Origin of the sequence: Rhizobium sp. 3T7, assembly GCF_020166565.1 — a bacterium.
Classification (GTDB): Bacteria; Pseudomonadota; Alphaproteobacteria; order Rhizobiales; family Rhizobiaceae; genus Rhizobium.
Map to the genome: position 1 here is coordinate 1 of NZ_JAIQXS010000013.1, position 56,357 is coordinate 56,357.

The 56,357-nt window shown below is 59.2% G+C and carries 56 protein-coding genes and 2 pseudogenes (1 of these 58 running past the window's edge); 26 read left to right on the forward strand and 32 right to left on the reverse strand.

The features are described from left to right. Positions 1-183, forward strand: a 183-nt coding sequence (locus K9B32_RS18225) for a DUF4082 domain-containing protein (protein ID WP_224564708.1), incomplete at its 5' end; no start/stop codon positions are given. Positions 184-285: 102 nt separating this feature from the next. Further along, positions 286-1,467, forward strand: coding sequence for a GTP-binding protein (locus tag K9B32_RS18230; RefSeq protein WP_224564710.1), 1,182 nt, complete (start codon positions 286-288; stop codon positions 1,465-1,467). Between the two features lie 119 nt (positions 1,468-1,586). Here K9B32_RS18230 and K9B32_RS18235 read toward each other — a convergent pair whose 3' ends face one another. From K9B32_RS18235 to K9B32_RS18255, 5 genes are all read right to left on the reverse strand, one after another. After that, a complete protein-coding gene (locus K9B32_RS18235) occupies positions 1,587-1,970 on the reverse strand; it encodes a type II toxin-antitoxin system HigB family toxin (RefSeq protein ID WP_224564712.1) in 384 nt (127 codons plus the stop codon). Between the two features lie 52 nt (positions 1,971-2,022). After that, complete coding sequence (locus tag K9B32_RS18240) at positions 2,023-2,271, reverse strand: hypothetical protein (RefSeq protein ID WP_224564714.1); 249 nt, start codon at positions 2,269-2,271, stop codon at positions 2,023-2,025. A gap of 417 nt (positions 2,272-2,688) precedes the next feature. Beyond that, on the reverse strand, positions 2,689-2,934 hold the full coding sequence (locus tag K9B32_RS18245) for a hypothetical protein (RefSeq protein WP_224564716.1): 246 nt from the start codon (positions 2,932-2,934) through the stop codon (positions 2,689-2,691). 146 nt (positions 2,935-3,080) lie between these two features. After that, positions 3,081-3,386, reverse strand: a complete 306-nt coding sequence (locus tag K9B32_RS18250) for a DUF982 domain-containing protein (protein WP_224564718.1) — start codon at positions 3,384-3,386, stop codon at positions 3,081-3,083. A gap of 444 nt (positions 3,387-3,830) precedes the next feature. Further along, entirely contained in the window at positions 3,831-4,625 is a 795-nt protein-coding gene (locus K9B32_RS18255; RefSeq protein WP_224564720.1) for a TIGR01458 family HAD-type hydrolase, read from the reverse strand. A 240-nt stretch (positions 4,626-4,865) separates the two neighbouring features. Between K9B32_RS18255 and K9B32_RS18260 the strand changes: the two genes are divergently transcribed. Beyond that, complete coding sequence (locus tag K9B32_RS18260; protein WP_224564721.1) at positions 4,866-5,792, forward strand: cation diffusion facilitator family transporter; 927 nt, start codon at positions 4,866-4,868, stop codon at positions 5,790-5,792. A gap of 5 nt (positions 5,793-5,797) precedes the next feature. On the opposite strand, the gene K9B32_RS18265 is transcribed toward K9B32_RS18260, so the two are convergent. Next, positions 5,798-6,244, reverse strand: coding sequence for a VOC family protein (locus K9B32_RS18265; RefSeq protein ID WP_224564723.1), 447 nt, complete (start codon positions 6,242-6,244; stop codon positions 5,798-5,800). 153 nt (positions 6,245-6,397) lie between these two features. Beyond that, positions 6,398-6,772: pseudogene (locus K9B32_RS18270) on the reverse strand (electron transfer flavoprotein subunit alpha/FixB family protein); the annotation flags it as partial. Positions 6,773-6,939: 167 nt separating this feature from the next. Between K9B32_RS18270 and K9B32_RS18275 the strand changes: the two are divergent. The 8 genes from K9B32_RS18275 (at position 6,940) to K9B32_RS18310 (ending at position 16,244) form a co-directional block, all read left to right on the forward strand. After that, a complete protein-coding gene (locus K9B32_RS18275; protein ID WP_224564725.1) occupies positions 6,940-8,328 on the forward strand; it encodes a diguanylate cyclase domain-containing protein in 1,389 nt (462 codons plus the stop codon). 141 nt (positions 8,329-8,469) lie between these two features. Beyond that, positions 8,470-8,892, forward strand: a complete 423-nt coding sequence (locus K9B32_RS18280) for a GNAT family N-acetyltransferase (protein ID WP_411969719.1) — start codon at positions 8,470-8,472, stop codon at positions 8,890-8,892. A 293-nt stretch (positions 8,893-9,185) separates the two neighbouring features. Beyond that, complete coding sequence (locus K9B32_RS18285) at positions 9,186-10,112, forward strand: ArsR/SmtB family transcription factor (protein ID WP_224564727.1); 927 nt, start codon at positions 9,186-9,188, stop codon at positions 10,110-10,112. Between the two features lie 106 nt (positions 10,113-10,218). Beyond that, positions 10,219-11,730 carry an alpha-N-arabinofuranosidase gene (locus K9B32_RS18290; RefSeq protein ID WP_224564729.1) on the forward strand — a complete coding sequence of 504 codons (1,512 nt, stop codon included), beginning with the start codon at positions 10,219-10,221 and terminating at the stop codon, positions 11,728-11,730. Positions 11,731-11,975: 245 nt separating this feature from the next. Continuing rightward, entirely contained in the window at positions 11,976-13,076 is a 1,101-nt protein-coding gene (locus K9B32_RS18295) for an ABC transporter ATP-binding protein (protein ID WP_224564731.1), read from the forward strand. After that, the gene (locus K9B32_RS18300) at positions 13,069-14,004 is read left to right on the forward strand and encodes a carbohydrate ABC transporter permease (RefSeq protein WP_224564733.1); all 936 of its coding nucleotides are present in this window, start codon (positions 13,069-13,071) and stop codon (positions 14,002-14,004) included. Before K9B32_RS18295 ends, K9B32_RS18300 begins: the two co-directional genes overlap by 8 nt. Further along, on the forward strand, positions 14,001-14,852 hold the full coding sequence (locus tag K9B32_RS18305; protein ID WP_224564735.1) for a carbohydrate ABC transporter permease: 852 nt from the start codon (positions 14,001-14,003) through the stop codon (positions 14,850-14,852). The genes K9B32_RS18300 and K9B32_RS18305 overlap by 4 nt, the downstream gene beginning before the upstream one ends. A gap of 66 nt (positions 14,853-14,918) precedes the next feature. Further along, the gene (locus K9B32_RS18310; RefSeq protein ID WP_224564737.1) at positions 14,919-16,244 is read left to right on the forward strand and encodes an extracellular solute-binding protein; all 1,326 of its coding nucleotides are present in this window, start codon (positions 14,919-14,921) and stop codon (positions 16,242-16,244) included. Between the two features lie 98 nt (positions 16,245-16,342). Here the strand turns inward: K9B32_RS18310 and K9B32_RS18315 are convergent, their stop codons facing one another. The 6 genes from K9B32_RS18315 to K9B32_RS18340 are packed head-to-tail and all read right to left on the reverse strand — an operon-like array spanning position 16,343 to position 23,103. Continuing rightward, positions 16,343-17,659 (reverse strand): MFS transporter, encoded by a 1,317-nt coding sequence (locus K9B32_RS18315; RefSeq protein WP_411969721.1) that lies wholly within the window; start codon positions 17,657-17,659, stop codon positions 16,343-16,345. Next, positions 17,638-19,074, reverse strand: a complete 1,437-nt coding sequence (locus K9B32_RS18320) for a M81 family metallopeptidase (RefSeq protein WP_224564740.1) — start codon at positions 19,072-19,074, stop codon at positions 17,638-17,640. Before K9B32_RS18320 ends, K9B32_RS18315 begins: the two co-directional genes overlap by 22 nt. Positions 19,075-19,082: 8 nt before the next feature. After that, positions 19,083-21,002, reverse strand: coding sequence for a beta-N-acetylhexosaminidase (locus K9B32_RS18325; RefSeq protein WP_224564742.1), 1,920 nt, complete (start codon positions 21,000-21,002; stop codon positions 19,083-19,085). A gap of 23 nt (positions 21,003-21,025) precedes the next feature. After that, on the reverse strand, positions 21,026-21,802 hold the full coding sequence (locus K9B32_RS18330; protein ID WP_224564744.1) for an SDR family oxidoreductase: 777 nt from the start codon (positions 21,800-21,802) through the stop codon (positions 21,026-21,028). Between the two features lie 27 nt (positions 21,803-21,829). Next, positions 21,830-22,693 (reverse strand): MurR/RpiR family transcriptional regulator, encoded by an 864-nt coding sequence (locus K9B32_RS18335; RefSeq protein WP_224564745.1) that lies wholly within the window; start codon positions 22,691-22,693, stop codon positions 21,830-21,832. A gap of 20 nt (positions 22,694-22,713) precedes the next feature. Next, entirely contained in the window at positions 22,714-23,103 is a 390-nt protein-coding gene (locus tag K9B32_RS18340) for a RidA family protein (protein WP_132589590.1), read from the reverse strand. 111 nt (positions 23,104-23,214) lie between these two features. Between K9B32_RS18340 and K9B32_RS18345 the strand changes: the two genes are divergently transcribed. From K9B32_RS18345 to K9B32_RS18360, 4 genes are all read left to right on the forward strand, one after another. Next, positions 23,215-23,700 carry a hypothetical protein gene (locus tag K9B32_RS18345; protein WP_224564747.1) on the forward strand — a complete coding sequence of 162 codons (486 nt, stop codon included), beginning with the start codon at positions 23,215-23,217 and terminating at the stop codon, positions 23,698-23,700. A 20-nt stretch (positions 23,701-23,720) separates the two neighbouring features. Continuing rightward, entirely contained in the window at positions 23,721-25,181 is a 1,461-nt protein-coding gene (locus K9B32_RS18350; protein WP_224564953.1) for a M81 family metallopeptidase, read from the forward strand. Positions 25,182-25,196: 15 nt separating this feature from the next. After that, positions 25,197-26,297, forward strand: coding sequence for a D-TA family PLP-dependent enzyme (locus K9B32_RS18355; protein WP_224564749.1), 1,101 nt, complete (start codon positions 25,197-25,199; stop codon positions 26,295-26,297). A 105-nt stretch (positions 26,298-26,402) separates the two neighbouring features. Beyond that, positions 26,403-26,699, forward strand: a complete 297-nt coding sequence (locus tag K9B32_RS18360) for a hypothetical protein (RefSeq protein ID WP_007798758.1) — start codon at positions 26,403-26,405, stop codon at positions 26,697-26,699. 27 nt (positions 26,700-26,726) lie between these two features. On the opposite strand, the gene K9B32_RS18365 is transcribed toward K9B32_RS18360, so the two are convergent. The 8 genes from K9B32_RS18365 to K9B32_RS18400 all read right to left on the reverse strand — a co-directional run bounded on the left by K9B32_RS18365 (position 26,727) and on the right by K9B32_RS18400 (position 36,709). Continuing rightward, positions 26,727-27,860, reverse strand: a complete 1,134-nt coding sequence (locus tag K9B32_RS18365; protein WP_224564751.1) for an ABC transporter ATP-binding protein — start codon at positions 27,858-27,860, stop codon at positions 26,727-26,729. Positions 27,861-27,952: 92 nt separating this feature from the next. Beyond that, positions 27,953-29,155 (reverse strand): extracellular solute-binding protein, encoded by a 1,203-nt coding sequence (locus K9B32_RS18370; protein WP_263491000.1) that lies wholly within the window; start codon positions 29,153-29,155, stop codon positions 27,953-27,955. A 60-nt stretch (positions 29,156-29,215) separates the two neighbouring features. Beyond that, complete coding sequence (locus tag K9B32_RS18375; RefSeq protein ID WP_224564755.1) at positions 29,216-30,076, reverse strand: carbohydrate ABC transporter permease; 861 nt, start codon at positions 30,074-30,076, stop codon at positions 29,216-29,218. Then, positions 30,073-30,957 carry a carbohydrate ABC transporter permease gene (locus K9B32_RS18380; protein WP_007798769.1) on the reverse strand — a complete coding sequence of 295 codons (885 nt, stop codon included), beginning with the start codon at positions 30,955-30,957 and terminating at the stop codon, positions 30,073-30,075. Before K9B32_RS18380 ends, K9B32_RS18375 begins: the two co-directional genes overlap by 4 nt. A 13-nt stretch (positions 30,958-30,970) precedes the next feature. Next, a complete protein-coding gene (locus tag K9B32_RS18385) occupies positions 30,971-32,128 on the reverse strand; it encodes a Gfo/Idh/MocA family protein (RefSeq protein ID WP_224564757.1) in 1,158 nt (385 codons plus the stop codon). 260 nt (positions 32,129-32,388) lie between these two features. Then, positions 32,389-34,527, reverse strand: coding sequence for a methylmalonyl-CoA mutase (gene scpA / locus K9B32_RS18390; RefSeq protein WP_224564759.1), 2,139 nt, complete (start codon positions 34,525-34,527; stop codon positions 32,389-32,391). A 194-nt stretch (positions 34,528-34,721) separates the two neighbouring features. Continuing rightward, positions 34,722-35,747, reverse strand: a complete 1,026-nt coding sequence (locus K9B32_RS18395) for a hydroxyacid dehydrogenase (RefSeq protein ID WP_224564761.1) — start codon at positions 35,745-35,747, stop codon at positions 34,722-34,724. A 62-nt stretch (positions 35,748-35,809) separates the two neighbouring features. Then, complete coding sequence (locus K9B32_RS18400; RefSeq protein WP_224564763.1) at positions 35,810-36,709, reverse strand: LysR family transcriptional regulator; 900 nt, start codon at positions 36,707-36,709, stop codon at positions 35,810-35,812. Between the two features lie 126 nt (positions 36,710-36,835). Here K9B32_RS18400 and K9B32_RS18405 point away from each other — a divergent pair, with 126 nt between their 5' ends. The 4 genes from K9B32_RS18405 to K9B32_RS18420 all read left to right on the forward strand — a co-directional run bounded on the left by K9B32_RS18405 (position 36,836) and on the right by K9B32_RS18420 (position 39,697). Continuing rightward, positions 36,836-37,315: a carboxymuconolactone decarboxylase family protein gene (locus tag K9B32_RS18405; RefSeq protein ID WP_224564765.1), complete on the forward strand. Its 480-nt coding sequence runs from the start codon at positions 36,836-36,838 to the stop codon at positions 37,313-37,315. Positions 37,316-37,375: 60 nt separating this feature from the next. Continuing rightward, positions 37,376-38,128, forward strand: coding sequence for an SDR family oxidoreductase (locus K9B32_RS18410; RefSeq protein ID WP_224564767.1), 753 nt, complete (start codon positions 37,376-37,378; stop codon positions 38,126-38,128). Between the two features lie 61 nt (positions 38,129-38,189). After that, positions 38,190-38,609: a cupin domain-containing protein gene (locus K9B32_RS18415; protein WP_224564769.1), complete on the forward strand. Its 420-nt coding sequence runs from the start codon at positions 38,190-38,192 to the stop codon at positions 38,607-38,609. A 77-nt stretch (positions 38,610-38,686) separates the two neighbouring features. Further along, positions 38,687-39,697: a mechanosensitive ion channel family protein gene (locus tag K9B32_RS18420; RefSeq protein WP_224564771.1), complete on the forward strand. Its 1,011-nt coding sequence runs from the start codon at positions 38,687-38,689 to the stop codon at positions 39,695-39,697. On the opposite strand, the gene K9B32_RS18425 is transcribed toward K9B32_RS18420, so the two are convergent. The 7 genes from K9B32_RS18425 to K9B32_RS18455 all read right to left on the reverse strand — a co-directional run bounded on the left by K9B32_RS18425 (position 39,680) and on the right by K9B32_RS18455 (position 47,143). Continuing rightward, the gene (locus K9B32_RS18425) at positions 39,680-40,168 is read right to left on the reverse strand and encodes an RrF2 family transcriptional regulator (protein WP_224564773.1); all 489 of its coding nucleotides are present in this window, start codon (positions 40,166-40,168) and stop codon (positions 39,680-39,682) included. The genes K9B32_RS18420 and K9B32_RS18425 overlap by 18 nt on opposite strands. Before the next feature lie 217 nt (positions 40,169-40,385). Next, positions 40,386-42,005: an FGGY-family carbohydrate kinase gene (locus K9B32_RS18430; RefSeq protein ID WP_224564775.1), complete on the reverse strand. Its 1,620-nt coding sequence runs from the start codon at positions 42,003-42,005 to the stop codon at positions 40,386-40,388. A gap of 2 nt (positions 42,006-42,007) precedes the next feature. Next, positions 42,008-42,736, reverse strand: coding sequence for an SDR family oxidoreductase (locus K9B32_RS18435; RefSeq protein ID WP_224564777.1), 729 nt, complete (start codon positions 42,734-42,736; stop codon positions 42,008-42,010). A 26-nt stretch (positions 42,737-42,762) separates the two neighbouring features. Next, the gene (locus K9B32_RS18440; RefSeq protein ID WP_224564779.1) at positions 42,763-44,022 is read right to left on the reverse strand and encodes a sugar ABC transporter permease; all 1,260 of its coding nucleotides are present in this window, start codon (positions 44,020-44,022) and stop codon (positions 42,763-42,765) included. Further along, the gene (locus K9B32_RS18445) at positions 44,019-44,840 is read right to left on the reverse strand and encodes an ATP-binding cassette domain-containing protein (RefSeq protein ID WP_224564781.1); all 822 of its coding nucleotides are present in this window, start codon (positions 44,838-44,840) and stop codon (positions 44,019-44,021) included. The genes K9B32_RS18440 and K9B32_RS18445 overlap by 4 nt, the downstream gene beginning before the upstream one ends. Positions 44,841-44,924: 84 nt before the next feature. Next, the gene (locus K9B32_RS18450) at positions 44,925-46,010 is read right to left on the reverse strand and encodes a sugar ABC transporter substrate-binding protein (RefSeq protein WP_224564783.1); all 1,086 of its coding nucleotides are present in this window, start codon (positions 46,008-46,010) and stop codon (positions 44,925-44,927) included. Between the two features lie 236 nt (positions 46,011-46,246). Continuing rightward, positions 46,247-47,143, reverse strand: a complete 897-nt coding sequence (locus tag K9B32_RS18455; protein ID WP_224564785.1) for a helix-turn-helix domain-containing protein — start codon at positions 47,141-47,143, stop codon at positions 46,247-46,249. Positions 47,144-47,304: 161 nt separating this feature from the next. Here K9B32_RS18455 and K9B32_RS18460 point away from each other — a divergent pair. After that, positions 47,305-47,424, forward strand: a pseudogene (locus K9B32_RS18460) (LysR family transcriptional regulator); the annotation flags it as partial. Positions 47,425-47,555: 131 nt separating this feature from the next. Here the strand turns inward: K9B32_RS18460 and K9B32_RS18465 are convergent. Next, positions 47,556-47,993: a DUF2721 domain-containing protein gene (locus K9B32_RS18465; RefSeq protein ID WP_224564787.1), complete on the reverse strand. Its 438-nt coding sequence runs from the start codon at positions 47,991-47,993 to the stop codon at positions 47,556-47,558. Positions 47,994-48,043: 50 nt separating this feature from the next. Then, on the reverse strand, positions 48,044-49,753 hold the full coding sequence (locus tag K9B32_RS18470) for a tetratricopeptide repeat protein (protein WP_224564955.1): 1,710 nt from the start codon (positions 49,751-49,753) through the stop codon (positions 48,044-48,046). Positions 49,754-49,895: 142 nt separating this feature from the next. On the opposite strand from K9B32_RS18470, the gene K9B32_RS18475 reads away from it, so the two are divergent. The 4 genes from K9B32_RS18475 to K9B32_RS18490 all read left to right on the forward strand — a co-directional run bounded on the left by K9B32_RS18475 (position 49,896) and on the right by K9B32_RS18490 (position 53,405). Beyond that, positions 49,896-50,168 (forward strand): hypothetical protein, encoded by a 273-nt coding sequence (locus K9B32_RS18475; RefSeq protein ID WP_224564789.1) that lies wholly within the window; start codon positions 49,896-49,898, stop codon positions 50,166-50,168. A 295-nt stretch (positions 50,169-50,463) separates the two neighbouring features. Next, positions 50,464-51,894, forward strand: a complete 1,431-nt coding sequence (locus K9B32_RS18480) for a DUF1254 domain-containing protein (protein ID WP_224564957.1) — start codon at positions 50,464-50,466, stop codon at positions 51,892-51,894. Between the two features lie 87 nt (positions 51,895-51,981). After that, positions 51,982-52,602 carry a hypothetical protein gene (locus K9B32_RS18485; RefSeq protein ID WP_411969722.1) on the forward strand — a complete coding sequence of 207 codons (621 nt, stop codon included), beginning with the start codon at positions 51,982-51,984 and terminating at the stop codon, positions 52,600-52,602. A 359-nt stretch (positions 52,603-52,961) separates the two neighbouring features. Then, positions 52,962-53,405 carry a nuclear transport factor 2 family protein gene (locus tag K9B32_RS18490; protein ID WP_224564791.1) on the forward strand — a complete coding sequence of 148 codons (444 nt, stop codon included), beginning with the start codon at positions 52,962-52,964 and terminating at the stop codon, positions 53,403-53,405. Positions 53,406-53,569: 164 nt separating this feature from the next. On the opposite strand, the gene K9B32_RS18495 is transcribed toward K9B32_RS18490, so the two are convergent. Continuing rightward, positions 53,570-54,052 (reverse strand): hypothetical protein, encoded by a 483-nt coding sequence (locus tag K9B32_RS18495; RefSeq protein WP_224564792.1) that lies wholly within the window; start codon positions 54,050-54,052, stop codon positions 53,570-53,572. A gap of 339 nt (positions 54,053-54,391) precedes the next feature. Further along, positions 54,392-55,282, reverse strand: a complete 891-nt coding sequence (locus tag K9B32_RS18500; RefSeq protein ID WP_224564794.1) for a LysR family transcriptional regulator — start codon at positions 55,280-55,282, stop codon at positions 54,392-54,394. Between the two features lie 104 nt (positions 55,283-55,386). Between K9B32_RS18500 and K9B32_RS18505 the strand changes: the two genes are divergently transcribed. Then, positions 55,387-56,256, forward strand: coding sequence for an SDR family oxidoreductase (locus K9B32_RS18505; protein ID WP_224564796.1), 870 nt, complete (start codon positions 55,387-55,389; stop codon positions 56,254-56,256). A 31-nt stretch (positions 56,257-56,287) separates the two neighbouring features. After that, on the forward strand, positions 56,288-56,357 hold the 5' portion of the coding sequence (locus K9B32_RS18510; protein ID WP_224564798.1) for an AtaL-like protein. The gene runs 404 nt beyond the window's last position; the window shows 70 of its 474 coding nt (coding positions 1-70); its start codon is at positions 56,288-56,290; its stop codon lies beyond the right edge, outside the window.

Here is a 56,357-nt window from a genome sequence, read left to right on the forward strand (position 1 = left end):
GATGGCTTTTTCACCAGCGGCGTCACCAGCGGCCCGCTGACGGCCCTGTCCAGCGCCGCCGCCGGTGGCAACGGCGTCTATGCCTATGGCGGGTCGGCCACCGCGGGCCTCTTCCCGACTAGCACCTTCGATTCAGCGAACTACTGGGCCGATGTGGTTTTCCGGCCGCAGCTCGCCGCATGAGGCATCGGGCGAGATTGCGGGCGGGCTTTGCAATGCGACTGACCCAAAGCAGATTTTTGCCGCGGCAACGTCGTTCCGAGGGTCGGTATTGAAGGGATGACGATGAACAGGACAACCCTACCAGTGACGGTGATCGCCGGTTTTCTCGGGGCTGGCAAGACGGCGCTTCTCAGCCACGTGCTGGCCAATCGCGAAGGCCTGCGGGTCGCCGTCATAGTCAACGACATGAGCGAGGTGAACATAGATGCCAGTCTCATTCGAGATGGCGGCTGCAACCTGTCGCATACGACGGAGACACTGGTTGAGCTGAGCAATGGCTGCATATGCTGCACCCTGCGCGACGACCTCCTGACGGAAGTGCGGCGGCTGGCCGCGGAAGGGCGATACGACTACCTGTTGATCGAGGCAACCGGCATTGCGGAGCCACGCCCCATCGCGGCAACCTTTTCCTTCCGGGACGAGAACGGGGTTTCTCTGTCCGATTTTGCAAAACTCGACACGGTGATTACCGTCGTCGACGCCGCAAGCCTTTTAGCAGACTACAGTAGCGCCGATCTTCTCCGTGACCGCGGCCTGGAGCGTGACAGTCAGGATCGGCGGACATTTATTGACCTCTTGGTCGATCAGATCGAATTTGCCGATGTTGTGGTGATTAACAAGATCTCCGATACGACCGAGGAAATTCGCGCCGAGGTTCGCAAGGTGGTTGCTGCACTCAATCCAGATGCGCGCCAGGTGGAGACGGATTTCGGCAAGGTTCCCCTTGCGACCGTCCTCAATACCGGCCTCTTCGATGAGGCAAAAGCGGCTGCGCACCCGTTGTGGCACAAGGAACTGTACAGCCCAGGCGCCCATGTCCCGGAGACCGAGGAATACGGGGTGTCGAGCTTCGTGTACCGCACAAGGCGCCCCTTCGATCCCATGCGGTTTCGAGCGTTCCTGGATGAGCCCTGGCCGGGCGTAATTCGCGCCAAGGGCCACTTCTGGCTTGCCACGCGCCCGCGTCATGTGGGTCTAATGTCGGCTGCCGGCGCGCAGCGGCGCTGCGAACCCATGGGGCTCTGGTGGGCGGCCGTTCCTTGGCAGGATTGGCCGAGCCATGCGCAGTTTCGTCAGCATCTGAAGAGCCAGTGGGACAGCGCCTGGGGCGATCGTCGGCAGGAGCTCGTGTTCATCGGTGTGGGCATGGACGAGACAGGCGTCCGTGTCGCGTTGGACGACTGTCTGGCCAGTGCGGATCCGCGGGACTGGTCCACACTCGAAGATCCGTTTCCGGTGTGGTAGCGCGGGCAGCGCTGCGCATTGGCCTCCGCCTCGGCGATCTCGCGGTCCCTCCTGATCGGCTCACAGCGCGCTTCGAACTGCGTGAGGACCCTGTAGCGAAGCACAGGCCGCCGCCGGACCTACCGTCTTCGACACGGGCCCGAAGGCCGATGCGTCTTGGCAGATGCGGAACCCGGTTCTCGATCGAGGCGTCCTGCTGATTGTCGCAGGATGATCCAGACGATGCCTTTCGCGAAATACACTGACACCACCAGGCGATAGTCGTTGCCCTTGATGCCGAAGACGATCCGCTCCCGCTGAGCTGTCGCTGAGAGCTGCTTCAAATCCGCGGTGCTCGCGCACTTCCCCTTGCCCACTTCATCGAACCAGGCATTTAGCGCAGCCACGGTTTCGGCTCGAAAAATCCCGTACTGGCGCGCCCTCGCGATGGTTGGTGTAAAGGATGCAAAAAGCGCCGGCAATCGGAGGTGCCGGCGGCACAGCATTTTTCCGCTCGCTTTCAAAAAAGAAGCCCCGCCGACGAGCGGGGCGCTGGAAGCTGGGGGATTGACGCACCTAGAGTGGTGCCGGATCTAAGCGAGGACCAAGCTGCCTCATTTCAATCATCGCTTCGCAGGATGCTCCGGCGAGCAAAGCTAGCTGCTCCGGGTCATGTACGCCTTGCCGGTAGATCTCGATGACGATCGACGCCAGATGAACTGTGGTGTTGTGATCGTTGATCGCGTGCTTTTCCGTGATGCGCTTCAACACTTCATCGCAGACGGTCAGATCTTCCGAAGTGAGGGGTTCATCACGTTGTCGCATTTGGTGCCAATCGTTGCCGCAGCAGGCGTTTGTCCGCCGCTCCCTTCGAGATCTTCAATCATCACGCTCCGCAAGGCAATCTATCAATTGCCGAAGTCGATGAGCGGACGCACATCCAGTCGGGGATACAGACTTGGCTGTCGTCAATTGTTATGGGCAATTCCCCTATCAGTGCTTCTCACTGTCGTTTGCCGACAGTGAGAATTTGCGTACCTCCTCCTCATAATCCAGCCTTGCTTGCCGCCTTCGCGCAACAAGGCTGGGACAGGGCTTTGAGGACGACGCTCATTGTCCGGGACGTGGGGGTCGACTTGCGAATGTCGGTTTGGAAAAGAGCCCCGCTTGTTGGCGGGGCAAAGTCAGGGCTCCTTGAGTGGTCACGTCCGAAGGCCGTGAGCGAAGCTCAAAACGCGTGAGCTACGCCTTGGTTCCATCTCGGCTGAGATCGAGGCCGCGCGCCGCATCAACGATGTGCTTCAACTGGCCAACTTCGCGTACGCCCTGCTGATACAGCTCGATGGTGATCGCGGCGATACGATCTGCCTCCTCGGAGCCGAGCTCTATTCCGAAGTCTCCGCAAATTTCATCCAGGACTGCGTGGCATTTGCGCAGGTCGTCGGAATCCAGGGGCTCATCGTAGCGACTGAACTGTTTGCGAGACATCACAACATCCTCCATGAAGAACATCTCTGTTGCCATCGCCAAAGGCGCCCCGCTTAAAGCGGGGCAAGCGTTGGGACATAGGAAAGATCGAGGCGCCTCTGGCCGATAAATGCGGTTGCCGGTCATTTGTTCCGGCGTTGTCGAATTCAGAAATGTCGATGAGCGGTTTCTGATAAGCGTTGGCCGCTCGCTCGCCTGTTACCGCCTCGAACCGCAAAGCCTGCTTCCAGGCATGCCGCGAGGAAGAGCTCTTTACTTACTGCGGGAGGAGTTTGTCGCCTGAGGGCATTTCGACAGCTGGCTACTGCTGCATCGTGATACGCACCGTATGCCTTGGGCCATTCGGTTTCAAGGAAGTCCAAGGTATCGTGGATACTTTGGAACGACTTCTCGGTGCCATTCTGAAGCCGAACATTTATGGGAGTATTCCAAAGGATGTCTGGCGTCGGCATTTTTTCCTCCTTTTCCTACCAACGACACATAACGAAAATCTAATATTGTAGACGCGCGCGTGCAAGGGCTAACCGGTGGGCGCCATGCGGTTCAAGACCCCTGTCGGCTATACGCGGCGAGCGTCTGTCTTAGTGAAACGCCTCGTTGATTTAGCTCAAGTTTCTCGAAGCTTCCCAGGCAGAACACGGGATTTGCTCATCCGTCAACGGACCGATTGCGGACCGTCTCACCTGCGCAGAACGTCGCTCAAACTCCATAAGAAAAGCCCTGCGGTGAGGCCCAACAGTGTAACCGCGCGGGGGCCATAATGTGGACCGCTGCCGTAATAACGCCTGTCAGCCTTATGCTTGCTGTTGTCGTTGTTGGGCTGGCATTCGAGCGCTCAGTCGCGCGGTCCAAGCGACCGAAGTCAAACCAGACGGCGCCCGCATGCGCCCTTGACGTCAATCGCCGTCGGCAGACATTCTCAGGATGAGCTGAGTGGCCTCCACGATGCTTGCGACGACAGCCGTCGGTCGTGGTTCGACCTGGCTCTCGTCGCCGGCGCAGTATTTCCCCGTTCGAACCAGGATAGCCGCACCGATCCCCGCCTTAAGCGCTCCGGCGACATCGCTTTCGACGTCGTCGCCTACCATGGCGACATCGCCCGCGTGACAGCCCATGCTTTCCACCGCTGCGGTGAAGAACTCTCGAGACGGCTTGCCGAATAGAATGGCTTTGGTGCCAGCGGCATATTCGAGCGCCTCGACGAAGGGGCCCGCGTCCAGACTCAAAAGTCCGTCGCGATCCTTGAAGCTGCGATTGCGGGCCAATGCCAGGAACGGCGCACCCTTCTGCAGTTTGCGGAAGGCCGCGTTCAGGTTGTCATAGGCAAAGGCTTGTGCCGCATCACCGATGACGACGGCGCAAGGACCCGAGGCGTGGCACTCGGCGAAATCTTCTTCAAGGTCCGGATGAACCAGCAGATGCGGCGCGTATCCGTTCTTTCTCAGCCAAGCACAGGCCGCCGCAGCGGGGGCGAACAGTCCGTGCAGCTCAACCTCGATGCCGTGAGATCGGAGATGTTGAGCAAGTTGGCGTTTGGATTGCCGCGTCGTATTGGTCACGAACCGGACAGGAAGGCCGGCCGATTCAAGGTTTACGATACATTCTGCTGCTCCCGGCAAAACCGTGTCGCCGTCGAGCAGCACGCCGGAAACGTCAAGAAGGACACCCTTGACCATAAGGCAAGACTGCATGAGGGCGGCGCGTCGGTCAACGCACAACCCAACAGGCGACGGGTCCGAGGCTTTTGGTATTCGGCGACGGTGGGCCCGCTCGCGGGCGCCAGGGCTGCGTAGGACCGCCGTTGCCTCTGTTCCCCCTTAAGGTCAAGTGCCGCAATAAGGGGTCAATGCGTGGTTGGCGAAGGCGTCTTCACCATTGGTCCGGAAACGATAGAATGAACGCGGTGCCGCGCCGTCGTGGGGGAAATGCGGATGTGGAGTGAGCAGGGTTTTTTACGTGTCTCGATCGCTGCCACGGTCGTGGTTGCCGCGCTCGGTGTCGTCTTCGGTATATTGTCGGGCTCGTTTTCCATCGCCTTCGACGGCGTCTATTCGCTAGCGGACGCGGCAATGACGGGGCTCGCGCTATGGGTTTCGAGCCTCATCGTCAAGTCGGCGCAGACCGATGCGCTCTCCGGCAGAATTCGTAACCGCTTCACCATGGGCTTCTGGCATCTGGAGCCGATCGTCCTCATGCTCAACGGCTGCCTGCTCATGACGGTGGCGGTCTATGCGCTGATCAACGCGATCATCAATATCCTCAATGGCGGTCACGAACTGCATTTCGGTGTCGCGATCGCCTATTGCGCGGCGACATTGCTCGTCTGTGTGGCCATGGCCGGAATGGGCATCAGGCTGAACCGCCGCCTGCAATCGAATTTCATATCGCTCGATATCACGGCCTGGATCATGTCCGGCGGGATCGCGCTCGCGTTGCTGATTGCGTTTCTCGTCGGCCTTGCCGTCCAGCCGACGCCCGCTGCCTGGGTCGCCAGTTATGTCGATCCGGTCGTCCTGGCGCTCGTCTGCCTGGTGATGATCCCGCTTCCGATCGGCACCGTCTGGAAGGCACTGACGGAAATCCTGCTGATCGCGCCGGCCGATCTGAAGGACCATGTCGATGACGTTGCATCGCAGACGGTTCGCCGCCTTGGTTTCCTGTCCTACCGCGCCTATGTCGCTCGCGTCGGCCGGGCGACGCAGATTGAGCTCTATTTCATCGTTCCCGAGGGCCTGCCGCCCAAGACGGTGGAGGAATGGGATGCCCTGCGCGACGAAATCGGTGCGGCAATCGGCGACGAAAGTGCCAATCGCTGGCTCACCATTGCCTTTACCGCCGATGTGGAATGGGCGGAATAGACGCCTTATTGCGCTGAGCTGAGTTCTTGGGCGAGTCCGATGAGAAGCCCTTCAGGGCCACGGATGTAGCAGAGCCGATAGGCGTCTTTATACTGGACTACTTCGCCTACGAGCTGCGCGCCGCGCGTGCGGAGCCGTTCAAGCGTCTCATCGATGTCGTCCACGGCGAACATGACGCGGAGGTAGCCTAGGGCGTTGACCGGGGCGTTCCGGTGATCTGCGACGACAGGCGGCGTGAGGAAGCGGGAGAGCTCAAGCCGGCTGCGGCCGTCCGGTGTGCGCATCATGGCAATCTCGACACGCTGATCCCCCAATCCAGTGACACGTCCGGCCCATTCTCCTTCGATCATGGACCGTCCTTCGAGCTCGAGGCCGAGTTCGCGAAAGAAATCAATCGTCCCGCCGAGGTCTTCGACGACGATTCCTACGTTGTCCATCCGCTTGAGCGCCATGTTTCCAATCTCCAAGGTGTCGTTTCAATGGTGTCGCCTCGTCCAACAAAGGACGTTTGAGGCACCCCAACACCGACAGTCATCCACGCCCAATTCGCTGTTTTCCACATCAGAAGCTTGAATCACGGGCCGCCTCACATTTCCGCCCCGTTTTCAAACTGTCTCTAAGATCTGTGGGTTATCTCGTAACCTGCGCCTGATGGTCATTAAGGGTAAATACCTCGACGCAGCAACATCGAACCATCTCGCATACGAAAACCGGTACCGTCGGACGATGACCTTCGAATCCTTCATGCCGGCGAGGTGCTGGATGGCGCCGGAGATACCGCAGGCGATGTAGAGATCGGGCGCCACGACCTTGCCGGTCTGGCCGACCTGCCAGTCGTTCGGGGCGTAACCGGCATCGACGGCAGCGCACGAGGCGCCGACCGCGGCTCCGAGCTTGTCGGCAACCGGCAAGATGACCTGCCTGAACTTTTCCGCCGAGCCGAGCGCCTGGCCACCCGAGATGATGATCTTCGCCGAGGTAAAAAATTGGCACAGGAAAGATTGAAACTGAGGCTCTTTCTTCACGACTTCTAAATTAAGGACGTGCATAGGTCATCTGCAAATGGCGGGTGGTCACACACGCCAAGAGCGCCGGGTATTTGGATTGCTCGGCACCCTTCCGCGCAAGACGCTGTTCGTTGAGAAAAATGCCCAGACAAATCGATGACACCCGGCAATTCTTCTTCAAGGTCATTCTGCCACTTGCGCTGCTGACCGCACTGCTTCTCGTTGGTTCGGCTGGCGGTTTGATCTGGCTCGCAAACTATCAGACGAAGACCGCGATCAGTGAACAGGCACGATTGGCGCGTGCCGCAATTGACGTTCACGGCAAGGCGCTTGCCAAGGGAGCGTCAGATTATGGCCATTGGGATGAAGCCGTCGTTGCAATCGTCGATAACTTCGATTTTGCCTGGATCGACGGCAATATCGGCCACGCCGGCGAGGATAGCTACGGCTTAGCAATGTCGTTCGTGCTGGATCCAGAAAATCGCACCGTTTATTCTTATGTCGATGGAAAAGGTGGGGCGGTGGATGCCCGGTCTCTATTATCGAACGGCTTCAACGAGATTGTTGCGCGCAATCGCGCCGGCGATCACGTCAGCGCGACGTTTGGCCTGGTCAGCGCTGGAAATGAACTCGCTATGGTGGCGGTAGCGCCCTTGCGTCCTTTCGATGATAAGACACGGCCTCAGGATACGGGCTATCTGGTTGTGTTTGTGGACGTCTTGACCGGAGCCCGCCTGGCCGACCTTGGAAATACCTATCTGCTGCCCAATCTGAGACTCGTCGATATCGATGACGAGAGTGTAGACCCTCGTGCGCGAATCCGCTTTTCCGACGAGATAAAGGCGACGGCCCGCTATCTGGCCTGGGATCCTGTGCGTCCCGGTGATGCGCTTTTGCAAACGGCCGGACCAATTCTTGTCATCACCTTATGCGCCTTCGTGGCTCTGTCGATATTCGTACTTCGCTATGCGGGAGATGCCGCACGGCTGATCCGCAACAGCGAGGCGCGCGCCATGCGTGACGCACTTACGGGCTTGCCCAATCGCGTGCTGCTGCTTGATCGCCTGGATCGCCTCGTTGGGCATCTCAAAAGCCGCCAGCCGGGCGTAGCCCTCATGTATCTTGATCTGGATGGCTTCAAAGCGGTCAATGACGGGCACGGCCATGCGGCCGGCGATGAGCTTCTCTGTCAGGTCGCGGAGCGGTTGCGATCGCTCCTTCGCGAGCAGGATACCGCGGCCCGTCTCGGCGGCGATGAATTTGTGGTGGTGATGCCGGGGCTGACAACCCGTGACGAGTTGCGAACACGTGCAAGCAGGATCATCGAGACTTTGCGATCCCCCTATAGGGTGGCGGACACTGTCGTCGAAATCGGTGTCAGCATCGGTATCGCAATCTCGCCCACTGACGGACGAGAAAGCGCCGATTTGTTACAGAAGGCCGATCAAGCGCTCTACCTGGCCAAATCCAGCGGCAAAGGAACAGCACGATTCCACTCGGACAAGGCCCTTCAGGTGGTTAGCGGCTAGTCCTATCCCGTCCGGCAGCTCCAGTTCCCGAGATGGCGGAGCTTGCCAAGCGGCCCGCGCCTGCTATCGGCTCCCGAACCGCTTACCACCACGCATGACGTTTCTAACTTCTCCTGCGGAAAACCCACGCTCGATCGCTAGTTGAAGACCCGCGCGCTCTCCAATCAGCAAAAGGGCTTCACGGCCGTTCTCGTCGTCGGCGAAGCCGGGCGGGTGGTCGGATACAATGCCCTTGCCCCGACAGCTGTGGTTGCCTCTATCTCGCCGCGCTCAATTCGCACCGGCCAACCACCCGATCCGGTTGCCTGCCTGCTTCTCGGTCAACTTTTTACCGACACGGAATGGGCGGGGTGCGGCATTGGCCCGGGTCTGGTCAAGCACACCCTCCAGCGTTGCATTCAGGCTGCCGCACTGATCGGCGGACGGGCCTTGATGGTCAACGCCGTCGACGATGAGGCCGCTGAATTTTGGCGGCGGCGGGGTTTCACGCCTTCGAAGGACGATCCGTTCGTGCTCTTCGGCTCCATCGCAGACATCGCCGCATCGCCCGGAGATTTCAGGTAACCGTTCAATGGCCGCCCCGTCCTGATCCGCGTAACTTGCCTGCGCAGTGGACGCGCCCGTCACGCCTCATACGGCAGCTCGCGGCAAGACGCTTTGCGTATTTTAGCCGCTTCATGTCCTGGGCTGACGCAAGACAGCCCAGGCAAATAGCGTTGCCTGGACGCCCGCCCTGTTGCGTTTTCCTGCAGAACACGCCTGTTGTTGCTTGTCATCAATCTATCGCGATCGTCCAATTGATAACATCACATTTTCTGATATAAAACAGCGATTGCGTTGTCGTAGATCGGAGTCCCATGAGCCGTAACTTTCTTGTCGTCGAGCCAGAAGAGGGGATGCCTATCCTCAAAGGGCTCGCATCTCCGGCTCGCATCGCCGTCTTGAAGCTCCTGCACGAGAGGGGGGCGATGAACGTCAACGAAATTGCTGATCTACTTGACCTGCCGCAATCCAGCGTGTCGACCAACGTGCAGATGCTCGAAGAGGCCGGGCTGATCCAGACGGAAACCCAAAAAGCGCGCAAGGGCAACCAGAAGGTCTGCCGTAGCGTTTACGATGAGATTCTCGTCGTCTTCAAGAATGAAATCAAGGAAACCAAGCCGGACGCGATCGAGGTGTCGATGCCGCTTGGGCTCTATACGAGCTTTGAAGTGACGGCGCCTTGCGGGCTCTGTTCAGCCGATGGCATCATCGGGCTACTCGACGTTCCCAATACCTTCCTTGATCCGGACCGGATGAAAGCCGGGCTCATTTGGTTCACGCGAGGCTATGTCGAGTATCAGTTTCCCAACAACGCCCGACTGACGAACACCAGCATCCGCGAGATTGAGTTCGTGATGGAATTGAGTTCAGAGGTTCCTGGCACCAGCGCCGACTGGCCCTCCGACATCACCCTCGCGGTCAACGGTGCCGATATCGGAACCTGGACGTCTCCGGGTGATTTTGGCGACAAACGTGGGGTTTTCACGCCAGATTGGTGGAAGCTGAAGGGCTCGCAGTACGGCAAACTGAAGAACTTCCGCATCAATGACGATGGCGCTTTCGTCGATGGATTGCGCATTTCCGATGTAACCCTCGCCGATCTGAAGCTGGACGAACACCATTCAGTCCGTCTGCGTATCGGTGTGCGCGACGACGCCAAACATCCCGGTGGCATCAACATCTTTGGCCGAGGCTTCGGAAACTACGATCAGGACATTCTGCTGCGCCTGAAGACCAGATGAGTCTATCCGATTTTCTGAATTTTACGCTTGACCGCGCCTCGGGGTTCCGCTTTATTGATCTCAAATTGTGATATAAATCACAAAAGACGATACAGTGGAGGGCAACATGAAGGCTGCGGTTACAGCACACAGTAAATACACGATCTCTGACATCGATCCGCGCCTGTATGGCTCATTCATCGAGCACCTCGGTCGTGCCGTTTATACCGGCATCTACGAGCCTGGTCATGCGACCGCCGACGAGAACGGCATGCGCAGGGATGTCATCGAGCTCGTCAAGGAACTGAATGTTCCGATCGTGCGCTACCCCGGTGGCAATTTCGTGTCTGCCTACAATTGGGAAGACGGCATTGGCCCCAAGGAAAGCCGCCCGACGCGCCTCGATCTTGCTTGGCACACCTGCGAGAGCAATCAGGTCGGCATCCACGAGTTTGCCGATTGGTGCACGTCGGCCAACACCGAGATGATGCTTGCCGTCAACCTCGGCTCGCGCGGCCTCGATGAGGCGCGCAACTTCCTCGAATATGTCAATCATTCTGGTGGCAGCGAGTGGAGCGACAAGCGCATTGCCAATGGCCGCAGCGAGCCCTGGGACGTCAAACTCTGGTGCCTCGGCAACGAGATGGACGGCCCTTGGCAGATCGGCCACAAGACGGCGGACGAGTATGGCCGGCTAGCGCATGAGACTGCCAAGGCCATGCGCGCCTTCGACAGCTCGCTCGAACTCGTCGTCTGCGGGTCGTCGAACGCACATATGCCGACCTATCCGGAATGGGAAGCAACCGTGCTCGACCACACCTACAATGAGGTCGACTACATCTCGCTGCATATGTATTTCGAGAACCGTGCCAAAAACACGGCCAACTATCTCGCTCGTAGTATCGAGCTCGACAATTACATCGGCACGGTCGCCGGCGTAATCGACTACGTCAAGGCGAAGAAGCGCTCCTCCAAGACCGTATACATCTCCTTCGACGAATGGAATGTCTGGTACCACTCCAAGGAGCGCGACAAGGCAACACTTGCCGGCGCAAATGGTTGGCCACACGCACCCGCCCTCCTGGAGGATGACTATAACTTCGAGGACGTGCTGCAGGTCGGCTGCATTCTCAACACCTTCATCAACCGTGCGGATGTCGTCAAGATTGCCTGCCTGGCGCAGCTCATCAACGTAATCGCCCCGATCATGACCATTCCGGGTGGTCCGGCATGGCGCCAGACGATCTTCTACCCGTACTATTTCGCCTCCGTCTACGGACGCGGAACGGCGCTCAAGCTGATGGTCGACAGCCCGGCCTACAAGGTCGACGGTCTGGGCGATGTTCCCTATCTCGACGTCTCAGCCGTGCATGATGCGGACAAGAAGACGGTAACCTTCTTCATCGTCAACCGCCACGGAACGGAGACGCTCGATCTCGACGCCAGCCTGCTCGAATTCGGTGTTTTGCGGGTGATCGACGACAGGGTCGTCGCCCATAGCGATCTCAACATCACCAACACCGCCGACAAACCCGACAATGTCGTGCCCAAGGCCGTGACCGGCTCAAGCATCGTCGACGGCAAGCTCAGCGCAAAGATCGCGCCGCTCTCCTACCGGATGATCCGCCTGCAAGTGTAATATACATCCTGTTTCCTGATACATATCAAACGATATGTTGACAAAGCAATTGTATGATTTAACGTCAGCACACCGGTCTTGACGTGCCACTGGGAGGAAAAGATGGGAGCGAGCGCTTCTGTTTTGGCACTATCACTGACTGAGGGAGGCCCGTCTGTCGTCGCGGACGCTCTCTCGGTGGCAGCATGCCATCCGCGTCTTCATATCGGCATTTCGGGTTCCGGCTGCAATTCAGGAGCCGTGGGATGACCGCCAATATCGAAATCCAGAATGTCACCAAGCGCTATGGCTCGATGACGGTCTTGGACCGCTTGTCGTTGTCAATCAAGGCGAACGAATTCATGGTTTTCCTTGGCCCTTCCGGCTGCGGCAAGTCTACGCTTCTTCGCATGATCGCGGGCCTTGAAAGCGTGGACGGCGGGACGATCTCAATCAATGGCGAGCGCATCGATACACTGCCACCCGGCCAGCGCGACATCGCCATGGTGTTCCAGTCCTATGCGCTCTATCCGCATATGACGGTGGCCGACAACATGGCCTTCGGATTGCGCAACATCAACGTTTCGGCCGAGGCGATCTCCGCACGCATTGCAGAAGCGGCTCGCATGCTCGAAATTGGCCATCTCCTGGAGCGCAAGCCGGGCCAACTTTCCGGCGGTCAGCGTCAGCGTGTCGCCATTGGCCGCGCGATCGTCAAGGAACCAAAGGCCTTCCTCTTCGACGAGCCGTTATCGAACCTCGATGCTGCGTTACGCGTTCGTACCCGCGTCGAGCTCGCACAGCTGCGCCATCGGGTCAGATCGACAATGATCTTTGTCACGCACGACCAGATCGAGGCAATGACGTTGGCCGATCGCATCGTCGTGATGAACAATCGGAAGGTCGAGCAGATCGGAACGCCGATGGAGATCTATTCACGCCCGGCAAGCCGTTTCGTCGCCACCTTTGTCGGGTCCCCGACCATGAACTTCCTGTCCGTCGGCCTCGCGGAAGAAAATGGTTTCCTGCGTGCCAAGCTTCCTGATGGCTCGCAATTGCAGACAGCGATCCGTTCAGGTGGGCTCAAGGCCGGCGAACATTCGCTCGGCATCCGTGCCGAGGCCGTCAAGCTCGCCAATGGCGTTGCAGCAACGACGACGGGGAAGGTGGATGTCCTGGAACGGCTTGGCGACCGGACGCTTCTCTATACCCGTCTCAAGGATGGCAGCGTCGTCGTTGCCGAGGACATCGGCAACAGTCGCGTCACGATCGGCGACGAGGTGGCACTGGTGCTCGATGGAAGTCGCACGCATCTCTTTGATGATGCCGGTCACGCCTGGCACGCTGAGGAGGCCGCTCATGGCTGAGGCCACACTTTCCTCCGCCCGGTCTGCCGCTTCCATCACGGCCCGGCAGAAAGTGCAGAACATCAATGCGCCACTCTGGCGAAACGCACTCTTCGTCGCGCCCTACCTCTTCTTTTTCGTGACCTTGCTTGTCGTGCCGCTGTTCTGGGGCATCTGGCTCAGCCTTCACAAGGCTGATGCCTTCGGCGTCGGCCGCTTCGTCGGGCTCGATAATTACATCCGGCTCTTCAGAGACAAGGTCTTCATCCAGGCCGTCGGCAATACCTTCTACTTCGTGCTTCTGACAGTGCCGACGCTTGCTATCTTCGGTCTGCTTTTGGCGCTCGCCCTGAACCGAAAGACGAAAATGGCAGCTGCGCTGCGCGCCGTCTATTTCTCGTCCTCCGTCCTGTCCGTGACAATCGTCACGCTGATATGGCGCATCGTCTTCATCGGCAACTTCGGCCTGCTTGCCACCATCTACGGCTGGTTCGGCGTGCCTGCGCCGGCCTTTCTCTCCGACCCGAACCTCGCCATGATCGGCATAGCGATTGCCACCGTTTGGTGGTGCATCGGCCTGCCAATGATGCTCTTTCTCTCGGCACTGCAGCAGGTACCGGCAGAAATCTATGAAGCAGCGGCCCTCGACAATGCCAGCCGCTGGCGAACGCTCTGGTACATCACGCTCCCTTCGATCCGGCGGACTTTCGTGCTCGTGCTGATCATCCAGGTCGTGCTGCAGTTCCAGCTCTTTGGTCAGGCAAAGCTGATGACGCTCGGTGGCCCGAACAACGTGTCGAAGCCTATCGTGCTTTACATCTATGAAGCTGCGTTCAGGCAGTGGGACCTCGGTCTCGGTGCCGCCGCTTCTGAAATCCTCTTCGTACTGATCCTGATTGCTGCGATGGCGCAGTACTTCATCTCGCGACGCAAAGGAGAAGAAGGATGAGCGCTTTATCCGGTGGAAACATGGTCGGCCGCTCGGCCGGTGATCGCGTGATTCTTCTCCTGGCACTTGTCTGCGCCCTGATCATGATGGCGCCGGTGCTGTGGGTGATCGGACTGTCCCTCAAGGACAACAAGGAACTGATGGCGGACATGAACTCCGTCTTCCATGCGCCTTACACGATCAACAATTATATCAATATCCTGGCAACATCGTCGGTGTTCCGCTGGATATTGAACAGCATCATCGTTGCCGGCGGCTTGACGATCTTCACGCTGAGCCTCTCGTCGCTTGCAGGCTACGGCTTCGCACGTCTGAACTTTCCCTTCCGCAACACGCTCTTCATCATCGTGTTGCTCGGACTTGCGGTCCCTGAGCAGGCGGTGCTCATCGCTCGTCATCAGATTTTCTCCTGGCTGAAGTTTCACAACACCTATCACGGTCTGATCCTGCCTGGATTGTCGGCACCCTTCGGCGTGTTCCTGATGACGCAGTATTTCCGAGCCATTCCAAAGGAACTCGACGAGGCAGCACTGCTGGACAACGCCAGCCGTTTCAAGATCTTCTGGAAGGTGCTGCTGCCGTTGACGGTTCCCGCGCAGGCAACGCTCGGCATCTTCACCTTCCTTGGTGCCTGGAACGATTATCTCTGGCCGCTGATCTCCGGCACCAAGAAGGAAATGTATACGCTGACGATCGGGATCGCCTCCACGCAGACCAATTTTGCGCAGTCCGAAGGTCTCGGCTTTCTGATGTCGCAAGCGGTCTTCGCCGGCGCCCCGATCCTCATTTTCTACCTGTTCTTCCAGAAATACATCGTGACGGCAGTGTCTGGCGCGGCCGTGCGCTGACGCAGAACCGGCTCCCGGGGAGGGGGCTTGACCAAGGGTTGCAGATCCAATCAGGAGGAGATGGAAATGACGCATACTTTGAGAAAATACATGCTGGCGGCGGCCTCGGTGATCGCGCTCGCCGGCGCAAACCCCGCTTATGCTGCCACCGAATTAACTGTGCAGCGCTTCTTCGGGGCTTGCGACGCCGATTTCGGTACCAACACCGACGTCAGCAAGGCCGTTGGCGAATGCGGCATCATCACCTCGCTCATCAACAAGTTCAACGCAGACAATCCGGATGTGCATGTGACGGTGACGACCGTCGAATGGCCAGGCTACGATCAGCTCACCGCACAGTTCGCCGCCGGCGATCCGCCTGACATTGTCACCGTCCACCAATCGGTGCTCGCCGATTATCAGTCCAAGGGCCTGCTGATGCCGCTCGACGACGTGTTGAAGTCGGTCGGTGTTGCAGCCACTGACTTTACCGACGCCAGCTTGAATGGCGTGACCAAGGACGGCAAGATCTACGGTCTGCCGATCGACAACTGGACCATGCTGTATCACATCAACATGGACCTCTTCAAAAAGGCCGATCTCGTCAATGCCGACGGCACGCCGAAGCTGCCGACGAGCGTCGACGAGCTCTTGGCGCAGGCCAAGCAATTCAAGGAAAAGACCGGCAAGCCTTACTTCGTCCAGAATCTCGCCAATGAAGTCGCGCTTTATACGCGCAACCTCTACACCTACCTGTTCCAGCAGAATTCAGACTTCTTTGCCGATCCGAAGCAGGTCAAGATCAATACGCCCGAGGCCAAGAAGGTCCTCGAGATGTACAAGGCGGTCTACGACAACGGCTACACGACCAAGGATCTGGACTACGCCGCCGGCATCAACGCCTTCCTTGCAGGCGAAGGCGGTGTTCACCTGAACGGGACCTGGGTCATCGGTGACTACACGGCATCGTCCGAAAAGTCCGGCACAGCGCTCAACGCCGGTGGCTATGCTGTCTATCCCTATCCGCAACTCTTCCCCGGCAAGAAGGCGCAATACGCCGACGGCCACAGCTGGGCCGTCTCGCAAAAGGACCGATCCGAGGAACAGACCGCTGCCATCGGGAAGTTCTTGAAGTTCTTCCATGACAACGATTTCGACTGGTCACGCACCGGGCATTTGCCGGCCGTCAAGGCGGTGTTGAATTCTGATCAGTTCAAGGCCTTGCCGCATCGCGACACGATTTCGGCGATCGCCACGCTCGGCACGCCGCTTCCGTCCACCGTCCAGCGCCAGTTCGCGATCCAGGACATCATCGGCCAGGAAATGAGCGCAGCCATCACCGGTCAAAAGGAGATCGACGCAGCCCTTTCCGATATGGAACATCGTATCAACGAGCTGCTCGCCAACATCTGAGGCTCATACTCTTTCCCGAGCCTGAGAGCAGATGCCCGCCGCCGGTCTCGCGGCGGGCATTTTTGGTGACGTGGCTGGCGGTCAGAACATTGACCGTCTCAGCGCCGTCGTTTGGTTCCATCGAAGAAGAGCAGCAGAAAAAGGCCTGAGAGGCCGGCCACAGCACCGATGATTGCCGTTCCGCAATAGCCGCCGACGCCGGTGCCTATCGCAAAGACAAGCGCGCTCAGCCCCGCACTCAGGAAAATGTTGACGGATATCAGCGCACTGCCGAGACCGGGCCGCTCAGCAATCAGATCCTGCAGATAGGTGATTGGGATGCTGATGAGCGCTGCGGCGCCGATTCCACTGATAGGCGTCAACGCATAAACATGCCATGGCGCGGACGCAAGGCCGAGTACTACGAGGTAGACGACGTAGATGATCGTGCCGATCGCCAGCGCCGTGACGTGGTTCATGATCCGTTGGGCACGCCCCCAGACAACGATAAAGACGACTTCGAGGAAGGCGACGATGCCGACCAGGATCCCGACATCGCCAACGGTCCCATGCGCGGGTCCGGTAACGATCAGCGGCAGGATGGCGCCGTTAACATGAAGAGTGCTGCTGATCAGCGACACCGCGATCACACGAATGAAGACACGTGGCGAGATGACTTGTGCAAGCGCGGCAAGATAGGAAAGATGGTGGGTGGCCGCGTTGTCCGTGCCGCTCTGGCGCGGCAGGAAGGCTGCGATCAGCCCAAGACACACCATGCAGGCGAGGCTCGCAAAGAGATAGGCCGGCAGCATGCTTGTCGATCGCGACAGAAGTATTCCGACAAGGCCCGGCACGAGGACCCACGAGAGCGAGATCATCGCGCGCACACCTGAGTTCACCGTTGCCACGTCGCCGCGTGGCATCCCGTTGGTAGTGGCGCGTACATTGGCGAAGAGCAGGGAATTGAGGGCGTTGTAGATCGGCAGCAGCAACAGGGCACTGAATGTGAACGTTGCCTGCGCGGGAAACAGGTAGACCGCGCCGTAGCCGAAGATACCGAAGACGGCGACCGTCACCATCAGCGACCGATACTCGCCAAGTCGGTCCGCGAGATTGCCAAGCAGAATGCTCACGGTGACGTTGACGGCTGCGGCGGCAAATATCAGCGCCGAGTAGAGGGTGTTGCTCAGACCTAATTCGCGAATGCCAATAACCGATTGGTACGGCGAGGTCGCCGCTCCGGCAAAGCCAAAGGCAAAGATGGCAAGCATGCTGACCCGGATAGTCGGGTCGCGGAAAACATCGCGGAGGAGACGGCTCATGACATGTATCGTGCGGTGACAGCTCACCTGGCATTGCGGATGAAGGCGCTTTTGCAGGTTTGGCGTGAGGCCGGAACCTTTTGAGGGAGGGATCAGTCTTGCCAGCGCGCCGATAGGCGCACATGTGGTTCGTATTCGAAGTTGCGATCGAACGGGAAGGTCGGTCGAGCGCGTCGGTTACTTACCAAGCCTTCGATGTCCTGGTTCACGACGCCCCCAGTCAATGCCATCAGGTTCGGATTGGCGATTAGCGCCAGTTCCGGGGAAAGATAACCGGACTTGACCACAAGCACCCGCACGGACTTCGGATCGAGCCCGAGCCCCTCGAAATCGGCGATATTGTGATAAGGACGCCGCCGTGCCGCGAGCACCACGGCAATGCCCGCGGTGCTTATGACCGCCTGACGCTCGGCGGCCGGGCCCGGGTCATCGAGAAAAAGGACTTCCGCTTCGATGCTGACAGGCGAGCTCGACGCGTCGAGGGCTGCGCCGATGCGCAGTCCGATCCTTGCACCCTTGCCGGCTGCAAAGCATGCCGCGACGGCCGGAGGATCGGTGATACCAGCAACCAGCGCTCCTTCAAATCCACGTGCCAGCAGTGCTTTCAGCACGTCGGCCCGGTCGCCAACGCCGCCACCTGTCGGGTTGTCGCCGGAATCTGCCAGGATGACAGGTGCTGTCGAGGCATTCACCGCAATGTCGAGCATGGCATCGAGCGGACCGGTAGCAGGACCAAAGACAAAGTGGTCGCGCGCATTCCAATAGGATCGTGCGATCTCTTCCGCGGCTGCGACGGCCGCTTGCTTGTCCGTCGCTGTGACGACGGCGCAGGCGGTCGCCCGAGGTTCATCCGCCCACACATAGCCGATCATCAAATTGGCATCGAGGATGCCCTCGCGCTGATCGATCTTAGGCAGTGCTTTGTAGAGGCTTTTTGCTGGCTCGTCTTCGGTTGACGTTCGCTCGCCGGGCCAGAGAACCGGCACCGGGGCCCAGGCGACACCTGGCCGCGTGCCCGATCTTAAGGCATCCACCAGCAGCGACCATGCACGCACCATCGTTTCGCGCACGTCGATGTGCGGCGCGGTCCGGTAGGCCGCGAATATATCGAGCTGGTCGACGATCCTTTGACTGACATTGCCGTGCAAATCATAACTCGCTGCGATCACGCAATCAGGACCGACGACAGAGCGGGCAGCGGCAATCCAGTCGCCCTCAGCGTCGTCCATTCCCTCGACATTCATCGCGCCGTGCATAGCAAGGTAGAGGCCTTCGAGCGGCAAGGCAGCTTTCAACCGGTCACGAAACTCGGTTTTGAATGCCTCGTACGCCACCCTGCAGATCGGCCCTCCGGGCACTGCGCGCGCATGCAAGAGCGGTCGGTGCTCAACCCCATCGGCTTTCAAAAACCCGAAGTAGTCCGAAGCCAGGAGATCCCCGCCGCGCAGGACGCGAAAGTCCTCGACTGTCATCAGCACCGGCGAATAGGTGCTGCATTCCGTGTGAATTCCGCCCACTGCAATCCGCATTCTCGGCCTCACAATTTCGGGCTCAGCGGCACGATCGCAGCGAAGCGATGCCAGTCCTTCATCGCCCGTGGCGTCCATGCCGCTTCGGCAATCGCCGGCAGGCGTGGGAAGACAAGCCGGTTGAAGTAGCCGCGCGACAGGAAGTGCTCCGACCAGATGCAAGCCTGGACGCCCTTCATCTTGTCCTTCAATTCCTCCGGAAAGTCGCCCTCGGCTTCATAGGCGTAGGTATGTGCCGGCGGCACGGTTCCGGCCCAACTTGCGCCGGGCTCCTGAAACGCCTCCGCCTGAACCATGTCGAGATAATAGGCCTGGCCGGGAGTCATGACGACCTCGTAGCCTTCTTTGGCCAGATCGATGCCGACCTGCGGGTTCTCCCAGGCCATCAGCAGCGTGTCCTTGGCAGCAACACCGCCACCATGCGCCACTTCGTTCCAACCGGCGAGCTTACGGCCGCGCGCCGTCAGCATGTCCTTCACACGCTTGAGGAAATGGGATTGCAGTGCGAACGTGCCTGAGATCGCCTCCTTCTCCATCAATGCCTTGGCAAGCGGAGAGGCAAGCCACGAACCGTTCGCCACCTCGTCACCGCCGATGTGGAGGTAGGCGGAGGGAAACAGCTCGACCATCTCGTCGAGCACTTTTTCGAGAAATTCGTAGGTCAGTGGCACCGCGGGATTGAGCGCATTGTTCGGATATCCCTGTACGGAATGGTAGCTGTCCGGCGCCTCCTGGCCGTCGGTCAGATGGGGCAGTGCCGTCAACGTCGCGGTGCTATGACCGGGGATATCAATCTCGGGGATGATCTCCACATGCAATTTTGCAGCATGGCCAACGATGTCGCGCACATCATCCTGGGAGTAAAAGCCGCCGACAGGCTCGGCAGCGTTGCCGAGTTGCGGCAGGAGTGGCTCGTCCGGACCGCGAAGGACGCCTATCGTCGTGAGTTCGGGATAGGCCTTGATTTCCAGCCGCCATGCCTCGTCGTCGGTCAGATGCCAATGGAAGATATTGAGCTTCAGCCACGCGAGGATGTCGATCAGCCGCTTGATGTCGGCTGTCGGATAGAACTGACGCGAAACGTCGAGATGGCAGCCGCGCCAGCCATACCGCGGCCTGTCCGAAATCGCGCCGGAGATCGGAAAGCGAAACGTTTGCGGTCGGCTGCGAGCCCCATGCAGGAGCTGCGCAAGCGACGTCAGCCCATATTGACGCCCAGCGGCATCGGCAAATGACAATGTGATCTGCGCGGCCGAGAAGCCGAGCTTGTAGCCTTCAGGGGCCATCGTCGTATCGAGCAGAAACTGCAAGGGCCGTCCCTGCGGCGAGGCAGCGAGATTGAACGGCGCATGATCACTCTCGAACAGACGATGGCAAAGGGAAAGCACCGTCGAGACTGCCCGCACATCGTCTGTGGACGATCCTTCCGCGGGATAAAGAACGACGGGGAAATCCTCGCCTGGCTCGGCGTCGACTTCCGCCGGCCAGGGCTGCAATGAGAACGGCAATGAAAGCTTGCCTTCAGGAAGAAGGACCGGCGGCGGCTCGTTCACGCGTCCTTCAAGGAGCAAATCGGAAACGGCAACCGTGATGTGCTTGCCATCCTCAAGCGTCACATAGGCGGACTTTGCACCATCGGTGCAATGGCGAGCCGGCCGGTGCAGGCCGCTGACGGTGAAAGTCCAGCTGCTGCCGGGCGCGAGCGAAAATCCCGATGGCGGAGCAAACTCATGGAAATTGGCGTTGCGACGCAGAAAGGTTGCGTTCCCACAGGCCTTCGCATCGATGACGCGCGTCAGCGAGGTATAGACCAGCGTGAAGCCAGAAAGCGCGACCTCGGAGAGATTGAAGAGGGAAAAGGTAAAGCGGCCGTTCGAGCCGCCATCCGGCTGCCACGAACTCTCCAGGCGAAAAGGCGCCAAAGTCATATCGGTTCCTCTCTCAATGTCTTTCAATAGTGCTCGGACTGCGAGAATGTCCTTGCAATCTCAGCCTGACCGGCAGTCAGCCCGCAATCCACCGGCAAGCAGACGCCGGTAATCGCGGCAGCCTGCGGTCCGGCAAGAAACGCCACGGCGTTGGCGACATCGCCAGGGTCGACGACCCGCTGGAGCGGGTACCAGCGGCGAGCCTCTTCGAAGACGTTGGGGTTGGTGGCTGCACGCGCCTCCCATGCCCGCGTACGTACGGTGCCGGGCGCAACCGCGTTCGAACGGATACCGAGCTTTCCGTATTCTACCGCCACCAACTTGGTGAAATGCAGCAGTCCCGCCTTCGCTGCGCTATAGGCGGGATGGCCAAAGACGTTCATGCCGTTGACGGATGCGATGTTGATAACCGAGCCCTTCGACGCCTCGAGCAGACCTTCGACGGCGCGGAAGCACAAGAAGGCAGCCTCAAGATTAAGCGCATTGTCCATCCTCCAAATCTCGGGGGTGGTATCGTGGAGGCTGACGGCGCGTGCGGCCCCTGCATTGTTGACCAACGTGCGAACCAAACCAAACGAGGCAGCCTGCTTTGCCATTTCTGCGACGCTTGCTTCGCTGGTCACGTCGCAGCCGTGCACGGCAAACCGCTCGACTGGCCCCAGAGCGCGGGCGGCCTTCTCGGCGGCAGCAACGTCGATGTCGACCATCAGGATGACATCGTGATCTTCCGCAAGCCGCTCAGCAATAGCCCGTCCAATATCGCCCGCAGCACCGGTTACGATCGCTACCGTCTGTGTCATTTTGCATCCCTTTTTGGCATGGAATTGTTAGTCCCCGAGCAGTTGCCGGTCGTCGCCATCGCGGTGGGCAACGAGCTGTTGCTTGATGCGACGCAGGGCCACCGCGGCCTTTGGTTGGATCGCGTAAGCAACGAGGCTGGCGAGAATATCGACGACAGCCAGATAGGCGATCCGCGTCGAGGTGGGCCGGAATATATTGCTCCCTTCCTGCAGGTCGATAGGAACAACAATTTCAGCTACTTGCGCGACCGGGCTATTACTCTGGGTGAGCGCGATCGTCGTCACCTTGGACTCGCGCGCAAGCGCGAAAGCGCGTACGAGCTCGGTGTTTCGCCCGGTGAAGGACGACCCGATCAACACGTCGGTCGACTTGGCGGCGGCCGCCATCATCAATTGCATGCCATGGTCGGAGCTGGCCGTCACATGCAAGCCGAAGCGAAACAGGCGGTTTTGCAATTCGCTGGCAATCATTGACGAGTTGCCGCCGGAGCCGAAGGCATAAATCATGTCGGCGCGCGAAAGCCGTTCAGCAGCCAGTTCGATTGCAGCAATGTCCAGCGAACGATGAAGCAGGAAAAGTGCGTTCTGTGCCTTGGTGATGATGTCCTGCGCGACATCACCCGGGTTGGTGCTTTTGGGCTCCGGCTTCAGGTAACGCATACCGACATAGGCTGTCCTTGCGAGCTGGACCTTAAAATCGGAAAAGCTCTCGCAGCCTAATCGCCGGCAGAAGCGCGTGACCGTCGGCGGCGACACGTCGGCCTTTTCAGCAAGCTCGATGATCGAGGCGTTGACGGCAAACTCGAAGTCATTGAGAAGGATATCCGCGATGCGGTTTTCCGAGGGCGAAAGCTTGGCCTTCTCTTCCTGCAATGTCGAGAAAATGTCCATCCCGCCCTCCGTCGTTTGCGCTACTGGTCCTTCGGCCTATACGCTACGCAGTCGATTTCGACCTTGCAATCGACCATCATCGACGACTGAACACAGGCCCTTGCCGGTGGGTGTTCGCCGAAATACTGCTGATAGATCGCATTGAAAGTCCAGAAGTCGCGCGGATCATCGAGCCACACGCCGCAGCGCACCACGTGCTCAACGCCGTATCCGGCTTCTTTAAGAATCGCCAGCATATTCTCGATCGTCTTGTGCGTCTGCGCGACGATATTTCCATCGATGACTTCGCCATTTTCCATGGCAACCTGCCCCGAGACATAGAGCCAACCGTCGGCTTCGACGGCACGCGCAAAGGGCAGGGGCTTACCGCCGGCACCTTTTTGAACCGTGCCATAACGCTTGATGGACATCGATTGATCCTTGCAAATTATTTTCGTAATAAGTTGACAAATGACCATAGAAAGCAGAATTTGACCAGTGAAAACTGCCATTAATGAAAAGAATTTCAATACGGGGGAGATATGCGCGATCCTTTCAAAAACCCCTTTCCTGCGTCCGACGTTGCGCGGCACTCGATCTGGGAGATGCTGGTTTCCCGTGACATCGATGCATTCCTCGCCGCTGACTGGTCGATGGTGGAGCATGATTTCGTCGAGGAAGGCTTTATCGGGATCGATGGGCGCAAGCAGGTAAGCCCCGACAACTGGCGTCTGGCATTTCCCGCACTATCGGCCTATCGCGACGAGTGGCTGCGCCAGGCAAAGGACTTTGCAACGCAATCTTTCGCTGAAGATGCCCGCACCGCAATCTTCACGACCACCACGCTTGAAGACATCGAGGTTGAGGGTGATATGGCGCTGGTGCGCAAGAAGTTCGACGGTGGGCTCACCAAGGCCGACGGTACGCGTGATGTGATGCAATGGCAGACGCTTTATTATTGCCGCCAGCATGAAGGCCGCTGGAAGATATGCGGCTTTACCGGCTACCTGCCGAACCCGATGGGCTGATCAACACAAAGGCCGAACCCTTGCGCATATTCACGGCGGCGCTCGCAACCGAGACCAATACCTTTTCTCCTATCTGCATCGATCGGCGCGCGTTCGAGGCGTCTCTTTATGCGCCTCCCGGCCAGCATCCGGAAACCCCAACCCTGTGCTCGGCGCCCATCACGGTTGGGCGCCGGGTCTGCGCAGAGAAGGGATGGGAGCTGATCGAGGGTACGGCCGCCTGGGCTGATCCGGCCGGACTGGTGAACCGATCGACCTATGAGGGTCTACGCGACGAGGTGCTGAACCAGCTCAGGGCTGCCATGCCGGTCGATGCCGTTGTTCTCGGTCTGCACGGCGCCATGGTTGCGGCCGGCTACGAGGATACCGAAGGTGACATATTGGCGCGCGTGCGCGAGATCGTCGGGCCCGACATCCTCGTCTGCGCTGAGCTTGATCCGCACAGCCATCTCACGGCCAAACGACTCGCGGCCGCAGATTTCTTCGTCTACTTCAAGGAGTTCCCACACACCGACTTCGTCGATCGGGCCGAGGACCTCTGGCGGATTGCCGTCGAGACCCTGGAAGGCCGACTGGCCCCTGTCATGTCCGTATTCGACTGCCGGATGATCGACGTCTATCCGACCTCGCGCGAGCCGATGCGATCCTTTGTCGACAAAGTCATGCGCCTCGAGAAGGAAGACGCAGACATCGTGTCAATCTCGGTCATCCATGGTTTCATGGCGGGTGACGTACCGGAGATGGGGACCAAGATGCTTGTTGTCAGCAACAACAAGCAAAAGAAGGGCGAGGCCTTAGCGCGTGAACTCGGCCTCGAGCTGTTTTCCAAACGCGGCACTTTCATCATGCCGCAGATCGACGAAATTGAGGCTGTGACGCAGGCCGTCGCCGCAACCTCCTGGCCTGTGGTCATCGCCGACGTTTGGGACAATCCCGGCGGCGGCACCGCCGGCGACGCCACCGTGCTTCTGCAGGAGCTCTTAAATCGGAAGGTAAGGGGCGCCGCGATCGGCACGATCTGGGATCCGATGGCTGTGCAGATCTGCATGGCGGCGGGGGAGGGTGCCGAGATTCCATTGCGTTTCGGCGCAAAGTCTGCACCCGGCACCGGAAACCCGGTGGACGGCGTCGTCAAGGTGGTGAAGCTCGTCGAGAACGCAGAGATGCGGTTCGGTGAAAGCTATGCGCCGTTCGGGGATGCCGTGCACATCACGCTCGACGGCATCGATATCATCCTGAATTCGACGCGCGCCCAGAGTTTCGATCCAAGCCTTTTCTCCGTCATGGGGATCGATCCGACGTCCAAGAAGATCCTGGTCATCAAATCGACCAATCATTTCTACGCCTCCTTCTCGAAAATCGCCGCGGAAATCATTTACTGCTCGGCCGGAACGCCTTATCCCAACACTCCAGCCAAGACGCCCTATCGCCGGGCGCCGAAGAATATCTGGCCGATGGTCGCCGACCCTCACGGCCGTTAACGCGGAGAGCGTCATATGCAGGAAAATCCGTTCGCCGTTGTCGCCAAGCCGGGCGACAGGGTCGCCGATCTCTCGACGCCGCGGCCAATCATCGACGAGGATCGGCTGGCGGCAAACATCGCCCGCACGCAGGCCTACATGGATAAGCACGGCCTGAACTTCCGGCCGCATATCAAGACGCACAAGATCCCAGCGCTCGCCGCCGAGCAGATCGCGGCGGGTGCCAAGGGCATCAACTGCCAGAAGATCAGCGAAGCGGAAGTCTTCGCTGCGGCCGGCTTTGAAGACATCCTGATCACCTTCAACATTCTCGGCCCGCAAAAGCTCGAGCGCCTTGGCGCGCTCAACGAGCAGATCTCCGGTCTCAAGGTGGTTGCCGATAGCGCGGTGACGGTCGATGGTCTGTCCTCCTATTTCGCATCCTCTAAGCCATTGACTGTTCTCGTGGAATGCGACACCGGCGGCGGGCGCTGCGGTGTCCAGACGCCGGAAGAAGCACGAAGCCTGGCAAAGCGGATCAACGACGCCCCGGGTCTTGCGTTCGGTGGCCTCCTTAACTACCCAAAGCCCGCCTCCGCTGAGGCGGTGCAAGCCTTCCTCAGCAAAGCACTCTCGCTCCTAGAGACCGATGGGATCGCGTGTCCAATCGTTAGCAATGGCGGCACACCCAGCCTTTTTGAGGCGCATCTCGTCAGCGCTGCCACCGAGCATCGCGCAGGTACCTATATCTATAACGACCGCTCCATGGTCCGCGCCGGCCACTGCAACGAGGCCGACTGTGCCATGCATGTGCTGGCAACGGTGGTGTCCCGTCCAACGGCTGATCGCGCCGTCATTGACGCCGGATCAAAGGCTCTGACCTCCGATCTGCTTGGCTTCCCGGATTTCGGGACAGTTGTCGGCTATCCTGAGGCGGTGATTACAGGACTGTCCGAGGAACATGGCGTCATCGACCTGTCGAAGTGCGGCGACCATCGTCCTGAGATCGGCGAGAAGATCCGCATCATCCCCAACCACACCTGCGTCGTCTCCAATCTGTTCGACACGATGGTCTTTCATCGTGACGGCGTGGTAACGCGCGTCGAGGATGTGGCCGCCCGCGGCCTCGTCTGGTAGGTACAATCGCTCCAAGCGCCTTCCTTTGATGTAGAACCCTTGACCTTACGCAATTGAAAAACATCTTCTTTCGCGCGGGCATCAGGCGCGCGGGAGGTCAAATCGATGAGAATCTCGGTTGCATTGGGAGTAGCAGCAAGTCTGTTGGCGATCTCGGCGGCTGAACCGCCGGGCCAATGGCAAACCTATCATGGCGTACGGATGGATTCCGATCCGGTGCTGTTGGCCAGGTTCGACAGGGCGTATCGCTATTGCGAGCCCGAAGCCGTCTATCGCGGCTCGCCCTATCCGGCAAATCCTTGGCACGTGACCGCACTCAGAAGCTGCATGTACCGATTGGGGATCGTCGACCGGGGCGCCTATTCCTACCCCGCCAATAGGCTGTTTTATCCTCTGTATTGAAGAGGCGCGCCACACAGTCTGGAATGATCATGCCGCCGTCGGATTGAGCAGGTTCATGTCGATGTCCGTCAGTTCCACATGACGCTCGAACGATATGCCCGCCTCATCGAACAGATGGCAGTCTGCAACATTGATCCCGGCCCCCAGCGGCTGATCCGGGCGAACTGCCGCGCTCCCTGGTAACATTGCACAGAAATTCTCGCCTTCGCCGTCAAGCGATGCATAGGCGACCGTCTGGGCGCCAAGCCGCTCGATGACTGTCGGCGTAACAGTGAGTGTGATGTCGCCTGTGCCAATCAAGATGTGCTCGGGCCGCACGCCGAGCGTGAGGGATTTTCCAACGACGCCCTGACGCTGCGCGACCGGGATCACCGCCTTTTGCCCCTTGTAGTCAATTTCGACGCCGGCATCGCCGACGCCGGTGCAGGTAACATTGAGGAAGTTCATCTTGGGATTGCCGATGAAGCTCGCGACGAAGATATTCGCAGGCTTGTGGTAGAGTTCCAGTGGCGCACCGGTCTGTGCGATCTCGCCCGCATTCAGCACCACGATCCGGTCTGCCATCGTCATCGCCTCGATCTGGTCGTGGGTGACGTAGATCATCGTCGCCTTTAGCTGACGATGCAGCTTGGCGAGCTCAATGCGCATGTCGGCGCGCAAGGCAGCATCGAGGTTGGAGAGCGGCTCGTCGAACAGGAAGATCTTCGGCTCGCGCACGATCGCGCGACCGATCGCCACGCGCTGGCGCTGACCGCCTGAAAGCATCCCGGGCTTCTGCTGCAGGCGCTGGTCGAGGTGAAGGATGCGTGCGGCATGCTCGACCTTGGCCTTCAGCTTCTCCTCTTCCATCTTTTCCACACGCAGCGGGAAGGCGATGTTCTCGAAAACGGACATGTGCGGGTAAAGCGCGTAGGACTGGAACACCATGGCGATCCCGCGCTTGACCGGCGGCAGGTCGTTCACTCTGAGCCCGTCGATGACAATGTCGCCCGCCGTCGTGGCATCAAGGCCGGCGATCATGCGAAGAAGCGTCGACTTACCGCAGCCAGACGGGCCAACGAAGACCACGAACTCGCCATTCTTCACCTCGAGCTGGACGCCCTTGATGACTTTGAAATCGCCAAAGAACTTCTGGACCTTGTTGAGATGGAGCTGTCCCACAGTACTTTCCCCGGCCGCCGGCAAGGCGGCTTGCTGTTTGATGCGGTAAGAAAGGGGCCGCGAAAAGCGCGGCCCCTCGCTAAAGCAGTGGTCTATTTGTACTGCTCAAGATCGGCGGCGGCCTTCTTCAACGCGTCCGCCGGCTCAGCCTTTCCGGTCACGACCGACTGAACCATTTCAATCATGACATTCTGGAAGCCCTTGTAATCCTTGAAGAGCGGCTCCGGCCCGCCATAGGAGATGCCGTCGATCAGCGGCTTCCAGGATGGATCCGCCTTCACGAATTCATCAACCTTTGCGGACGGACGCAGCGGCGTCAGGCCTGCACCACCCTGGAGCTCGTACTCACCCTGTGGGCCGGGAGCGGTGATGTATTTGGCAAATTCGATCGCCTTGTCTTCAACACCCGATCCCTTGAAGATCGCCAGGCTGTCGGTGATCAGCAGCGTACCTTCCCCCTTGGCCGATGGACCGAGCGGCAACGGCGCGATACCCCAGTTGACCTTAGTGTCCTTCAGACGGGCGGCAGCACCAGAACCGGCCTGGATCATCCCGACCTTGCCGTCGAGGAAAATGGCGCGGATTTCGTTCTGTTCGTAAGCCGTTGCGCCCTCGACGGAATAAGGCGTGATATCCTTGTAGGCCTGCAGGGCTGCAAGCACTTCCGGGCTATCGGCCACGATCTTGTCACCATCGATGATCTTGCCGTTGTTGCTGTAAACCCAATGCATGAACTGATGCATGGTGTTGTCGAAGGTTTTTGCAGGCAGGCCGTAACCAGCAATTCCGGTTTTCTCCTTGATCGCCTTTGCATCGGCGATTTCTTCGGCCCAGGTGGTCGGCGGCTTTTCGGGATCAAGACCGGCCTGCTTAAAAAGATCCTTGTTCCAGTAAAGTGCCTTGGTCGAGAAAGCGATCGGAACGCCCCACTGCGTGCCATCCGAGGTCACTGTATCGACAATGTTCGGATAATAGCTCTTCTTCTCCTCGTCGGTCATTGGAACAGGAACGATGAGGTCATTCTCGGCAAATTCCTTGAGCGTGCGCGAGCCAACATAAGCCATCGCGACCGGCGTGCCTGCGGCTGCCAACGTGGTTGCTTTGTCCTGGCACTGTTCCCAGCCGACCACCTCCGGCTTGACCGACCAGCCAGGATTCTTGCCCTCCCATTCCTTGATATACTTCTCATGGATCGGATCGATCTTGTCGCCACAATAGATCCAGCTGATCTCCTTGTCGGCGGCCTGAGCGGTCACGGCGCTGAGCGCGGTGGACCCGAGCAGGGCAAGGGCCATCAGCCCGGTCTTGAATTGAATTGTCACTTTGTTAGCTCCCTTTTTTCTCTGGTGGTTGACTTACTGTTTCACCGCGCCCGCGGTCAGCCCGCTGACGAGATACCGTTGAAGGAAGAAAATCACGATCATGGCCGGCGCGATGCCGACGAAACTTGCAGCCATCAGTTCGTTCCAGACCACTTCCTGACGGCCGAAGTAGGCGAAGAGTCCGACTGGCAACGGCGCATACTCGGTTTTCGAGTTGAAGGTCAGCGCAAAGATGAACTGCTGGGCATAGGAACCGATGAAGGTGGTGATCGCGACCACCATAATGCCGGGCATGGCGATCGGCAAAATGACGCGGCGCAGCGTATAGAAGTGGCTGGCACCATCGACGAAGGCGGCTTCATCCAACTCCCTCGGAATGCGCATCATGTAGGTTCTAAGCAGCCAGATCGCCGACGGTATCAGGAAGGCAACGCCAGGAACCATGATTGCAAAATAGGTATTGAGCAGGCCGAGTGAGCGCATCAACCGGAAGAGCGGAATAAGCAGCACCGCGCCCGAGAACATGTTGACCGCCAAAAACGCGCCGAGCAACAGCCCGGCGCCCTTGAAATCAAAGCGGGCAAACGCGTAGGAGGCAGGGATGACGAGCACCAGAACGACAGCGGTCACGACTGTCGAAATGAAGAAGGAATTGAAAATGTAGCGCGCAAAGCCTGGCACGCTGATCCACATGGTCCGGTATGCCTCGAAGGAGCCATTCTCGGGGATGAAACGATAAGGTGAGGAAAAGAGCTGGCTGAGCGGCTTCAGCGATACAAGGAAGCCCTCGACGAACGGGGCAAGCACGAAGGTAAGAAACACGAAAATGCCGGCATAGATGCCGATGATCTCGTACCATTTGTACCGATTGATCAGCAGATGGGGTTGTTTCATCGCTTGTCTCCGGATGCAAGGCGGCTGGTCAGTCGGAAGTAACAGACGCAGAAGATCGACAGGAAGATGCAGATCAGCACGGCGCGCGCAGCACCTTCCCCGTATTTGTTCGAACCGATCGCCGTGCGGTAGGTGTCGATGATCATCGTCGTCGTTTCCCCGCTTGGACCACCACGCGTCAGGATCCAGATGATGTCGAAGGAGTTGAACGTGGCGATGAGTGACAGCATCGACATGGTGATCATCGAAGGGACGATCAGTGGCAGGGTAATGCGCCGGAAGCGATAGAAGCGGCCGGCCCCGTCAGTCCAGGCGGCTTCATAGAGATCCTGCGGAATCGCCTGCATGGCCGCCAGCATGTAGAGCGTCACCAGGGGAACGCCGATCCAGACGTCGGTGATGATCGTCGCCCAGAACGCCGTGGAACCCTGTGCGAGAAACGCGACGGGAGCATCCACCAAGCCAAAGCGTTGCAGCATGCCGGAAATCATTCCGAACTGCCCATTGTACATCCAGCCCCACATGAAGATGCCGATCGCCATCGGGACAATCCACGGTGGCATGGTCAGTACACGGAAGAGCGCCCTGCCAGGTACCGCAGAGTTCAGCATCGTCGCCCCGAAGACACCGATGATCATCTTGATGGAGACGGAAAAGAACGTCCAGATGAAGGTGCGAATGATGACTTCGGCGAAGGTCTCGTTGAAGATCTTCTGATAGTTGACCCAGCCGACCCAATTGGTCACCTTCTTCAGTGACGCATCGGTGAAGGAGAGGATGAACGTGTCGACGAGGGGATAGGCGACGATCACCGCGACGTAAAGCACCGCCGGAAGGAGAAGGATCCAGGCGAAGATGACTGCGTTACGCTGGACGCTCATCTTGCCGCCCTCCTCAAGCCGCTCTTGCGTGCAGGGCTTCGTCGAACCTGTCCCACACGGGACGCAGATCGATGACCGCCTTCTTCATGCGCGCCTCGTCCATGGATAAGGCGAGAATGCCGGCTTCGAGGGCGTTAAGCGTGGAGACGGGAAGTTGCGTGCCTGTGCGCACACTGTCGAGGAGGTCGGCGGCCATCTGTTCATCGGCACCGTAATGCTGCGACAGCTCGGTCGCCACGTACTTGTTCTCGACCACCTTCTTGCCGGTCAACTGCTCATGAACGTCGAGATAGCCGCGGACGAAATCGCCCTCGGCCATACCCCGTGAGCCCATGATGGCAAAGCGGCGAAACTGATCGGGAACGTTGAGGTTGGTATGGAAGTTCATACCGACGCCGTTGGCATATTCGACGATCGCCACCTGATAATCGATGATGTCGGCATCGCTGTCGAACACCTTGTCGGACCCCATCCAGCCGCTCGGCTTGCGGTGGAAAAGCTCCAGATCATTGATGCCTTCTCGGGCGGGATCGTTGACGGGCGTGAAGCTCTTGCGGCCGCCGAAGCTTGCAACGCGCTCCGGTCGAGCACCGACGACGCCATTATAGAGATCGAGGTCGTGGCAGCACTTCTCCAGCATGAAGCTGCCGGAATAGCGTTCGTAACGGCGCCAGTCGCGCATGAAGAATGCGCCGTGGTAAGGCTCGATATGCTCCGCGGCCTCGATCGAAACGATCTGGCCGAGCTTGCCAGCAGCCTGGATAGCGCGCAGGTCCTTGTAGAGCGGTGAATAGCGCAGAACGAGACCGACCATCAGGCGCTCATGGCCGAACTTTGCCATCAGACGCGCGAGCTCGATGCTCTCGGCGATCGTCGTGACGATCGGCTTTTCACAGAAGACCTTCAGGCCGCTTTCGAGACCCAGCCTGATGTGGTCGAGATGCATGTGGTTCGGGGAACCGATCATCAGCAGATCGAGCTTTTGGCTGGCGATCAGCTCTTCAGGGGACGCATAGGCCGTACCGGTGGGAATGCCTTTTTCGACGAGGCCTGGAAGACCCGCCGGATCGGGATCAACATAACCGACGATCTCGAAACTTTCATCGACAGACTTGAAGACGTAGCCAAGGTAGCCGAGCCGGAAACCTAGCCCGATAATTCCCACGTTCATGCTGCTCTTGTTCCCACTTACGTAATTTATTTTCGTCAAGTTGGGGCAAAAATTCGAACGCGTCAACACGAATCCCGCGAAAAGTTGAAGCTATGAAATTCATTTTCATCTGGACCCGTTTCCTAGGCTTATCAACTTTCCGCTGAAAATATGGAATCGATTTCGCCGTCCACGCGCAGCGAACAATGAGGCTCCGTTCCCGCGGACCAGGGTTGCAAAGGTGAGGGCGATGCTGCGGAAAGCTGCCGCAGCACGAAAATCTAGCGATTTCGCCGCTTGCCTTCGAGCAGATCGAGAACCGAATTTGCCGCATCCAGCACATTCGTCCCGGGGCCAAAGACGGCTGCCACGCCATGGTTCATCAGGTACTCGTAGTCCTGCCGTGGAATGACACCTCCGACGACGACAATGACGTCGTCAGCGCCGCGCGCCTTCAGTTCGTCAATAAGTTGCGGTGCCAAAGTTTTGTGGCCGGCGGCAAGCGACGAAATGCCAACCACGTGCACCTTGCTGGCGACGGCGAGGTCGGCCGCTTCCTTCGGCGTCTGAAAGAGAGGTCCAGCCAGTACGTCAAAACCGATGTCGCCAAACGCCGAAGCGATCACTTTCGCGCCCCGGTCGTGGCCATCCTGACCAAGTTTCGCAACCATGATCTTCGGCCTGTGTCCAAGGATACTGCCGATTTCGCTCATGCGGTCCTTCAGCACCGCCAGCTCGGGCTCGTCGCGATAGGCTTGACCATAGACGTCCTTGATGACTTCAGGCTCAGCCACATGATCCCCGAAGGCACCACGCATGGCATCCGAGATCTCGCCAACCGTCGCCCGCGCGCGCGCCGCTTCAACCGCTGCCGCAAGCAGGTTGCCGTTGCCGCTACTTGCCACTTGCGCAAGCGCATCGAGTGCTGCTTGCACGGCGGCTCCATCGCGGCGGCGTTTCGTCTCTTCGATCCGCTTGATCTGGGCGGTGCGCACTGCAGCATTGTCGATCGCCAGGATCTCGATCTCCTGCTCTGTCTCAAGGCGGTATTTGTTGACGCCGACAATGACCTCATCACCCCTGTCGACGGCCGCCTGGCGTCGCGTCGCCGCTTCCTCGATCAACCGCTTGGGCAAGCCATCGTTGACTGCCTTCGTCATGCCGCCGAGCGCCTCGACCTCCTTAATCAGATCCCACGCCTTGTCGGCAAGCTCCTTCGTCAGGGTCTCGACGTAGTAAGAGCCGGCAAGCGGATCGACGACCTTCGTCACGCCCGTTTCGTGCTGAAGAATGAGCTGCGTATTGCGGGCGATGCGTGCCGAAAATTCTGTTGGCAGGGCGATCGCCTCATCGAAAGAATTGGTGTGAAGTGATTGCGTGCCGCCCAGCACCGCCGACATCGCCTCAAAGGCGGTGCGGATAATATTGTTGTAGGGATCCTGCTCCTGCAGCGACACGCCCGACGTCTGACAGTGCGTGCGCAGCATCAGCGACGAAGCCTTCTTCGGCTCGAACTCCTCCATGATGCGCGTCCACAAGAGACGCGCGGCCCGCAGCTTTGCCGCCTCCATGAAAAAGTTCATGCCGATGGCGAAGAAGAAGGAAAGGCGACCGGCGAAATCGTCGACGTTCAACCCCTTGGCAAGGGCCGCGCGAACATATTCGCGCCCGTCGGCAAGGGTGAAGGCAAGCTCCTGAACGAGCGTCGCACCCGCCTCTTGCATGTGATAGCCGGAGATCGAGATCGAGTTGAACTTTGGCATCTCTTTGGCGGTGTACTCGATGATATCGGCAACGATCCGCATCGAGGGTTCCGGCGGATAGATATATGTGTTGCGGACCATGAACTCCTTGAGAATGTCATTCTGGATGGTCCCGGAAAGCTCGGCGCGGGACACGCCCTGTTCCTCCCCGGCAACGATGAAACTCGCCAGTATCGGGATTACCGCGCCGTTCATCGTCATCGACACCGAGACTTTCTCCAGCGGGATGCCATCGAACAGGATCTTCATGTCTTCGACACTGTCGATCGCAACTCCGGCCTTGCCGACGTCGCCGACGACGCGCGGATGATCGCTGTCATAGCCGCGGTGGGTTGCAAGGTCGAAGGCAACGGAAACGCCCTGCTGCCCGGCGCCGAGCGCCTTGCGGTAGAAGGCGTTGGAGGCCTCCGCAGTGGAGAAACCGGCATACTGCCGTATTGTCCAGGGGCGGCCGGCATACATCGTGGCACGCGGCCCGCGCGTGAAGGGCGCAAAGCCCGGAAGCGATCCCAGGTGCTCGGCGCCCTCGACGTCGGCCTCGGTATAAAGCGGCTTGACGTCGATCCCTTCGGGCGTGTTCCAGACGAGCGTCTCGGGCGAGGCCTTCAGCTCTTTCTCGGCAAGAGCCTGCCAATCACCAGGCGTTTTCTTCGTCATCTTATCCTCCGGCATTCTTCTTTTGCCGCAGGCTAGCACTTTAACCGGCTGTGGCGCGATAGAGCCGCAGGATAATTTACTCGGGAATCTCTTCGCTTCCCGTGCATCGATGGACCAACGCAAGAGGCGGCCAGTCGATCGATCAACAGACCGATATAGGGTCTACGCTGGCGCAGAGGCGAACGCCAGGCGGCTCAGGAAACGCTGACCGGCTTGGAACGCAACCGGCTGGCGGTTGCCGGATCCGCCCTCCGGCAAAGCTGCGGCGGCAAGCCTTTCATTATCAACTCCGCATCAGCGACAGCCATCGAGCCAAGCGCGTAGAAGGCATCTCGCGTACCGCCGGTGCGATGTGCAGATAGCAACAACCCCTCCACCTTGCGGACCGGGTCGTCGGAAGCGACCGGCTCGTCGGGAAAGACATCGGTCGCGGCGCGGATGTGGCCAGATCTCACCGCCTCGAGCATGGCGGGAAAATCGACGACGGCAGCGCGGCTCATCAGCAGAAAGGCCGAGCCCGGCTGCATCATTGCGAATTCGCGTCGGCCGATGAAGCCTTCGTTCTCACTCGTCACGCTGGCGAAGACGAAGACGACGCGGCTCTCCATTAGCGCTTCATCCAGCGATGCCGGCATACAGTCGAGCCGCTCGATGATCTCGGTGGGCAGCCACGGATCAAAGACGCGCACGGGATTACGAAACGGCCGGATAAGATCCCGCAACTGCCGTCCCAGATCACCAAATCCGATCAGACCGACAGGGGCGCCGGCGAAGCGAAACGTCTCGTCGTTTCCTGCAAGGCCATATTCTTCGGCGCCTGCTCGAAACTGCCGATCCGCCCTGGTGATGCCGCGGGCAAGATCGATCGCCATGCCAAGCGCGGCTTCGGCCACGGGCGACGCGAAGGCGGATGCCGGCGTGATAACCCAGATGCCGCGCTCAACACAGGCCTGGTAGTCGATATTCGGCAGGAAGTTCGACTCGACATTGATAATGGCCCTTAGCTTTGGTGCGCGATCCAGCCGCTCCTTCGGCATATCGGTCTGGCCGAAAATCAGCACTGTGTCCGGCAACAGGGCCTCTACCTGCTCTACTGGCATCTGGCGATCTTCGCAGACGACGACGTCTCCCAGCTGTTCCAAACGGCGGCGAACATCCGGCGTCATGATGAGGTCGAGCGTTCGTGGCAGCGGATCGACAAGGATGATATTGCGGCTCATGGTTCCTCCCAATTCGCCAGCAGAATGAAAATGCGCGCAGATTTAAGCAAGCGCTTTGTGCTCTAGGATGCCATCAATGGGTCCTCCCTGACCGCTTGTGCCAGGAAATCGAGGACCGTACGGACCCGCAATGGCAGGTTTTTGCGCGACGGGTAGACGACATGGATTGGCAGGCGCGCGGGAGGAAATTCAGGCATCAGCTTCACCAGCCTGCCAGCCTCTATGTCGGCGCAGGCAAGGAGATGCGAAAGCACCGCAAGACCGCCTCCGGCCAACACCGCGCGATGTACCGCCACAGCATTGTTGGCGATCAGGCGCGGCGCGATGCGCACGGAAATCTCATCCGACCCATCGGAGAACGACCACGATCGTCCATCTCCGGCGCGGCTATAGCAGATGCATTCATGACCAGTGATCTCATCCGGCGTGTTGGGCTTACCATGTTGTTCCAGGTAGCAGGGCGCGGCGACGAGGAAGGCCGTCGTCCAACCGATCCGCCGGCACATCAAGCTACTGTCTGATACTGCGCCGAGCCGCACTTCGAGATCGATGCCGTCACCGATCAGATCAGACGGCTCCTCGCGGAATATCAGTTCTACCGACAGTCCGGGATGGCTTTCTAGCAGTGGCGAGAGACGCTCGCTGATATAAAGACCAAGAGGTGCGGGCAGGGTAAGCCGCACGCGGCCGGACGCCATGGCTGTCTCGACGCAGGAGGCTTCGTTGAGGGCATCCACCGCCTCAACCACCCGCAGCGCCATCGCGATCATTTGTTCGCCTTCGACGGTCAGGGCAAGCGCATTTGTGGTACGATGCAGCAGGCGTGTGTTGAGGTGTCCTTCGAGTGCGGAAACCTGCCGAGAGACTGCCGGCTGTGTGAGATCAAGGTCGATTGCCGCTGCAGAAAACGAGCCTGTCTCTGCCACGCGCAGAAAGGCTCTCAACGAAGATACGATGTCCATCTGCCCCCCCATACGTTTCGACATAAGGCTTATGTCGCAGTTTAGGTCGGAAGCGCTTTACTGTCCAGCCATTAAGGATATCTTGTGTCCATAAGGATACGCGATGTCCTTAATAAGGAGAGACATATGACACAGCGCCTCAACTACGCACAGCAATCACCCGAATTCTTCAAGAAGCTTTCAGACCTGAGCATGGGGCTGAAGGACAGCGTCATCGAACAGAAGATCCGTGACCTCGTGAACATCCGCGCCTCACAGATCAATGGCTGCGGCTTCTGCCTCGACATGCATGTCAAAGAGGCCAAGATCCACGGCGAAAGCGAACTGCGCCTGTATCATGTCGCGATCTGGCGTGAATCGAACCTCTTTGTTCCGCGCGAGCGGGCGGCCCTTGCGTGGACCGAAGCAGTCACGAACCTTCCCGAAGGCGGAATCCCGGACGAGCTCTACGAGCGGGTCCGCGGCCAACTCTCGGAGAAGGAAGTGTCCGACCTGACATTCTCGATCATGGTGATCAATGCCTGGAACCGCGCCAGCATCGCCTTCAAGGCAGTCCCCGGTTCCGCAGACAAGACCTACGGCCTCGACAAGGCCGGTCTCAACTAAGCTTACGACCTCAAAGCCATCAACACCGCGGCCGACCGCCGCCCTAAAGGGAGAAGTCCTATGAAGATCGTCATCATCGGCGGGACCGGCCTTATCGGCACCAAGACAGTCGACCGCCTGCGCAAGCAGGACCATGAGGTGATTGCCGCCTCTCCAAACACCGGCGTCAACACGATCACCGGGGAAGGGCTGGCCGCGGCACTTGCTGGCGCCGAGGTCGTTGTCGATCTCGCCAACTCGCCATCTTTCGAAGACAAGGCGGTGCTGGAATTCTTCGAGACCTCGGGCCGCAATCTGTTTGCGGCTGAAAAGGCTGCTGGCGTCAAACACCATATAGCGCTTTCGGTCGTCGGAACCGAGCGACTGCAGGAAAGTGGCTACTTTCGCGGAAAGCTCGCCCAGGAGAAGCTGATCAAGGCTTCCGGCGTTCCGTACACGATTGTTCATTCGACGCAGTTCATGGAGTTTTTGAGCGGGATCGCACAATCCGGCACGGTCGGCGACACGGTTCACCTATCACCAGCCTATGTGCAGCCGATCGCCTCCGATGATGTAGCCGACGCGATGGCGGATGTGACCCTTGCTGCCCCCGTCAACGGAACGATCGAAATTGCCGGCCCGGAGCGCTTCCGGCTCAATGAACTCGTTGCTCGCTACCTCAAGGCGATGGGCGATGCCCGCAAGGTCGAACCGGATCCCGAGGCGCGTTATTTCGGCGCCCGGCTGGAGGATGGTTCGCTGGTCTCCGACAACAACCCACGTCTGGGGCGTATCACCTTCGAGCAATGGTTCGCAACCTCCGCACGGAAATGACAGAGCAGCGCTGCGCCGCAATTCTTAGGAGCAGCGACCAACCCTTGAAAGGAATCTCGATATGATGAAGTCGATTTTTGTCGCAGCCGCCCTTGTAGCGGTATCTTTCAACGTAGGCCTCGCCGATGACGCCGGCGGCAAGGCTTCCAAGGTCACGCTCGTCTATGAGCATGAACTGCCGAACGTTCCGGGCAAGAGCATTAAGGGTGTCCTGGTCGAATATGGTCCAGGTGGGTTTTCTGAGGGCCACACCCACCCGAACTCCGCTTTCATCTATGCAACGGTTCTGGAAGGCTCCATCCGCAGCCAGGTCAATGATGGGCCGGTAAAGACCTACAAAGCCGGAGAGAGCTTTTCGGAGATGCCCGGCGATCGTCATGGCGTCAGCGCAAACGGCAGCAAGACAAAGCCTGCAAAGCTGCTTGCGGTCTTCGTGGTTGACACCAACCAGAAGGAACTGACTTATCCCTTGAAGAAGTAAGTCAGTGCGGGCCGTGTGTTGATCGCACACACGGCCCTTCCGCACCAGGCCGCAACCTATCGCGATCGGAGCCTGCCATGTTCAACGAACAACTCTCGTTGCCGCTTGTTCTGATCAATCTTCTCGGAGTTGCCGGCATTGTCGTATGGCACCTCCAGGGTCGTGACCGTCCAACTGCTCGGCTGGTCGTTCAGATCCTGTTTTTCGCAAGCATGACCGCCGTCCTCGTCTTTGCAGGTATCCTCCCGCATCGCGTCGATGAGACGCATTTAACCGGCCTCATCGCATTTTTGTCCATCTCAGCCAGGGTACTTTGGTGGACACATCTGGCGTGGACCCTGATTGGCTTCGTGCGCATCTATATCGTTCTGGAGCGAAGGCCGCGGGAGGCGCGACTGCTGCAGGATCTGATCGTTGCCGTTGTCTATCTCGGCGTGGCCCTGTCCATCCTGGGCTTCGTCTTCAAAGCGCCCATCGGCACCCTGGTGGCAACGTCCGGCGTCGTCGCCATCATCTTCGGCCTCGCGCTGCAAAATACGCTCGGCGACGTGTTCTCCGGCATCGCGCTGACATTGGGGCGCCCCTTTGTCATTGGCGACTGGATCGTGCTCGGTGACGGCACGGAGGGGCGTGTCATCGAAAACAACTGGCGCTCCACATTTTTGCTCACTGGCGCTCACAACGTGGTCGTTCTGCCGAATAGCGCCCTGGCGAAAGTGGGCGTTACCAATCTAAGTCGTCCTGACGAGACGCATCAGATCACTCTGCTTATCCGTCTCGCGGCAAGCCACAGTCCGCAGCTCGTCGAGGAGGCGATGCGAACCGCCCTGCAACGCTGCACATGCATCGTCCAAGACCCGCCGCCGATCGTCGCTCTAAAAGGGATCGATGCTGTGGCAATCGAGACCGAACTGCAGTTTCGCGTGACCAGCCCGGCAAACAGGACGCCGGCGAGGAATGAAGTGATCGATCTTGTCCACAACCACTGCCGGGAACGCGGCCTCTCCCTTGCGATGCCGCCTGAGAGCTATCTCTACGCACTGCCAGACGCAAGCGACGTCAAACTGCGCTCATCCGGCCCGCTCTAGGACCCATTCAAAGCTGCTCTTCCAAAGCTCCGCGGGGATATCCTTGGACAGCGTCTCTATCAGATCGGACAGCCTGACGCTGCGCAGTTTCTGGCGCCACGCTTCGTCGGCTTCCCACATGATGCGCGCCACGGCGCATGGGCCGCTTTCGCAGTAGCCGAGCGGCCGGCAGGGGTTGTTGGCTCTGATATTGTTGCAGACAAAGGTTCGAGCGTTGCCTTCGACCGCCTCGACGATCTCAAGAAAGGTCAGCTCGGCGGGTGCCCTTGCCAATCGATAGCCACCCGACGGACCAAGGGTCGTATCGACGAGACCGGCTTGCGAAAGGCTCTGCAACGCCTTTGAAAGATATTCCTTGGGAAGTCCGTGGAACTCGGCCAGCGCCTTGGTGGACAGATAGCGGCCTGCAGGCAGACCGGCGAGTATGGCGCAACAATGTAGCGCCCATTCGACTTGGCTTTTCAGGATCATCAATTCAGTCCGGATCGATGCTGAACCGCATCTATTAAGGATACAAAATATCCCTATTTCACGGTGAAGTAAACAGACTGACCTGTGCCGCAATAAAACTTGCCCGTCTGCTTGCAGCGATCCAGCGGTTCTCGGTACCACCAGGACCAGTCAAGCGACTTACGGTTGCCAATACGCTCGACGCGGCGCTGTCGCAGGGCAGGGGCACAAAGCCTCGCTAGTTCATGTCACGCAGCTTTCGGCCGGTTTCCTGCAGCAGCTTGAAGGCCTGATATCGCCGATCGTGTCCGTCTCTCATGGCACCCGAGGCAGGCCGGTAGACCTTTGCAATGCGCGACATGACACCCATCGCGCTTGATATGTTGGAGTAGCAGCCACCGGCAACGGCCCCGAGCATCGCAGCGCCAAGCAACACCGGCTCGGGGCTCGTCACGCTGGCAACCTTGGTCCTCGTGGCATCGGCGATCATCTGCAGGACGAGGGGGCTGTTTGCCGCCCCGCCACTCGCCATGATCAGGTCGATATCGATCGCCTTGCCCGCCAATGCGTCAAGCAGCTGCCGCAGCCCGTAGCCGAGCCCGGCAAGGCCGGCGACATAAAGCGCGACAAGCGATGCTTCATCCTCGTCAAGCGTCAGCCCGGCGATCAACGCACGCGCATCGGGGTCGGCAAAAGGCGCGCGGTTGCCGAGGAACTCCGGCACGACAATGATGCCACCGGCGAGATCAGCGGCGCTGTCGCCGGCGCGAGCGGCTGCCCGCTCCAGATAGCCGACGAGCGACAGACCCTCGACCTTGGCGCGTGCCGCGATTTCGGCAGCTGCCGGGTGCATGGTCACCAGATGGTCGATTGCGGCTCCTGCCGCCGACTGTCCACCCTCGTTCAGCCACAGGCCCGGGACCATCGCTGAAAAATACGGACCCCAGACGCCGTCAACAAAGGTCGGCTGCTCTGTGGTCGCCATCGAGCATGCCGAAGTACCGAAGATGTAGGCCAAGCGACGGCCGATGTCGGCGCTGCCCAACGCTCTGTTTTCGACCGCCCCAAGTGTCCCGATGCCGCCGGCATGCGCATCGATGAGGGCTGCGCCAACCGGTGTCCCAACCAACAGACCGAGGTCGGCGGCCGCCTGAGTGCCAAGTCCCGTGCCAAGCGCGGCCCCCGGCGCGACAATATCCGTCCCAATCCGCTTGAAACCGTCGGCTGCCAGATCCTCAAGGCCAATGGCGCGAAAATAGTCAGCATCCCAGCGCCCTTCATGGGCGAGATAGGTCCATTTGCATGTCACCGTGCAGACCGATCGCGACAGACTGCCGGTCGCGCGCCAGGTCAGATAGTCGGAAAGGTCGAAGAAGTGGGTTGCGGCGTGATATTGCTCGGGTAGATGCCGCTTCAGCCACAGGAGCTTCGGAGTTTCCATTTCCGGCGAGATACGGCTGCCGACATAGCGCAGAACGGCGTGCTCGCCACCGTTGATCTCGTCGGCTTCCGCAACGGCCCGGTGATCCATCCAGACGATGATGTTCCTATCGGGATCGCCGGACCTGTTTATACTGATCGGGCGTCCGTCCTCGGAGACTGCGACGAGTGAGCAGGTGGCGTCAAAGCCGATGCCGGCGATGGAGGCCGGATCGATGCCCGCCTCTTTGACGGCCTGGCGGACGGTGCGCGACACTGCCCGCCAGATGTCCTCACTGGACTGCTCTACGACGCCGTTAGCTTCATGCCAGATGGCAATCGGGTGCTTCGCCGATGATAGCAAATCACCGCTCTCGTTGAACACTCCGGTCCGCGCGCTGCCAGTACCGACATCGATTCCGAGAAAGTGACGTCTCATATCTAGAGATCCGTGCTGTGAGGCAGAATGACGAGGTCGCGGATTGTCACGTTCCGCGGCCGCGAGAGCATGAACATGACGGCATCAGCCACTTCGCTTGCCTCTATCAGCCCGCCTGCTGCGATGGCTTCTTCGAGCTTCGCCTTCGGCCAATCGCTGATCAGGGCCGTGACAACGGGTCCCGGCGCAACGGCGCCGACGCGAATCCCATGCTTCATCACCTGTCGGCGAACCGTGTGCACGAAAGCCTGTACCGCAAATTTGGAGGCGGTGTAAATCGGCTCCCAAACGACGGGAACGAGACCCGCAATGGAACTGGTCATGATGATGTCGCCGGTCTGCCGCTCAACCATGTGCGGCAGCACGGCCTGAACGGAACGGAAGGCGGCATTGATATTGAGGTTCAGCATGCGGTCCCAGGCATCCGGATCTCCCTCAACCACGTCTCCGCCGATATAGGCACCGGCATTGGCGTGGAAGATATCGAGCTTGCCGAACTTCTCCAGGACCTGCGGCATCATTGTCGCAACACTTTCCGGGCTTGTCAGATCGACGACCAGCGGGAGCGCCTGTGGCCCCAGTTCGGCGCAGATCCGCTTTAATGAATCCTCTGCCCGATCGATGAGCGCGACGTTGACGCCCTCCTTGATCAATGCCTTTGCGCATTCAAGCCCTATCCCCGAGGCCGCGCCGGTGATTGCAGCGACCTTTCCAGAAAGTTCCTGTCTCATAGCATTCCTTACCTTTTGTCTTAGTTTTACGCGCGTCCGTGGGACACTCGCGAACGGCGTGCAAGGGAGTCGACGATGACGGCAATGGCAAGAACGGCGCCGGTGATCATGTAGCGAAGCGACGATGACAGATCGAGCAGCGTCAGGCCGTTGGCAATCGACTGGATGACGATGATGCCAAGCAGTGCCGAATAGGCGCTGCCGCGGCCGCCGAAGAGGCTGGTGCCGCCGATCACGGCAGCGGCTATCGCATTCAGGTTGACGTCGCCGGTGCCAGCCTGCTGGCTTGCCGATGCCAGGCGCGCGGCAGACAGTACGCCGCCAAGCGCTGCCAGCATCGAGCAGGCCATGAAAGCGCTCGTGTAGATCAGGCGCACATTGATGCCGGCGCGGCGCGCGGCCTCCCGATTGCCGCCGACCGCCGTCATCGAGCGGCCCCACTTTGTGCGGGTCAGCGCATAGCTCATCGTTACGACAAGGCCGACGAACAGACCGAACATCCACGGAATGCCGCGGTCCTGGTTAAGATAAAAAACGATCAGCTCGAGCATCACGGTGATAATAACCGCACGGAACACAAGACTGCCAAGCGACTGCGAGGACAGGCTAGCCTCGCGGCGCCGCACGACGGTCCGGTAACCGGTCATCAACATCACGATCCCGGGAATGGCGGCGAGAACGTAGGAAACGGCGTCCGGCATGACCAGCAGCTGGCCGAAGTTCACCACTGCAGAGCCGTAGGGCAAATTGATCGAACCGGTAGCGCCAAGCAGATAAAGCTGCATGCCGAGGACCGCCAGAAGACCAGCGAGTGTCGAAACGAAGCTCGGCATTCCGAGGCGGTTGAAGAGCAATGCATAAAGCGCACCGATGACACCGCCGGCAGCAACAGCAGCGACAATCGCCAGCGCAACCGGCCAGCCTTCGTTGACCCAGAGCATGCCGACCAGCGCAGAAGCAAAGCCACTGATCGAGCCAACGGACAGGTCGATCTCGCCAACCATGAGGATGCAGACGATGCCAAGCGAGATGACGCCGACGGTCGATGCATCGAAAAGCAAATTGACGAGGTTGTTGGCCGACAGGAAGATGGGATTGAGCGACGCAAAGACGGTCCAGATGAGAACTAGGCCGACGACGACCGGCAGCGACCCTAGATCGCCCGATCTCACGCGATCGGCAAAGGCCCGGATGGCGCCGCTCACGCCGGTTTCATGCTTGACGCGAACGTCGCTCCTATCCAGCAACGGTGCGGATGGCGCGCTCTGATTGGCGTTGCTGTTCATGGGGTTCCTCCCTCTGTGATCTCGCGCGGCGCCTGGCGTCGGCTTGCCCTGCGGGAGACGGAATTGTCGGCAGCTCCTGTGATGGCGCTGACGAGTTCCTGGTTGGTGGCGTCGGGATAGAATATTCCATTGTTGCGGCCAAGACGCAGGACGACGATGCGGTCTGCCACGGCCCGCACGTCCTCCATATTGTGGCTGATCATGATCACGCCGAGGCCGCGGTCGCGGACCCGTTCGATAAGATTTAAGACCTCCGCCGTCTGCGCCACGCCGAGCGCAGCGGTCGGCTCGTCGAGCATGATAAGCTTCGGCTCCAACAGCAGCGATCTCGCAATCGCCACCGTCTGACGCTGACCGCCGGAAAGCGAGGCGATCGGAATGCGGACGCTGGGGATGCGCGCCGACAGCTCATTCAGGAGCGTCCAGGAGCGTACCTCCATCGACACTTCATCGAGCTTTAGCGGACTGGTCTCGCGGCCAAGGAAGATGTTGGCCACCACATCGAGATTTTCGCAGAGCGCGAGGTCCTGGAAGACCGTCGCAATACCGAGATCAAGTGCCGTGCTGGGGTCAGCGAGCGTTACGGGCTTGCCCGCGAAAGTGATTGTGCCCGATGTCGGCTGGTGGACGCCGGCAAGAATTTTGACGAGTGTCGACTTGCCCGCACCGTTGTCGCCGACCAGCGCCACGACTTCGCCCCCATGCACGTCGAGATCGATATCCGTCAGGGCTGAAACGGCGCCGAAATTCTTGGAGATGCCACGCAGGCTGAGCACCAGCTCGCCGGTCGGGGGCGCGTCATGTTGGGTGTCCGTCATCGAGGCAAGCCTTTCCGTATGACTTCGTGATGCCTGCAATGAGCCCCCCGACGACATGCGCCGGAGGGCCCTCGGGAGGAGTTCTTAGCTGCCGATACCCAGCTTCTTGCAACCCTCGGCGTAACGATCGCCGCAAAGTTGTTCAGGCGTCTGGATCGGCTTACCGTTGACGGTTTTGTCGATGATTTCGGCCTTCAGGTTCTCTGCAGTCACAAGCGCCGGCGTGAAGAGCTGCGTCGGCGTGTCGAACAGCTTCGTATCCGCCTTCGGCGTTTCACCGGAAAGCAACTGCAGTGCGACGTTGGCGGCGGCGGCAGCAACGATCTCACTCGGCTTGGAAATCGTGTTGTACTGATCACCAGCAATGATCAGCTGCAGGCCGGCAATCGTGGCGTCATTGCCTGTCACCGGGGGGACCGGATCCACACCGGCAGCCTTGAAGGCAGCGACTGCGCCACCACCAGTACCGTCATTGGCCGCTACGACACCAATGATCTTCTTGCCGAAGCGGGTAATCTGCCCGCTTGCCCACTGCTGTGCCTTCGGTGGCGCCCACTCCGGTGTATCGTATTCTGCGAGAACTTGATATCCACCCTTAGCGATACCGGCATGGATACCCTTCTTGATCAAGCCGGCGGCTGCATCGGTCGGAGAGCCGTTGATCTCAAGCAGACCACCGTCTTCCGGTTTGACGTTGTTCTTCTTCAAATGCTCGACGAGCGATACGGCAATCATCTTGCCGATCTCTTCATTGTTGAAGGAGACATAGTAGTCGGCAGCCGCAGAAGGGATCGGGCGGTCATAGGCGATAACCTTGACGCCTTGGCTCTGTGCCATCTTCACCAACGAGGCAGCAGCGGTTGAGTCAACCGGATCGAGGATGATCGCCTTGGCCCCTTGCGAGATCGCGGAGTTGAACTGCTGCTGCTGACGGGAGGCGTCGCCGTTGGCATTCTGGTAGATCACCTTGCAGCCGGCGCAGAGTTTGGCCATTTCCGCCTGGAAGCCCGGGAAGTCATGCTCTTCGTAACGCGTCGAGCTCTGGTCGGGCATCAGGAATGCGACAGTCGCGTCGGTGACTTTGGCCGACTGTGCAAAGACGGACGTTCCGCTGAGAAGGCCGAAGGCCAGGATCGCGGCGCCTGCGAGTTTCGTTGAGAGTTGCGTCATTTCGGTTTCTCCATTGAAGAGATCGATTGTTGCAGTTACCGTCTCAGGCGCATGGTTGGCCTGAGTGCAAAGCGCACAAAGCCTCTGGGCGGAATCGCGGTCAAAGACCGTCGCCGGCCATGCTGCTGAGGCGCACCTATTATGAATCTGAAGGCAAGCGTTCCCTTGCGGAGGCCGCCACGGTCTCCGTTCAAACTTGCCATTAATGTGTCCTGTCTCCTCCCTGTCCTCCCTAGCTAGGCGGCCTCCACCGCTTTTTCGTTTTGTGCCCGCAAGGCTCGAAACCTGGAGGGCGGCATCCCTTTCTGCGCGAGAAAGTGTCTGTTGAAATTCGAAAGGTTGTTGAACCCGGAAGCGTAGCAGATATCGATAACGGGCATGTCCTCGCTGCTCATCAACAGCTGGCAGGCGAGGTTGATGCGCAGGCGGTTCACATACTGAACCACCGAGAAGCCGGTATGTTTGCGAAACGACCTGGAGAACGCACTCGGCGTTTGACCGGCGATCGCCGCCAGGTCGGTTTCGGAAAATGGCTCCGTTAGTCGCTCGCGGATAAATGCCAGGGCCTTGTTGGTGCCGATCGACATGTAACCGGACGGATCGGGCTGATAGGCGGACGTGGTCAACGCCACGTGATTGTTTGCAGCCGTCAGAAGTTCGACAAGCTGCATGAAAAGCGCGATGCGACGCGCGCCGGTGGCATCCAGCATCTCCTGCATGATCGGTTTGGCGAGTGCGGCGGTCTCGACAGGGAAGAGGACGCCCCGACGGCTGTCGGCGAGCACCGAGCGAAACCCTTTGAGTTCCGGCAGGATGGCAAGCAGGCCATCGATGAATTGCTCGGAGAACTGCAAAACCATGCAGCGCTGCTCGATGCGCCGGTTGTCGAGGACTTCGCTTACCCAATTGTGCGGCAGGTTCGGGCCGGTCATGACAAAATTCCCCGGCTGGAAATCGCCGATGAAGTCGCCAACGAAATAGCAGCCGGAGGTTTCGGTGATCAGGTGGATTTCATATTCGGGATGAAAGTGCCACCGCACCGTATGATAAGGGTATCCATGCGACCACATCTTGAAGGACTCGCCGGAACGTATCTGGACGACTTCCAGATCGGGCTCTGATACATCCCTCATACGACTACCCCTCCCAGGGTCTCCACACTCTATTACTGGGCTAAAAGCAGGTGGAGCTCTCCCGGTTCCATCCCGCGACCATGAATGAAGTTTAGCCGGATGCGACAGGGCGCTCCACCACATTTGCCCCTGCGCACCGATACTTTTTTGTCATCCGCTTCATGATTGCCTGGATACCCACCCAGCCAGCCTTGAGCAATCACGTCATGGCGCTGGAAAAGGAGCTTGGCTGTCCGCTGTTTGTCCGCTCGACCCGGCGGGTCGAACTGACCAGGGCAGGGCGCCAGCAATGCCGAGTAAAACACTATCGGGCCCAAAGCGGCGCCGGCCTTCCTCGAACGATCGAAACACAGAACAACCGCAGAGATCTGTCACGTACCGGTTCGTAAACGTTCAGGCCATCTGGCGTTGCTTACACATAGAAATCGAGGTCGTGTAGTGCGGCCCGCACCTCGAACAGCAATGCCACTAAGGAAGCGGCGAAGAACAAGAGCGCGACCGAAAACATGACCGCCGCGCCGTATTCGTGCTTGAAGTTAAGAAATGAGCTAGCAAACGCCAATATGACAAGCACGGTTGTGCATATTCCGCTTATCACGGCGAATTCTATTGCCTTATTGAGCAATCTCGCGCGCCGCTTCAATCGTGGCAGGATGACCTCTAGACGACTGCGGCCGGGGTCGCCCTCGGGGAGAGCGCCCAAAAAATTGCTGCGATCCACGATCCGGTTCATGCGTGTGATCAAGACCGAGATGAATGCTGCCACCGCTCCCAACAGAAAGGCTGGGGCAGTCGCTTGTGAGATCACGCGAGAGATCTGTTCAGCGGTTGCTACTTCGCTCAGCATCATACTTCCTCTTGATTGTTGATTTGCGCCTCTATGCGAGAGGCTCCGGCAATTCACTCTGAAAACTGCAACCCGGCCTTCTTCAGCGAGCTCAGGAAAAATGCGATATCCTCGGAACGGGTGAAGCGCAGGGCCACTTCGTTGCGCAGATTTCGCACCAGAGCCGGCTCATGCTCTATGAGCCAATCGCGCTCACGATTGGCAAGAGCTCCGTCACCGGCTTCGGCGAAAATCGCGACCGCAATTACGTGATAGAGAGCGTTGGCAGGAGTATCAGCCTTTCTGATCCACATAGCGGCCTGCTCATAGTCTCCGCGGAAGTATGAGCAAACGGCAAGCGCGGCTTCGTAGTATGCTGGAGGCCCTGCATTGCGTTCCCATGCCTTCGCCACCAGGGCACACCCGTCGTTCCAGTATCCGGACATCGCCAGCCGATACCCGTATTCGCCCATGAGTTCGGTATCGTTGGGATTGATGGAAAGCGCCCGGCGGCCCACTTTCATGGCCGCATCGACTTCCTTCCTGAGATAGAGGGCAAACATCTGCGCCTGCAGTCCTCGCACATTCAACGGTTCCAGTTCCACCGCACGCCGTGCAGCGGCGAGTGCCTGTTCGATCAATGCCGGCGACCTGATTGGATCGATAGGGTGACCGAAGCGAGCCTCGTCGATGAGGGTCAGCGACAGAAGCGCCCAGGCGGTAGCATAGCCGGGGAAGCGTTCGACGGCTTTCTCAAGACACGAGCGGACCGACGGCCGAACGGCTGCATTGAAGTTAGCTCGGTAGGAATAGTAGGAAAGCGTGCAGGCATATGCGGCCCAGTCGTCCGGAGGGTTGGGAACGACTAGCTTCGCGTCCGCCTGAAAGATGACTCCGTAGGCCTGCGCGAGAGTCGTCGCCACGTTGTTGGCGATGTCGGCTTGGGACTTTAGAAGGTCGCGAACCGTTGTCGGGCCATCATAGCTCGCGGCCCAAAGTACGGTCCCGTCTGGATTGCTGCGGAGGCTGATCTGCAGCCGGAAAGTTTCAGCCGACATATACAAGCTTCCCCCGAGCACGTATCGAACCCGACGTCCAACCTCGGGACTGGGTGATTGAACGACGACTATGTCCTTGAATTTTGACAGTCCGCTGACAACCTCTTGCGTGAGGCCGCGGGCCAAGGCTGCGGACCCCTGCTTGCCAGACAAGTCCTCAAACCATTCGACCGCCAGACGCGGGATTTCCGGCCCGCTCGCGACGGATCGAGGCGAATCGACCCTCCACCACACCATTAGAACGACCGCGATCAATATCGCAGTTGCAATTATGACCGGCAGCTTGAACCCTACGCTCGCCGGCGCTGGCACGAGTGTGGGGGTGGCGGACGGTTCCTGGGCGCCGGCACTGCGGGTGCCATGCACGGAGAATGTCGGAACGTAGGCACCCTTCGGTATGCTGATGCGGATGGGATCGGCCAGTCCGGCGGTAAGGTAGTACCGTTCGAGTGCGCGCCGGAGATGGCCCGCTTCAACACGGACGATGGGATCGGCTTGTGGATCGAAGGAGGCGTCGCGACCAAATACCTCCACAGCTATCGAGTAGGCCTTGATGCGCTCGCCGCGCCCAGACAAGGTTTCATTTACGACGTAGCTGAGAAATCGGCGCTCACGATCGGTGGCGTCAAAATCAGCGCTGTCAAGAATTTGAGCAAGCTGGTCGCGGCAGGCGTCTACAGGAATACTTGACCCTTCACTTGCGCCGTTTTGGGCTTCTGCTTCCATCACGAACGCCTCCCCAAGCCTTGCGCATCTTGAGGCTCGACCGTTCCCAACGTGTTTACCCCTGATAGTTCATGTTAATTACATGCCATTTCTGGGTGCGGCAAGAGTTCCGAGTATAGTGATCGATAGTTGGGATCGCGGTATGAAGACTCTAACAGAAAACAGGCAAGCAACTCTATCCTCGGTACTTCGCCGGTTTCCCGAGCGCGAGTTCACCATCCGTCGGATGATGGAGACGGACCAGACTTTCCTCGACCTGTGTGAGGAGCTTGCAGTCGCTGAAGCCGCCCTTTCAAACGTCGATCAACTTCCGCCAGCTATACGTTCGGAAAGGCGCATCGAGTGGCAGGACCTCGTCGACCGCCTGGCAAAGGAAATAGACGGCGCGCTGCAGCAGAAGCGAAATCCTATTTGATGTGCCCTTTCGGGCTCTCGATATAGCGGTGGCGGCGTTCTCGTGCGCGGCTCGGAAGGTAGTTGGGCCCCTGCAGCGTCTCTGCAGTGGAACCGGCAACAATTCCCAGCCAAGGCCCGCCTCTTCGAGCAAAGCGCGTCCGGATGACATTGAAACGTTCTCGCATCAGTGCGCACTTCAATGAGCCCCAGGCTCAGCCCGACGCGGGCACACAGTAAACTACTGTAAGATACCTCCGCAACTCTAGGTGAGCTGTCCATGCTGCGTCCGTCTATCACAGCAGGAGCTCATGATGATGAATATCACCCGTCGCACCCTGACTTTCGCCGGCCTCGGCTTACTCGCTGGAACCGCAATCTCTCCCGTCCGCGCCGAATTCGGCGAAGGAGGGTTGCAGATCGGCGAGGACCTAGAGGACTTCTGGATTGCAACCGACGCATACATCTACGGCTACCCCCTGGTGACGATGGAGATGACCCGCCGCGTCATAACCAATGTACCCGAGGTCAAGGGCACCCGCGGCCCAATGGGACACATCATCAAGCTGCGGGAGTATCCGGACGCCTCCTTCAAGGATGTCACGGCACCGAACGCCGATACCCTGTATACGACCTCCTTCTTCGACGTCGGCAAGGAGCCCTACGTGCTGAGCGTGCCGGACATGAAAGGGCGGTATTTTCTGCTGCCAATGCTCGATGGATGGACAAACGTCTTTCAGGTGCCGGGCAAGCGGACGACGGGCACGGGGCCGCAGACCTACGCCATCACGGCTCCCGGCTGGAGCGGCGCGCTTCCCGAAGGGGTCACGAAATACGAGTCCCCCACCAACATGGTCTGGCTGCTGGGCCGCATCTACTGCACGGGAACCCCCGAGGATTACGCCGAGGTCCATAAGCTGCAGGATCAGTTCAAGCTGGTCCCGCTGAGCGCCTATGGAAAAGACTACACGCCTCCGGCCGGCAAGGTCGACCCGTCGATCGACATGAAAACGGCTGTGCGCGATCAGGTCAACCGCCTGAGCGCAGTCGAGTATTTTACTCTCCTCGCAGAACTGATGAAGACAAATCGGCCGTCAGACGCAGATGCGCCCGCATTGGAACGTTTTGCGCGGATAGGATTGGTCTCGGGCGAGGACTTCGACGCCAGCAAGTTGAAGGCCGACTTCCGTGACCGGATTCCCACCGTCGGTTTCGATCGGATCATGCTCCAGTTCAAGATCAACAGTCAGGTGAAGAACATCGATGGCTGGGCGTTTACGACCAAGACCGGCCTGTACGGAACCGACTATCTCATGCGGGCACTCATCACGGCGATCGGTCTCGGCGCCAATCGACCCCAGGACGCCGTTTACCCGACGTCCGAAAGGGACGCCCACCATCGTCCATATGACGGCAAAAAGAACTACGTCATCCACTTCGAGAAAGGCAAGACGCCGCCGGTTTCGGGCTTCTGGTCACTCACCATGTACGACGAGAACTACTTCTTCGTCGCCAACCCGATCAATCGCTACTCCATCAGCCCCCGCCAGGATCTGAAGTACAACGCCGACGGGTCATTGGACCTTCTCCTGCAGCACAAGTCTCCCGGCGCCGGCAAGGAGTCGAACTGGCTGCCTGCGCCGGCAGGCAAGTTCTACCTGATGTTGAGACTGTATTGGCCAAACGAGAACGACCCGTCGATCATCGACGCGACCTGGACAATCCCGCCGGTCGAGGAAGTCGGCTAGACCCGCTCGGCCCGTCGCCCGGAAACCGGACGACGGGCATGAGACTTCTCATCAATCGAGGGAGAAAAACCCGTGACGTTCAGAGAAATTACATTTGCCGCGGCAGCTTTGGTTGGGCTTGCCTTTTATGCCGGCGCGACGCTGGCACAGGACGCAATTTCGGCTCCTGCGACGAAATCCATTGGCAGCGCGAAGCCGAAAGTCGAACCTGCCCTGATCGTGCTCAGTTCCAAGGGAGCACGCCTTGTCGACGGACGGCTTGTACTTTCCGGCGTGTCACCGAACTCCATCATGTTCGCCGACCGTCCGGTGCGCGCCGCAGGCCATGTGCTGACTTCCCAATTGATAGAGGAGTGGGCCACGGGCGCCGACAGCTTTGCAAAAGACCCACCAAACGCAACCGTATCAGTTCTGGGAAAAGCCGGCGGATCTGTCGAGGATGTCGTTGTGACCTTGAAATCGCCGACGCTTGAGGGCGACACGCTGACTTTCGCCGTCGACGTTCTCGAAGGAAGTATCGATAAGGCGGATGGTCCCGCTTCGACGTTCATAGATATCATCGGAATGCCGTTCACGCCGGTGTCCTTCGCGGGGGCAGCACGAAGAGCGGCCTATCGGGGAGCATGGTATGCCGGAGCAGCGGCGGGAGCCGCGGCTGCTTACGGCCGGCCCGCTTGTGGCTTCTATCCATATCCACCGTGCTACTAGGCCCCTGTCCACGAGCCGCTTGGCCATGCGCTTCGATTGCTTTCCTTGTCGCACGGCATTCAAGCCCCGAAGCAGAGATCCAGTCGTCCGCCAATCTCCTCGGACGCGGTTGTCTGCGCGTGGGCGGGAGCATGCGTGATGGACGGGCAGGCGAGGCCGTACGGCGATGCGAAAATCGGCGATCTGGGTGCCGCTGCATTCGGGCAGGCTGTCAGCTTCCCGCACCTAGTGACAACCGTCGCTGACTACTGGCACGAGTTCCAGAAAGCACAGCCGATATTCCACGTTCGATTGTTTGTGGACGATGTCGGATTGTCGTTCTTCCGATCGTCCTCTGTTCAGGAACAGGAGGATCGCAGATGTCCGAAGAGACCAATCCCAACCTCGATGAAGAAGCGATTATAGCTATGCTGGTGATGCGCGCCTCCGCGCTCGCCGATAAGAATGCCAAGGACGCACTCTCCTACGAGATCGAGGACTCCGTCGAGTTTTCGCTGGCGCCACCGCTTGTCTACCATGGCAAGGACGAGGCGGGCCTTCAGGACTGGTTCGACACATGGGAAGGTCCAATCGGCGGCGAAGTACGCGATGCCAAGCTGACGGTCGGCGGAGACGTCGCTTTCTGGAGCGGCTTGCTCCACATGACCGGAACGAAGACCGATGGTGCCGAGGTGGATCTGTGGTTTCGCCAGACCCTCGGCCTCGTGAAGCGCGACGGGCGCTGGTTGGTGGCCCACCAGCATGCTTCAGTTCCGTTCGCCATGGATGGAAGCGGGCGGGCGCTGTTGAATCTGAAACCTTAGGCTACGCGCTTCACGCCGAGCTCGCTTCCGCCGTCGCCGCGCCGGGAACCGTTGGCGATCCCGATTTGAAAGGCAAGGGCTCAAGGTGTTTGGAGCCTTTGCTCACCTGAACACAGAGCTGAAGTCTTTGCTGGATCGCTGAAAGAGTCCTCTGGATCATTCTCCTAATGGTTCGACGGCGTTGCTGTCGCCAATTGCTCGCGGTCGTTTGATTGGATTCGTCCAATCAGACGACTGCGGTAGATTGCGTGGCTGGACGCGACACTTCCGTTTACAGCAAGGGCAGCAATCCGGGCAGGACTGCCAAAGTCAGTTCCAAAGAGTGCGGTTTCGGCACTGAAGCTGGGTGAGTGAGGGTGAGGCCTTATCTGGAAGGGATTGCCGACGTCCAAAGGTCGAAAGGGGTGTTGCACACCTGATTTTCCTGCGTTCAAAATGGTTCCAGGGCACATGTCGGGGATCCATCCCTCGTATTCGATATTGATGATGTGAGAGCGTGCGCTTTTGCGGATCGCCGACATCATCTCCGAGATCGGGAAGTGAGGCTCTTCGCCTGCCTCGTCCAAACGCAGAAGCTTGGCATGTACAAGGCGAGCTAGCGGGAGGCAGGCGGCCAGCTCTGACAATGCTGCGACGTGCGATTGCATTAGGCTCTCGCTGACTGGCGAAAACACCGGCAAAAATACCGGAAAAATGATTGCCTCGCGAGAGGCCAGGGCGCGAAAGGCCAGTGCGACACCCGCTCGTGCAGTCCTCGAGGACGGTCGCTTTTCCCTTGAGCGCCCAGAGGACGCCGCCCTGGTGCAGCTTCGATGTCAGAAACGAAAACTTATTGAAACGGTCGAGACCGCCATGGGCTGCCGTGGACGATGAGCGTGGGCTGCTTGATGGCCTTGAGCGCTTGAAGGAGCTTCCACGCTGGCTCCGATTTTGTCGACGGGGCCGCCGTATCTGTGCATGGTCTAGACTGAAGCCAGCCAACGTCATCATCTATTGATGTAGGCGGCAAGTTCGTCCGGTGTCCCATTCGGGAAGGACTGTTTGAGAAAGTCGAGGAACGCAGACACGCGCGCACTAAGCAAACGGCGAGATGGGTAGAGCGCCCATAGGGCGATCTCGGGTCCGTCAATATCACCCCAATTAACCAGTCTCCCGTCGGCCAGGTCATGAGCCACCAGCGAAATGGGAAGACGTGCAGCACCGACCCCGATCCGCACGGCATCCCGGACCATGATGAGGGAAGCCAGACCAAGGACAGGTTCAATCGAAATCGCGGAGGGCTCGCTTGGTGTCATCACGCGCCATCTTTGCCGCTCGCCTGCGCCCCGCACCACGCCGGGAGCGGCAACATCTTTCGTCGGACGGGGGAGGGCAGGGCTTGCCACCACGACAAGCCGGTCGCGAAGAAAAGCACGCCCAATCAGGCTTTCGTCAGGGTCTGGATTAACCCGAATGACCAGATCGTAGCCTTCCTCGATCATGTCGACAGGCCGGTCCTCAGTCGTGACCTCCAGCCTGACCTCTGGATATTTCAGTGCAAACTCCGCTGCGATCTTTCCCATCGCGCTCTGGGAGAAAAGCACCGGCGCGCTGATGCGCAACTTTCCTTTGGGCGTGTGGCCGCCGGATGCGATCGCCGAAGTCGTCTCGTCGAGTTCGGCGAGCAACCTCCCTGTCCGCTCGAAGAGCGCCCGTCCTTCTTCGGTCAGCTTGAGGTTCCGCGCGCCCCGCTCAAACAGCCGAAGGTCAAGCCCGCTTTCCAACTCCGCGACGCGCCGGGACAGTGTTGCCTTGGGCCTTCCGGTCGCTCTTGAGGCTTTGCCGAAACCACCATGGCGGGCAACGAGATTAAAATCGGCGAGGGCAAGAAGATCCATGAGTGTTCCACCTGTGAGACGCCGCGTCTAAAATATCTGTCTATTGGACTGTCAGTGAACCACACATATTGGACGTGTCAAGCAACCGAACACGGAGAAATACCATGACCATTCTCGTTACCGGCGCCACGGGCAATATCGGCCGCCAAGTCGTTGAACACCTCGTCAAGCGCGGTGCGGATGTACGCGCTCTCGCCCGCGACCCATCGAAAGCCGAATTCCCGGCTGACGTCGACGTCGTGCAGGGCGACTTCCTCGACGTCGACTCACTGCGCAACGCCATGTCAGGCGTGTCGACCCTGTTCCTCCTGAACGCCGTGGTGCCGGACGAATTCACCCAGGCTTTGATTGCGCTGAACGTCGCCCGATCGGCCGGCATCGAGCGGATCGTCTATCTGTCGGTGATCCACGCCAACCTCTATGTGAACGTGCCGCATTTCGCCGGAAAGTTCGGCGTCGAGCGGATGATCGAGCAGATGGACTTCAAGGCGACGATCCTGCGTCCGGCCTACTTCATGCAGAACGATCTGATGGTCAAAGACGTCATCACCGGCTACGGCGCCTACACAATGCCAATCGGTGCCAAGGGCCTTGCCATGATCGACGTCCGGGATATCGCCGAAATCGCCGCCCGTGAGCTGTTGCGCCGTGAACAGGCTTCAGAGCCGCTCGCAATCGACCGGATCAACCTCGTCGGCCCACAGGTGCTGACCGGAACGGATATCGCCGCCATCTGGTCAGATGTGCTTGCGCGCCCGATCAACTACGGCGGCGACAACACCGAAGGGTTTGAGCAGAATCTGAAGCAGTTCGTACCTACCTGGATGGCCTACGACATGCGTCTGATGGGCGAACGCTTCTTGACCGACGGTATGCTTCCCGAAGCTGGCGACGTCGAGCGCCTGACTGCGTTGCTTGGCCGCCCTTTGCAACAATATCGCGACTTCGCCTTGGAAACCGCTGCTTCGGCCTGATGGAAGCAGCTATCACGAAAGGACGATCATCGTGATCTATTCGACCGCCATTGTTCCGGTAAACCCGGAAGGCGAAACCCGGCTGACGCGCGCTCAGGCGT

What these genes read in the sequence shown, in the direction of transcription:
- K9B32_RS18300 (WP_224564733.1), top strand. Translation starts at nt 13,069, where the DNA reads ATGGCTGAGGCCACACTTTCCTCCGCCCGGTCTGCCGCTTCCATCACG.
- K9B32_RS18375 (WP_224564755.1), bottom strand. Translation starts at nt 30,076, where the DNA reads ATGAAACAACCCCATCTGCTGATCAATCGGTACAAATGGTACGAGATC.
- K9B32_RS18320 (WP_224564740.1), bottom strand. Translation starts at nt 19,074, where the DNA reads ATGCGGATTGCAGTGGGCGGAATTCACACGGAATGCAGCACCTATTCG.
- K9B32_RS18495 (WP_224564792.1), bottom strand. Translation starts at nt 54,052, where the DNA reads ATGCAATCGCACGTCGCAGCATTGTCAGAGCTGGCCGCCTGCCTCCCG.
- K9B32_RS18285 (WP_224564727.1), top strand. Translation starts at nt 9,186, where the DNA reads ATGAGCCGTAACTTTCTTGTCGTCGAGCCAGAAGAGGGGATGCCTATC.
- K9B32_RS18425 (WP_224564773.1), bottom strand. Translation starts at nt 40,168, where the DNA reads ATGATCCTGAAAAGCCAAGTCGAATGGGCGCTACATTGTTGCGCCATA.
- K9B32_RS18345 (WP_224564747.1), top strand. Translation starts at nt 23,215, where the DNA reads ATGCGCGATCCTTTCAAAAACCCCTTTCCTGCGTCCGACGTTGCGCGG.
- K9B32_RS18230 (WP_224564710.1), top strand. Translation starts at nt 286, where the DNA reads ATGAACAGGACAACCCTACCAGTGACGGTGATCGCCGGTTTTCTCGGG.
- K9B32_RS18260 (WP_224564721.1), top strand. Translation starts at nt 4,866, where the DNA reads ATGTGGAGTGAGCAGGGTTTTTTACGTGTCTCGATCGCTGCCACGGTC.
- K9B32_RS18355 (WP_224564749.1), top strand. Translation starts at nt 25,197, where the DNA reads ATGCAGGAAAATCCGTTCGCCGTTGTCGCCAAGCCGGGCGACAGGGTC.
- K9B32_RS18435 (WP_224564777.1), bottom strand. Translation starts at nt 42,736, where the DNA reads ATGAGACAGGAACTTTCTGGAAAGGTCGCTGCAATCACCGGCGCGGCC.
- K9B32_RS18500 (WP_224564794.1), bottom strand. Translation starts at nt 55,282, where the DNA reads ATGGATCTTCTTGCCCTCGCCGATTTTAATCTCGTTGCCCGCCATGGT.
- K9B32_RS18380 (WP_007798769.1), bottom strand. Translation starts at nt 30,957, where the DNA reads ATGAGCGTCCAGCGTAACGCAGTCATCTTCGCCTGGATCCTTCTCCTT.
- K9B32_RS18290 (WP_224564729.1), top strand. Translation starts at nt 10,219, where the DNA reads ATGAAGGCTGCGGTTACAGCACACAGTAAATACACGATCTCTGACATC.
- K9B32_RS18465 (WP_224564787.1), bottom strand. Translation starts at nt 47,993, where the DNA reads ATGATGCTGAGCGAAGTAGCAACCGCTGAACAGATCTCTCGCGTGATC.
- K9B32_RS18325 (WP_224564742.1), bottom strand. Translation starts at nt 21,002, where the DNA reads ATGACTTTGGCGCCTTTTCGCCTGGAGAGTTCGTGGCAGCCGGATGGC.
- K9B32_RS18400 (WP_224564763.1), bottom strand. Translation starts at nt 36,709, where the DNA reads ATGGACATCGTATCTTCGTTGAGAGCCTTTCTGCGCGTGGCAGAGACA.
- K9B32_RS18420 (WP_224564771.1), top strand. Translation starts at nt 38,687, where the DNA reads ATGTTCAACGAACAACTCTCGTTGCCGCTTGTTCTGATCAATCTTCTC.
- K9B32_RS18450 (WP_224564783.1), bottom strand. Translation starts at nt 46,010, where the DNA reads ATGACGCAACTCTCAACGAAACTCGCAGGCGCCGCGATCCTGGCCTTC.
- K9B32_RS18295 (WP_224564731.1), top strand. Translation starts at nt 11,976, where the DNA reads ATGACCGCCAATATCGAAATCCAGAATGTCACCAAGCGCTATGGCTCG.
- K9B32_RS18385 (WP_224564757.1), bottom strand. Translation starts at nt 32,128, where the DNA reads ATGAACGTGGGAATTATCGGGCTAGGTTTCCGGCTCGGCTACCTTGGC.
- K9B32_RS18405 (WP_224564765.1), top strand. Translation starts at nt 36,836, where the DNA reads ATGACACAGCGCCTCAACTACGCACAGCAATCACCCGAATTCTTCAAG.
- K9B32_RS18440 (WP_224564779.1), bottom strand. Translation starts at nt 44,022, where the DNA reads ATGAACAGCAACGCCAATCAGAGCGCGCCATCCGCACCGTTGCTGGAT.
- K9B32_RS18240 (WP_224564714.1), bottom strand. Translation starts at nt 2,271, where the DNA reads ATGCGACAACGTGATGAACCCCTCACTTCGGAAGATCTGACCGTCTGC.
- K9B32_RS18470 (WP_224564955.1), bottom strand. Translation starts at nt 49,753, where the DNA reads ATGGAAGCAGAAGCCCAAAACGGCGCAAGTGAAGGGTCAAGTATTCCT.
- K9B32_RS18335 (WP_224564745.1), bottom strand. Translation starts at nt 22,693, where the DNA reads ATGGACATTTTCTCGACATTGCAGGAAGAGAAGGCCAAGCTTTCGCCC.
- K9B32_RS18275 (WP_224564725.1), top strand. Translation starts at nt 6,940, where the DNA reads ATGCCCAGACAAATCGATGACACCCGGCAATTCTTCTTCAAGGTCATT.
- K9B32_RS18445 (WP_224564781.1), bottom strand. Translation starts at nt 44,840, where the DNA reads ATGACGGACACCCAACATGACGCGCCCCCGACCGGCGAGCTGGTGCTC.
- K9B32_RS18330 (WP_224564744.1), bottom strand. Translation starts at nt 21,802, where the DNA reads ATGACACAGACGGTAGCGATCGTAACCGGTGCTGCGGGCGATATTGGA.
- K9B32_RS18490 (WP_224564791.1), top strand. Translation starts at nt 52,962, where the DNA reads ATGTCCGAAGAGACCAATCCCAACCTCGATGAAGAAGCGATTATAGCT.
- K9B32_RS18255 (WP_224564720.1), bottom strand. Translation starts at nt 4,625, where the DNA reads ATGCAGTCTTGCCTTATGGTCAAGGGTGTCCTTCTTGACGTTTCCGGC.
- K9B32_RS18245 (WP_224564716.1), bottom strand. Translation starts at nt 2,934, where the DNA reads ATGTCTCGCAAACAGTTCAGTCGCTACGATGAGCCCCTGGATTCCGAC.
- K9B32_RS18455 (WP_224564785.1), bottom strand. Translation starts at nt 47,143, where the DNA reads ATGAGGGATGTATCAGAGCCCGATCTGGAAGTCGTCCAGATACGTTCC.
- K9B32_RS18415 (WP_224564769.1), top strand. Translation starts at nt 38,190, where the DNA reads ATGATGAAGTCGATTTTTGTCGCAGCCGCCCTTGTAGCGGTATCTTTC.
- K9B32_RS18305 (WP_224564735.1), top strand. Translation starts at nt 14,001, where the DNA reads ATGAGCGCTTTATCCGGTGGAAACATGGTCGGCCGCTCGGCCGGTGAT.
- K9B32_RS18395 (WP_224564761.1), bottom strand. Translation starts at nt 35,747, where the DNA reads ATGAGCCGCAATATCATCCTTGTCGATCCGCTGCCACGAACGCTCGAC.
- K9B32_RS18410 (WP_224564767.1), top strand. Translation starts at nt 37,376, where the DNA reads ATGAAGATCGTCATCATCGGCGGGACCGGCCTTATCGGCACCAAGACA.
- K9B32_RS18340 (WP_132589590.1), bottom strand. Translation starts at nt 23,103, where the DNA reads ATGTCCATCAAGCGTTATGGCACGGTTCAAAAAGGTGCCGGCGGTAAG.
- K9B32_RS18360 (WP_007798758.1), top strand. Translation starts at nt 26,403, where the DNA reads ATGAGAATCTCGGTTGCATTGGGAGTAGCAGCAAGTCTGTTGGCGATC.
- K9B32_RS18370 (WP_263491000.1), bottom strand. Translation starts at nt 29,155, where the DNA reads ATGGCCCTTGCCCTGCTCGGGTCCACCGCGCTCAGCGCCGTGACCGCT.
- K9B32_RS18310 (WP_224564737.1), top strand. Translation starts at nt 14,919, where the DNA reads ATGACGCATACTTTGAGAAAATACATGCTGGCGGCGGCCTCGGTGATC.
- K9B32_RS18480 (WP_224564957.1), top strand. Translation starts at nt 50,464, where the DNA reads ATGAATATCACCCGTCGCACCCTGACTTTCGCCGGCCTCGGCTTACTC.
- scpA (WP_224564759.1), bottom strand. Translation starts at nt 34,527, where the DNA reads ATGACGAAGAAAACGCCTGGTGATTGGCAGGCTCTTGCCGAGAAAGAG.
- K9B32_RS18430 (WP_224564775.1), bottom strand. Translation starts at nt 42,005, where the DNA reads ATGAGACGTCACTTTCTCGGAATCGATGTCGGTACTGGCAGCGCGCGG.
- K9B32_RS18475 (WP_224564789.1), top strand. Translation starts at nt 49,896, where the DNA reads ATGAAGACTCTAACAGAAAACAGGCAAGCAACTCTATCCTCGGTACTT.
- K9B32_RS18505 (WP_224564796.1), top strand. Translation starts at nt 55,387, where the DNA reads ATGACCATTCTCGTTACCGGCGCCACGGGCAATATCGGCCGCCAAGTC.
- K9B32_RS18250 (WP_224564718.1), bottom strand. Translation starts at nt 3,386, where the DNA reads ATGCCGACGCCAGACATCCTTTGGAATACTCCCATAAATGTTCGGCTT.
- K9B32_RS18265 (WP_224564723.1), bottom strand. Translation starts at nt 6,244, where the DNA reads ATGGCGCTCAAGCGGATGGACAACGTAGGAATCGTCGTCGAAGACCTC.